Raw genomic sequence first — 57,392 nt, 5'->3', positions numbered from 1 at the left:
TCTCCCGCTATGCCGTCTCCGTCTCCACCGCCATTAGGCGATGCGGTCGGCGATTCAGGTTGGATATCACTGTCGACCGGCTCAGCAGCAACCGACGCACTCCCCCGCCCTTGGCCCTTGACGCCAGCCCACCTCGAAAGTCGATTCACCACGCGTCTACCCATTCCCTCGCACCAGATAGGCCAATAGCGGGCCATCCCCCGCCAAGCCCAACGGCCACCTCAGGACCGCCCCGTACACGAAACCCCATGCGATGGCCAGCGACAGGACCAGGGACGTCGTGGAACCAATATCGTTGCTTGCGTGTGCAAGTGATGCTAATCATTTCGTAGCCTGCCTTTCAGGTATCCGTTCCCGCACCTCGTCAATGGCGCACTGTTGGTCATCCCTGGCTCCGGCCCGATGGCGAAACGTCAAGTCCGCAACTATGTCCCTGTGGTGCATGGTCTTTCCGGGTGATCAATGGAGCTGCGACGACTGCGCGACTGCGGTTCAACGGTGAGCAGCCACAGTAACGCCAGGCATGCCGCCGCCAATCCGCCGAATGACAGCCAGCGCCCCAGCAGCGCGAGTGGTTGGATCGCGTGCGGGGTGATCGCCAGCGGTATACATGCCGTCGGCGGATGCACTCGCCCCGGCGGCGTGGCGACGATGATGACCGTGGCGACGGCGGCAGCCAATAGCACGGGTAGTCCAACGCCCGCGCCCACCAATGAGATCGGAACGGAGATGGCGATCCCGGCTACGTAGCATGCCAGGATCCGTTGGGGCCGTTCATGGTATCGCCGTGGAGCATGCAGAATGATCGCTGATGTGCTGGCGATGGCCGAGATCGCGAATGGTTGTCCCAGCATGGAGGTGAGTGTCGCCGCGGGAATCAGCACGGCCGCGGCAAGAAGGCTTCGGATCGCGGTACCACGAGTCGCCATCTGCCGACCCGCTCCATCCCGCCATCGCGGCAGGACGCGTCTCACGCGCGATTCGGATCTATCGGGTTTCATTGCCGACAGCAGACGGAGTCGACGCCCACGGCGCATACAAGGCTTGAAGCTGTTGTACAACAGCACTATTACAAGGTGTTGACGCGACCACACATGTCCCTGGCGAGACGACATCCTGGACGTCAGCTCTGCGTGCCGCCGTCATGGCGCCGGCGCCGGCGGCGTCATCAGGTCTTGCCATACTTTGGGCTGTCCGTTTTCACTCAGGTCGGTCTGTGTGTACTGCCTACCGTCCGGCCCCGTATACGTGCCGGTGGCGGGGTCGTAGTGGGCCACCGCGATCGGTGGCGGAGCTGGCTGCGAGTCGGGCGCGCCACCGGCCGATCCGGAGCCGCTCGGCGGCAACTGAGGGACCGGTTGCCCGGATAAGGTTGCGTTCGGGTCCCCCTTCCAGTTGTAGCCATCGTTGAGGGGGATGTATGTATCGTCGCTTTCACACATCTTCACCGTGGGTGCCCGCTTGCCCGGTCGAGTCAGACAGGGCAGGTTGCGCGCACCTCGTACATCCAGCGGCGAATCCTGCGGCACACGGCAGTACATGTCGCCTGCCGGCCGGTCGGGGTAGTCGACCTCACTGGGTGGCCGGATCTGTTGTGGTGGGAGATATCCCGTCGTACATGGCGGCGGCAGGTTGGCGTTCAGGTTGAACGACAGATAGAGCCCCTTATAGTCCTGCTTGGTATTGCGGTTGGCCAGTTGGGATCCCTGCAGCATCTCCACGTCTGGTGGAAGCAGGACAAGTAGTTGTTCAAGTGCGGGCTGGTAGGTGACCGCGACTTGCTCGAGGCTGACCAAATTGGCGAGCATGACCGGCAGGCTTGGCTTCAACCTGTCCAACAATTGGCGGCCCTCGTCCAGCGCTGCTGTCCCGTTGTCGAGAATCCCGTTGAACGCCGGGTCCTGGGCCTTCAGCTGACCGGTGATGTTGGCGAGGTTGGCCGCCCAGCTCTGAATGGATCCCGAGGTCTCGGTCTGGGAGTCCAGGATCGGTTTGGACTGGTCGATCACGGTGGTCAGCGCATCCAGGTTGTGCCGCGCGTCCGCCGCGAGGGTGGTAGTTCCGTTCACGATGCGCGAGATCTCGGGACCCAATCCGCCTACCGCGGTGTAGGACTCGTCGATCGCGGTCTTGAGGTCGTCATGCGGGATGGCTTGCAGTCCCCGGTTTGTCGCACTGAGGATCGCGTTGATGTCGGGCGGCAGGGTGGTGCGATCCTCAGATACGACGTCGCCGTCCTTCAGCGAGGGCCCCGAACCGCTACGGGGGACGAGCTCGACGAACTGCTCTCCGACGGCCGTTTGGCTGTGCACCTGTCCGACGACGTCTGCTGGAATCTTGGTGTCGGAGTTCAACGAAAGCACGGCGTCAACTCCGGCGGGGCTCAGAACGACGTCGTCGACGCGGCCGACCTCGACTCCGCGGTACGTCACGTTGCCATTGCGGTACAGACCGCCCGACGCGGGCAGGTGGAGGGTGATTCGATAATGGCCGACCCCGAACCACATGTTGGGAAGATCCAGATAGCCAATCGCCATGACGCCGACCGCTACCACCGACACGGCGCTGAAGAGCGCCAGTTGCCGTCTGACCCGCTTATTGAGGTACATCTACTACTGCCCCTGGTCGTAGCGGTAGGCAGCGAGCAACGGATTGCCAGCGCCGTTGGGCGGGGCGCTGCCGGTGCACGGGCTGGGAAGCTGACCGATGGTCCGTCCCCATTGGATCTCCAGCCATGTCAGATCGCACTCCCATCTCGTGCCGGTGAACATTGCGGCATCGAGCCGGCTCAGCGTCAGGTCGACCACGAGGCTGACGTTGGCGTAGTCCCCACGGAACCACTTGGCGAGCGAATCCTTGGCAAACGGGAAGGTCGTGATGAGGTTGAGCGATCGCGTGATGGACGTGCCTGCGTCACCTAGTGATTGCAGCACCGGCCCCAAGTCCTTGAGTTCTTGAACCAGGGAGGTCTTGGTTTGGTTGACGGAGTCGGCCGCTAAGGCGCTGAAGTTGCCGAGTTCGGTGACGGCGTCGATCAGGTGGTCGCGCTCCTTGTTGAGCACGGCCAGAGCATCTGGGATGGTGTCCAGCCCCTTGTCGATGACCGGCTTCTGGGCGGCGAGTTGGGCGACCAATCCGTTGAGGCTGTCCGTGGCCCTGATGATGTCGTCGGTCTGCTCGTTCACCCGGCCAATGAAGGTGTCCAGCTGTGACAGCAGGCTGCGCAGGTCTCCTTCGCGGCCGGCGAACGCGGTGCTGAGCGCACGGGTGATGTCTTGGACCTGACCCAGCCCCCCGTTGTTGAGCAGGACGGAGGCCGCCGCAAGGGTCTGTTCGGTGGACGGATAGGCCTTACCCGCCGACAGTGGAATCAGCGAGCCTTGGTGCAGCCGTCCTTCGGGGGGCGAATCCGCCGGTGCGGCCAACTCGATGTGCAGTGATCCGAGAAGGCTCGTCTGGCCAAGGGATGCGGTTGCATTCGCGGGCAGCACGACATCTCCGTTGAGGGTCATCGTGACCAACGCGTGCCAGTCCTGGCGTTCGATCTTGGAGACGGAGCCGACCGTGACGTCGTTGACCCGCACCCTCGAGTTGGGTTGCAATCTGTCGACATCGGGCAGTTGCGCCTCAATGGTGAACGATCCCGGTCCGTTGCCTTGGGTTCCTGGCAGCGCGAACGAGTTCAGTCCACGCCATTCGCAGCCCGTAGCCATCACGGCGGCCAGGGCTGCGATGAAGACGATGCCCGCGAGGCGACGGATGCTCATCACGAGCCCGCCCCTGGTGGGATCATCATGCCTGGCAGTCCGGCGGCGGGATCGGTGGGGCGGGCCGGTGGGGCGTCGGCGACCTGCGCTGCTTCAGCTGCGAGCGGGGGTTCGCCGATCGCCGCTGCAGGATCGGGCAGGGATGCGGCAGGTGGGGGTGTGGCCTGTGGCGGAATGTAGTCCGGGTGCATCCAGTCCTCGCTGTAGGTGAGCTCGTTGGGGCGTGCGCTGGCACCCACCAGAGGGTTGAATCCCAGTGGTGGGAAGTTGTATTGGCGGTTCTTGACGATGGGTGCCAGGTACTGCACGCACAGCTTCGCCGACTGTTCTGCGCCGAGGCGCGACGCGGCTTGGATGGCTCCGCACAGGAACGTGAGGGGATCGGAGAAGTTGTTGACCGCCGCGATCCCGCTGAGCGTGCCCTGAGCGGGCTGGTAGAGATTGGCGGCGTTGGCCGCAACCGTCGGGAGAATGTGCAGTGCCTGCTTGATGTCATCGAGACTCTGGCTCAACGCGGTCGAAACTGATGCGAGTTTGTCGGTCGTGGTTCCGAGGCTCTCACGGTTCTCGGCGACGAAGCTTTTGACTTCTCCCACGACATCATTGAGGTCGCTGATCGCGTTGGCGATCTCATTGGGATCGTTGGCGAACAAGGCCGTTATGGACGCCAGGTTTCCGTTGAGTTCGCCTAGTAGGTCGGTGCTGTCCTGCAGCGCCGACACCAGAGCCGAGAGGTTCTTCACGCTGCTGAAGATGTCACCACTGTGGTCTCCGAGCGCTGAAAGGGTTTGGGAGAGTTTGATGATCGAGTCACGGATGGTCGCGCCTTGCCCGCGCAGATTGTCGGCGGTGGTGTGAACCAATGACCCCAGGGTGCTCACACCGCCGGGTTCGGTGGGTTGCAGCGTGTTGGCCAGCCGCTGAAGCTGAGCACGCACGTCATCCCACTCCACTGGCACTGCAGTGCGCTGCTCGGGAATCACGGCATGGTTTTCCAACGTGGGCCCAGTGCGATACGGCGGCGTCAGCTGGACTGCGCGCGCCGTCACCAATGTGGGAGAGAGGATGACCGCCTTGACGTCGGCGGGCACCTGGTACTGCCCGTCGACCCAGAAGGTGATCTTGACCCGTGAGGGTTCGGGTTCGATCTTCTCGATCTTGCCGACGTTGACGCCTCGAATGCGCACGTCATCGCCGGCGAACACGCCATTGCTGTTGTCGAAGTAGGCGGTCACCTCGACGTGGTCGACTTGCTGATGTGCCCGGACGATCAAATATCCGCCTCCGGCAACGATTCCGACAAGCACGACGGCCAGCACGATGCGCGCGAGACGCCCCCTCATCACTGGCCCGTTCCGTCGAGTTGCGAAGTGGGTGCCGGCTCACCGGGCGCCGGCACGAACAGTCGGCTCGGAGTCGGCGGCGTCGACGCGCCGGGATCGGGTGCTTGTGTCGCCGGTGGCCCCGGAGGAGGGCCGCCCTGCGGAGGTGCCGGCAGTGGATCGCTGTACGGGTAGCAGCCAGGGCCGGGCAGCGGCGCCCCCGGCGGGCCGCACTGGTCATCGCCCGGCTTGCCGGTGATGGCGTCGGGCAGATTCATGCGCGGTTCGCCGCCTTGCCCGGTGCGCGGGTAGGGCACCGGCAACGCCGGTGTTCCAGGCTGGCCGGTGGGCGGGTCCGTGCGCTGCGACGGCAGAAGGACATTGGGGTCCAGACCGAGGTCGGAGAACGCGGCGTCGACGAACGGCTGAATGAACTGGCCCGGAATGAGGTTGGCGACATAGGCCTTGAAGAACGGACCGCCGGAGAGCGCTTCACCGAAGCTCATCGCGTAGGTGTCAAGGCCTTTGATGGACTTCTGGATCTCGGCCTTGCGGTTGTCGACGGTCGCGAGTACGCCGTTGAGCTTGTCGAGCGCAGGCTTCAGCGAATTTCGGTTGTCGGCGATGAACCCGTGCAACTGTTGCGCCAGAGCCGAGATGTTGCCCGAAATCGCGTCGAGGGAAGCGCTTTGGTTACGCAACGCAGCCAACACGGAGTTGGTGTCGTGAATCAGCTGGACGATCTCGCCGGTGCGGTCGGCCAGGACCCCGGTCGCCTTGCTCGCGTTGGAGAGCAGGTTGCGCAGTTCCGCGTCGCGCTGGTCGATGGTCTGGGAGAACCGGGCCACCCCGTCGACGGCCACCTTCAGCTCGTGCGGAGTGTCCTGCAAGGTGGTCGACAACGTTTGCAGCGCCGTGGAAAGTTGGTCGGTGTCCAGTCCGCTGATTGTCGCGGTGAGGTCGCCAATGGCGTCGGGCAGCTGATAGGGCGAGATCGTCCGGCTGGCGGGAATGGCGCCACTGAGGTGGCCCGGACCGCGGGGAGACACCTCCAACACCTTGTTGCCCAACAACGTCGTCGATTTGATCGTCGCCTCGGTACGTTCACCGAGGCGGATGTCGTCAGCCACGCTGAACGTGATCAGCACCCCCTGCGGCGTCAGGGAGATGCTCTTGACGCGACCGGCACGAAAGCCAGAGACCTGCACAGGCGCACCGGTCTCCAGAGCTCCAGCCTCCTCGAAGTACGCGGAGTATGTCTTGCCGTTCGAAATGAACGGCAGGCGTTGATAGTTCAGTGCACCCACGGTGACGATGGCGATGAGCGCCAGTGCGAGGGCGCCGATGATCAGAGGATTGCGCTCACGGAATGATTTCATTGTGGTGTGCACCTACCCGATGACTGACCGGCGATCTTGACGTAGACCGGTTGCCCGCCCTTGCCGTTGAGCTTTAACGCGATGTCGCACAGGTAGAAGCTGAAGAAATCGCCGTTGAGCGCCTGGCGGTTGAGCACTCGATAGGCATCCGGCAACGTCTTGAGGAGGTCGTCGAAGTAGTCATGGTCCGACAGCACGGCAGTGGCGGCCCGGTCGGTCTGCTCCACGGTCTTTTGCAGCGGTGGCCGAGCCTGGCTGAGCAGGTCGGCGATGCTGGCCGCACCCGCATTCGCATATCCCAAGGCGGCGCTGATGTCGGTGTTGCGGCCTTCGAGCGCGTGCACTAGCTGTGACAGTGAGTCGACCGCCTCACCGAACTTGCCTGACCGATCGCCCAGTGAGCCCAGCACCGTGTTGAGGTTGGTCACCACCTGCCCGATCAGAGCGTCGCGGTCGGCCAGCGTGTTGGTCAGCGCCGCGGTCTGAGTCAAGATTGACCCGATCGTCGGCCCCTGGCCCTGGAACGCCGCAATGAGTTGTCCGGTAAGGGCGTTGGTTTGGTCTGGGCTAAGCGCCCGGAATAGCGGTCGGAACCCGCCGATCAACGCATCGAGATCCAGTGCAGGCGCGGTACGGTCCAACGGGATCGTCCCACCGGGCGGTAGCTTCCTGGTTGCCCCTGGCCCTTGTTCGAGTACGAGGTAGCGCCCACCGATGAGGTCGTCGTAACGGATCGCCGCCCTACTTCCCTCGGTGAGCACGACAGAATCGTCGGTCGTGAACGTGACCAGTGCGGTGGCGTCGTCTTCGATGGTGATGCTCTTGACCTGGCCGACCTCGACGCCCGCGATGCGCACGAAGTTGCCGTCTTTCAGACCGCTCACCGTGTTGAACAGCGCGTTGTACGTGGTCTCCCGCTGGAATCGGATCTGCGCGTAGATGATGATCAGTGATCCTGTTCCGACCGCACACAGCACGACGAACGCCGTGAGCCGCCATGCAAGGCCTACGAGATTGCGCCGCACGGTGTTTCACCTTTCACGTCGGGAGCTGATCGGGTCCGAAGTTGGCACGGTCCAGGGCGGTCACGGTGGTGGCGGTGCTGGATCCGCTGGAGCCGCCTCCGGTTGAGGCGCCGGAGCCACTCCGGGATACAACGGCGTGCCGTCGGGCCCGTACTGCGGCGCTCCGTACGGTGGGGCGCCGGGGTAGGGAATGGGGCCCGGGGCTGGAGGTCCGGGGTAGCGAATGCTGGGTGGCTCCGGCACACCCCGGGTGACCGGCAGGTAGTCGGCATAGCCGGGGAAGCCGATGCCCGGGTTGGGCCGCATGTCGACACCGGTGCCAAACCCGGTGTTAGCAACGAGATAACGCACAGGCCAGTTGGCAGCGACGTCGGGCAGCGACCCGCACCCGGGCTTGCCGCCCGGTCCTCCCTTGGCCGCGACGATCGGCAGGTTGTCGGGGTAGCGGTAGGGATCGTCGCCTAGCAGCAGTGCGGCGTCCATGATGAGGGACTTGCCGTTGGATCCGCCCAGCATCTGGGACAGCCCGGCGCCGGTCTTGTCCGCCCCCACCAACAGACACGTCAGCTCGGGGTTGTAGTTCATCAACAGGCTGGTCGTGGGCTGCAACAGGTTGACGGTATTGACGAGGTTGTCCTTGTTCGGGCCGACGAGCTCGACACCGCTGCGGGACAGACCGGCCGTGCCAGCCAGAAGCTGGTCCAGTTGGTTGGATTTCGCGGTCACGGTGGCAGACGTGGTGGTCAGCGCGTCGACTGTGGCGATGATGTCGTGCGCAGCGCCACTGTAGGTGTCGCTGACATCGGCAAGGGCCCGGAAATCACTCTTCATGGTGTCCGTACGCGAATTCAGCGCCTGTAGAACCTCATTGGTGTCGGTGATCGATTCACCGATTTGATCGCCCTTGCCGCCCAACCCTTGTGCCAGCGCGGAAAGCACGCCGTTGAGCTTCGACGGATCGACTTGCTTGATCAGATCGACCAGATTCTGAAAGACGGTATTGACCTCGACCGCGACGTTCTCCGATCGGAGTACGGCACCCGCCGCCAGTCGTTGCGGACTGGGGTCATCGGGGTAGATCAAATCGACGAACTTGCCCCCGAACAGCGAAGTGGCACTGATGCGTGCGTTGACGTTGGCCGGGATGTTCTTGATCTGATCGGGATCGATGTAGAGCTGGATGGTCGCCGAATCGACGCCCCCGACAACGGTGGCCACCCGCCCCACCTGCACCCCACGCATCTTCACCTTCGCGTATGGCTCCATCACCAGACCCGACCGATCCGCGGTGAGAGTCACCGGCACCGTTGACGTGAACGTTTGGTTGAACACGCCCAAGGCAAAACCGACCAGACTGCAGACGATGACCACCAGTAGCAGTGCCAGCCACCCCGAGCCGATCCTGCGGACTTGCCGTCGTCGAAGCACGCCTTATCCCGCAAAGTTGAAGTTGCCGGTCTGGCCGTAGAGGGCCAGCGTGACGAACAGGATGACGAAGACCGCGACGATCAGCGACGCTCGCGTAGCGCGTCCCACTGCCTCGCCGACACCGGCCGGCCCACCTCGCGCGGTGAATCCGTAGTAGGTGTGGATCAACATGATCGCTGTGACCACGGCCAAGCTGACCACGAACGAACGGATGGCGTCAGCGGGGATGAAGAACGTATTGAAGTAATGGGTGAAAACGCCGCCCGACTGCCCATAGAAGTAGACGGTGACCAATCTGCCTGACGTGTAACCCAGGATCAGGGCGATGCAGTACAACGGGACGGCCACGATGATCCCGGCAGCGACCCGGGTCGACGCTAGATACGCGATGGTCCGGACACCCATCACCTCAAGCGCGTCGATCTCCTCATTGATCCGCATAGCGCCAAGCTGAGCGGTGGCACCGGCACCGATAGTCGCAGCGAACGCGAACGCGCCAGTCGACGGCGTCACCAACCGGGTGTTGGCGAAGGCCGATGCGAATCCCGTAAGCGCTTCGACGCCGATGTTCGAAAGCTGGTTATAGCCCTCGCTGGCTAGCGCACCACCGGTAGATATCGTGAGAAAGGTGGTTACCGCCACAGTGCCGCCGATTACGGCCAGCGAACCGGTGCCCAGGCTCATTGCTGCGATCTGACGAAGCAGCTCGCCGCGGTAGTGCAGCACCACATCAACAAGTGATGCGAGCGTCTGGCCAAAGAACCGGGCTTGCTCGCCGAGCCGAAACCAACCCGCCCGCGTTGCTCTGAACACGCGAAGGGCCGAGGCGGGGACCCGTTGATGCACAAGAGTACTCGCGGCGCTCATCGGATCACCTGATATCCGACGGCAGTCAGGATCACATTGACGAAGAACAACAGGACGAAGGAGTAGACCACGGTTTGATTCACTGCATTTCCCACTCCCGCTGGACCTCCGCTGACCGTCGTGCCTTGATGAACCCCGATGAGGCCGGCGATCAGGCCGAAGGCGGTTGCCTTGACCATCGCTACGATTACGTCTGGAAGCCCGGTGACCAGCGTCATACTCGCGACGTAAGAGCCCGGTGTGACGTGCTGGAAGAACACGCCGAAGAAGAATCCGCCGACCAGGCCAGTCAACGTGACCAGCGACGAGATCAACAACGAAACCAGCGTGACAGCAAGCAATCTCGGGGCCAGGAGCGCGTGCACCGGATCGATGCCCATAACGCGTAGCGCGTCGAGCTCCTCTCGGATCGTCCGTGCCCCCAGGTCGGCGCAAATCGCTGCCGCGCCCGAACCAGAGACCACCAGAACCGTCACGAAGGGTCCGATCTCGTTGACTGTCGTGACCGACGCGCCTGTACCCGAGAGGTCCGCCGCCCCGAACTCGACCAACAGAACATTGAAGAGGAAGACCGACAGAACGGTGAACGGGATAGCCAAGAACATCGCCGGCAATAGCGATACCCGGGCTACGAACCACGTCTGCTCTAGAAACTCACGCCAGGCGAACGGCCACTTGAAAAACGCAACAAAGATGTCGAGAGCCAACGCGAAGAAGTCACCGAAGTTGCGGACGGGTGCCAGCGCCGCCCCGCCATCCGAACTCGCCATCAGCGATCTCCTCTGTCAGGTCGTTGTATGAGTCGATGGCGCCACCCAAGACGGCACGCACCGGCCGCGTGACCGCGCACCCAGCCCGAACGGACCGGCGTGAGCCGACCGACCGGTGCCGCCGTGCCGGGTCCACCCCTGTCGCGACGAGTGACGTAGCTCACCGCCGGCTTGCAGCCAGAAACCTAACATCTCTTGCGTGCGCACGCAATGGATTGGGGAAACAACTTTGTTAGCAACGTACGTTGTCGATCGATGATTGAGGTTTAACGCAGCCAGAACTAGAAGGTTACTCCTCGGTGATATGTGTATATATCGTTGATAACAATGGGTTCCGAGTCCACATGAAGCAGTCGTTGTCGTTCCGGTTGTCATCAGAGTCGATGGGACCGCGACGTCATAGCAACTAAGCGCAATCACGACGGGATCGCCGAATCTGTTCGCGACCTGCACGTTGCACATTCGCTGGTGCAGCCGCGGAAGGCGGCATCGCCGCGGTTGGAAATGCGCAGATTCGGTCACAGTCCCACGCGGATGGGCATGGCCCAATCACGCGAAGTCGAAGCCTCCCTTGGAGAAGGTGAGATCGATCCGGAGCGACCCTTCGTTGAGTTGCCAGGCAACGATCTGAAACGTTCGAAGCCCTTGAGCGTGCATCGGGTCTTGACGTGCCAGATGTTCGGCCTGATCGGCCGAGTCGAGTCGAAACACGATCAATCCGTCGCCGTCCCAAGACAAGTCATCGGTCAAGAAGGGCCCGGCAACCAGGATCCGGCCAGCTGCCTCCTGATCAGCAACCCACTGTTTGTGTTCGGGAAACGCCCCTTCGATATCGGTGAGACTGGCGTCTCCGCGCCGGGTGAAGCAGGCGAAATAGATGGGTCCTCCGGGATGGCCCTGTTGTGCGAGTTCTTTGCGGGCGTCGGTGGCGGTCATTGTGAATCTCCTTCTGGTTAGTTTGTCGACGTTGTCGGCACCCCTGTGCCGCACCCGTCTTCCGATCAGCCTAGTTTGCTTGCTTGCGCGCGCAAGAGCACGTACGCTTTCAATGGTTACGCTTTTGGCGCGGCCATGCCCTACCGCGTATTGGGGAGGTGTCGTGACCGGTTCCGTTGCCCACATCGCGCAGCGGCACCTCGAGGGTATGGACCACCGCAGGCAGGGGCCGCCATTTCGTCACACCTGGGGGCGCCTGGACGATCTCGTGAGCGGCACCGCACACGTCTTCCCGCGTTTCCAACACCACGTGTCCACCCACCGAACAGATGAAGTCGCCGATGCCTTGCAGTACGTGGAAGACGCGACCCGTGACGGCGAATGGGCTTTCGGCTTCGTTTCCTATGAGGCCGCCGCCGGCCTTGACTCAGCCTTGCCTGCGGTTCCCGCCGATGCCGGCAGAGGCGATTCGGCGCTTCCCCTCGTATGGTTTGGCCTCGCGCCCCCGCCGCTGAGATCGACTGAACTCGTCGCCCGGCGGTCGGCCTACCGCGCCGGTCCGTGGTCTCATCACTGGACGCGGTCGGCATACGGCAGCGCCTTCGATCGCGTCAAAGACACCATCGCAGCCGGCCGCACCTACCAGTGCAACTTGACAACGACGCTCACCGCGCCGTTTGCGGGAGATCCACTGTCGTTCTATGCCGACCTGGCCCATGCGCAGGAGTCACGCTATTGCGCATATCTGGAAATAGACAACCACGTGATCGCCAGCGCGAGTCCCGAATTGTTCTTCGAGTGGGTCGGTAACACGCTGCGTACCAAACCGATGAAAGGTACTGCGCCGCGCGGGAGCAGCGCTGCCCACGATCGGACGCTGTTGCGCGAGCTGTTGGACAGTCCCAAAGAACGTGCCGAGAACATCATCATCGTTGATCTTCTGCGTAATGATCTGGCCAAGGTCGCTGCGGTGGGATCGGTGCGGGTTGCGGCGCTGCTGACCCCGGAGGCGTACCCCACGGTGTGGCAACTCACTTCGGAGGTGACCGCTGAGCCCCTACCAGAGACCGGCCTGGTCGCTGTCTTGCGTGCCATGTTCCCCTGCGGTTCGGTCACTGGCGCGCCGAAGGCTGAAACGATGCACATCATCCAGGAGGTCGAGGCACGCCGACGCGGCATCTATTGCGGTGCGATTGGATGGGTTGCTCCACCCTCGGAGACTGTTCGTGCCCGATTCAACGTGGCGATACGCACCGCGCACATCGATTTGTCATACGGCACTTGCCAATACGGCGTCGGCAGTGGCATCACGTGGAGCAGCGAGGCGGTCGCCGAATGGGCCGAACTTCGCGCCAAACACCAGATTCTGGCGAACACCCGCTGGGCCGGCCATCAGCAACTGGCGGGGCAGCATTGAGGCGGCCCGTCCAAACAAGTTGAGACGCAGTGGCCACGTCAGCACAGGTCGGTCAGGCGTCGGTCAACTGACGACTGGCGCGCATGAGGTCGCGGGCCATGGCGGGGTCGCGGCGTCCGAGCCCGCAGGGTGCTGCGACATCGACGCGGCGCCCGGCGGCGGATTCGACCATACCTAAGACCTCACGCAGTTTGTCCAGTCCAAGTGACTCATCGACGAATCCAGCGACCAGGCGGGTGTCTGTCGGCAGCGACAAGTTGGCCAACGGGGCGTAATAAGACCCGGACAGACTGGGTGGGTTGTCTCCGGCGGCCAACGGGATGTGCAGGTAGGTAAGCGACGTGTGCGACGGCCAACGTGCGGCAATGGCGTTGGCCAGCTGGACAATCGGTGCGCAATCCTTGCCAACCTTCATCAGCGCCTTATGGTTGAGGTCGCCAAAACACAGGTGCACTCCGAATTTCGTGCCGTTGGGTGCCAACTTCGCGGGCTCAACCGAGGCCCCGGCCATCCACCGCGCGACCGCCGGCCGCAAGATCCTCGGCGCTCGCGACACGGCGACCAGCTCGGCGGGCAGTTCGATCTGAAATACCACGTCATCTCCGAGAATGCCGCGGATGGACCGTATTTCGCGACTCGCCGCCACATTGAACGCCTTGCGGTACCGCAGCGCTCCGGCAGGACCGAAAGCCAGCAGTGCCAGGTCGAACCCAGACGCCACACCGACCTGATAGATGGCGCCCTCCAAACCATATTCTGCGACCAGGCGGTCTAGTACTGGACGGGACTCCTGCAGCGCGGTGTCATAACCCAGGCGCAACAGATCAGGGTCTAGAGTCGCCCCACGGCGGATTCGGTACCGCGGTCGGTCGTTGTAGTCGGACCACTGCCCGTCGCGTTGCAGCACGACGGCGGGGTGGTTACGCAACTCTGCGATGATCGATGCCACCCATTGGCTGCGCGGTCCGGTTTCTCCATCGGGGATGCACATCAACGTTGGGCCGAGTTGGGTGAGGGCGAGCTTGACCGCCTCATGCGTGTCCGGTGCCGGAATGCTGCCGACGAGCAACGTCCGTCGCGTATCGCGCCGTTCGGTCAATCGATTCATTCATGCCCCGTTCAATGGCGTTGCGAATTCCTCAGATTCGGCGGTGAGCTTGGGCAGGACACGGCCCAACGCGTTGAGGTCGGTGCGGGTGAGTCGCTGCGTGAACAGCGTGGACACCATCGCGACATGCGATTCAGTGGCCTCGATCACCGCGGTGCGACCCTGATCGGTCAGGCTGATCTCCATGCCGCGCTTGTCCTCGCCTGCGGTGTTGCGCGCGACGAACCCCGCCTGCTCCATGCGCAGCAGCAGCCTGCTCACACCGCTTTCACTCAGAAGGAGCCGGTCGCGCAATACCCGCTGACGAAGCCGCCCATCCGGCAGGTCAGCGAGGTGGATCAATACGTCAAACCACTCAAGGGGCAGATTGTGGTCGCGCATCATTTGCTCGCCCATCTTGTCGATGATGGTTCGATGCGCACGCAGGAACTCCTGCCAGAGCATCGTCTCCTCCTCCAAACGGTCGACAACAGCGCGTAACCGCTTTGCATGATCGACTCCGTCGACACTCAGTCGGGGAGTCCGATTATTCGCGGTTCGCGCATCACCCTGGGCAGCCATCGACGGACGCTCCTCTCCTACGGCGAACCGATCGTGGATCGCCGCAGTCCAGAATAGATGACTACGCAAGCTAACCAAATCACTTCCCGCGGGCGTCAGTGCTACCGCGATGGACGGCCGCCCCCGAGTCCCGCCATCTTCCCAGTATCAGCACACATATTCGCGCGCCGCGACCCACTCTCCGAGAGCCTCTCATAAATATCTTGCTTGAGCACGCAAGTTGTGTTAATTTTTCGACGCGGGAGAACGTGGCATCGATGTGCACGCGTCCACCGGAGGCCGCAGCACCACGGTCGGATATCGACACAGGGGTGCGGCTCATGTGCCCTGCTGGCCAGTCGGATCGCGTCGCAACCGAACAGACATTGACAGGAGAACAAACACAATGACATTGGGACTTCAGGACCGCGTCGCCCTCATCACCGGCGCGAGCCGCGGCATCGGATTCGCCATCGCCAAGGCCCTGCAGGAGCAAGGTGTAAGGGTGGCGCTCATCGCCCGCGACGAGGATGCGCTCAAGTCCGCCGCGGCCACGCTCCCCTCGCCGGGACCCAATGATGTACTCACCCTCGGTGCAGATGTCACCGACACCGAGTCGGTCCGCACCGCCGTCGCCAAGGCACACTCCTGGGGAGGCCGCTTGGACATCGTGGTCAATTCCGCCGGACCGCAGCTCACTCCATCGGCACTGACCGAAACCCCGACCGAAACGCTGGCCAGCTACCTCGACGCCAAACTGCTGGGCTTTCATCGCGTCGCCTCCGCCGCCCTGCCCCTGCTCAGCGACTCTGGATCGGGGCGCATCATCAACATCGCCGGAGCGACCGCCCTGACATTGGTACCCAACGCCGGTGTAACCGGCATCACCAACGCGGCTGTGCTTGCGTTCACCAACTACCTGGCGAGTGAGGCCACCGCGAAGAACGTCCTTGTGAACGCCATCTCCCCCGGCATGACTCTGACTGAAGGTTGGACCTCTAAGCACGAAGCGATTGGGCAGTCGCAGGGCAAGACCGCTGAGGAAGTACGCGGCGGCATGACCGCGGCGAGCGGCATCCGGATCGGCCGGTGGGCCGACCCCGCCGAGATCGCCAACGCCGTGGTGTTCCTCGCGTCCGATCTCGCCACCTACGTGACCGGTACGGTCCTCGAGGTCGACGGTGGCATCAGCAAGGCGGTGCTGTGATCAGCCCATGTCGTCCGCCCAAATAGGAAGGAACGCAATGTCATTGGAGACATTGGCAGGTGTGAGCCTGCAACAGGCACTTGATCAGGCCGGCAATCCGGCGCGCTTCTTACGCAGCTTGCCCGCAATGCACTACAAGATGCCGTTCCAGCCCGAATATACGACGTGGCGAGGCGAACAGCGCGCGTGGAAGGAGACCACCGTGCTGTTCGACCAGTCCCACCACATGACGGACCTCTACGTCAAAGGCCCCGACGTGAAGCGGTTGTTCTCCGATCTCGGAGTCAACACCTTCGCGACGTTCGGCAAGGACAAGGCCAAGCAATTCGTGGCGTGCAACCACGACGGCTACGTCATCTCCGACGCCATCCTGTTCGGGTTCGACGACGACGAATACGTTCTGGTCGGCACACCTGCAGCCCCGAACTGGGTGCAGTACAACGTCGAAACGGGTGACTACGACGTCAGCATCGTTCGCGACGAGCGTTCGGAGGCAAATCCGCAGGGACGTTTGACGTTTCGCTATCAGCTCAACGGTCCGGCAACTCAGAAGATTCTCGAAGCAGTGCGCGGCGGCCCGCTGGAACACATTCGGTTCTTCAACATGGGCCGATTCGACATCGCGGGCACGCCGGTGCGCGCCCTCAACCACACCATGGCCGGGGTTCCGGGTCGGGAGCTGACGGGCCTGGAGATCGTCGGCCCCGCCGAGGGTGGACCCGCGGTGCTTGACGCGCTGCTCGATGCCGGCGAGAAGTTTGGACTCCGCCAAGGAGGGTCCATCTCCTATGTCAGCACAATCTATGAATCCGGGTGGATCCCCGCACCAATGCCCGCCATCTACAGCGATGAGCGGCTCGCGGAGTACCGCAGCTGGCTGCCCGTGGCGGGGCTGGAAGGCTTCGCCAGCATCGGTGGCAGCTTCGCCTCGGACGACATCGAGGACTACTACTCCACGCCGTGGGATCTCGGCTACGGGCGCAACATCAAGTTCGACCACGACTTCATCGGGCGTGAGGCGCTTGAACGGCGGACGTCGCAGCCGCACCGTCGGAAGGTGTGGCTGCGGTGGAACGAGGCCGATGCCGCTCGGGTATTCGCCGACAATCTCTACCGGGAGCCAGCCGCTCGCCCCATGCGACTCGACCTGCCAATCACATCGTTCACGCACTTCCAGTTCGATCAGGTGCGCAAGGACGGGCGCGTGGTCGGGTTGGCCACCTTCAGCGGCTACACGGTCAACATCGACTCCCTGTGCTCGCTGGCGATGATCGACGAAGCCGAGGCGGTCGACGGTGCCGAGGTCAGCCTGCTATGGGGGCAGGACCCCGATTCGCCCAAACCGAACCTGGATCCCCACGTCCAGACCGAGATCCGGGCGACGATCAGCACCACCTCGCTGGCATAGAGGCACGCGGCGCTGCGAACCAAAGTCGAACGCCCTCAACCGAACAGGACACATCGTGTTGGAAACAGCTCTCGCCGCGCAGCGCTTGTACGCGTACACCCTACGAGCCGAATCCGAAGACGTGCTGGCGTTGCTGCGCGCTCCCGACAGTCGCGACGCCCGCTGTACCGAGGAGACCACGGCAGTGAACGCCGTGGTCGAGCAAGTCGGTGATGCCAGCGAGGCGTTCCAGGACACCGTCAGCGTCCCACCGGCATACCGCCGCCGACTCGGCCGCAGCTACTTCACCTCACCTGCATTGTGGGCCGGGCCGAGTCAGACCGTCCGCGATCGGACCCGACGCGATGGCAGGCGATGGTGAATACCACCCGCATCGCAACTGCCACCACTAGCGAACAGATCACCGAAACCGTGCTGGCCGCCGTGGCCCCGGCACCCGATCCGCGTGTGCGAGAGGTCGTTTCGGCCTTGATACGCCACGCTCACGAACTAGCGCGCGAAGTTCGTCTTCAGCCGCACGAGCTGTTGGCTGCGGCGCACTACCTCAAGCGCTGCGGTGACTTCAGCGATGAGTCACGACATGAGTTCATCCTGCTCGCTGACGTCTTGGGACTGACCATGACGGTCGACACACTGGCGGCGCCGGTTCCCGACGGGGCACTGGAGGCCAGCGTGCTGGGGCCGTTCTACCGCGCCGGATCGCCCCTCGAGCCCAACGGCGCCGACATCTGCCGAGGTCCCAGTGACGGCGAAACCGCGCACATCGTCGGGCGCGTGATCGACGTCGACGGTCGCGCCATCCCCGGCGCCCAACTCGACATCTGGGGCACCGACCACAACGGTCTCTACGAAAACACCGATCCACGCCAGCCGGATTACAACCTGCGCGGCCGCTTCATCACCGACGACGACGGCGGCTACGAGTTGTGGACGATCAAGCCGGTCAGTTACCCGATCCCCGACGACGGACCTGTCGGAGATCTGCTGCGTGCGACCGGCAGGCACAACATGCGGCCCGCCCATGTCCACGTGATCGCCTCGGCGGAAGGCTTTCGCACAGTGGTCACCGAGCTCTACACCGACGACGACCCTTGGATCAGCAGCGACGCCGTGTTCGGCGTCAAGCCGTCCCTCGTAGTGCATTACGACTTGGTCAGCGACCCAGGCCGGTGCGCCGCCGCCAGTCGCACCGCGCCGTTTTGGGAACTGCGTCATGATTTCGTGCTGACATCAGGCGAGTCTTCCACCGTGTCGTTCAGCACCAGCCGCACCAAACTGCGTTGACCGCGACGCACGGCGAAAGGCTCACGACGACCATGGAATCGGCCCCCTCCTCCACGCTGGCCCCGGCCGGATTCACCCGCGACACGATGCCCGGGCGAATCGTGTTCCGCGACGGCGCGCTCGGCGATGTCCACGACGAACTCGAGCGCATAGGCGCCCAACGCGTGATGCTCATCGCCGCCGAGTGCGGCGGCCATGTGGCGGAGCAGGCCCAGCTCGCGGTCGCTGACCGCCTGCACGTGGTGTGGAGCGAGGTCCGCCAGCACGTTCCCCGCGAACTGGCCGAGCGCGCGACCGTCGCAGCGACCGACGCGGGGATCGACGCGCTAGTGACCGTTGGCGGCGGCAGCGCCATCGGCTTGGGCAAGGCCGTCGCCGTCAGTACAGGTCTGCCTCTGGTGTGCGTGCCGACCACGTACTCGGGCAGCGAGATGACTGCCATCTACGGCCTGACATCGAATGGCGAAAAGAGGACCGCACGTGACAGCGGAGCGTTGCCCAAGGTGGTGATTTACGATCCACACTTGCTCGTCACGCTACCCTCCGATGTCGTAGGACCGAGCGGCATGAACGCGCTAGCCCACTGCGCCGAAGCGCTGTGGGCCCCCAACCCCGATCCCATCACCGACGCACAAGCCCTCGACGGTGCGCGGCGCATCAACCGCCACCTGCTCAGCGCCTACCGCGGAGCGGACGTCGCCGCCCGAGGACAGGTCCTGGTTGCCTCCTGCCTGGCTGGAACCGCACTTGGCACCGTCGGAACGAGCATTCACCATGCGCTTTGCCATCTGCTCGGCGGAATCTTCGACACGCCCCATGCGCTCACCCATGCGATCGTGCTGCCGTATGCAGTGAAGTTCGTGCGTCCGGCGGTGCCGGGCGCCGTCGCGCGATTGGCGGCGGCAATGGACACTGTCAGCGATGAGCTACCCACTGCGATCTGGTCGCTCGGTCGTTCTGTCGGGACGCCGAAAGGACTACGCGCGATTGGTATTACGGAATCTCAGGTAGAGCAGGCCGTAGAGGCCGCACTGGCAAGGGGGTTGACTAGCCCCCGGCCGCTGACTCATGCCCTGGTACACCGCCTACTCGAAGGTGCATGGCGCGGACTGTCGCCGTCGGTCCCCTGAAGTACCCACCGCGCCGTCATCACGCAGCCGCCGCCGGCCCCAAGATCTATCAGAAAGGGATGGGATGTCTGCCTCCGAACTGAATGGTGCGCTGGTCGCGTCCAAACTGCTCACCGATACCGCCCAGCGTGTCGAACTACTCAAGTACTCCTCCGGCAAGGTCCCCTGCCTGGCCACCGTGCTCGTCGGCGACGATCCCGCCTCCCATACCTACGTACGGATGAAGGCCAACCGCTGCGCCGACGTCGGAATCCGTTCACTGCGAGTGCAGCTTGACGCCGCAACCACGACCGACAAACTGATCGGCGAATTGCGCGCCCTATCCGACAGCGATGACGTCGACGGCATCCTGCTGCAACACCCGGTGCCGCATCACATCGATGAGCGCGCCGCATTCGAAGCGATCGCACCCCACAAGGACGTCGATGGCGTCACCGCCGCCTCCTTCGCCGCCATCGCCCTGGGCTCCCCCGGTTACGAATCGTGCACTCCTTCAGGAATTTTGCGATTGCTCGACGCCTACGACATCGACATCGAGGGCAAACATGCCGCGGTGATCGGCCGCAGCTCGATCCTGGGCCTGCCGGTCGGGATGCTGCTCTTGCGACGCAACGCGACAGTCACCTACTGCCATTCACGCACCGCGGATCTGCCGGATCAGGTGGGAAGCGCCGATATCATCGTCGCTGCGGTGGGTCAGCCGGAACTGATTCGCGGAGGCTGGATCAAGCGCGGAGCCGTCGTTGTCGACGCAGGCTACAGCCCCGGCAACGTCGGTGACGTCGAGTACGGGGCGGCACGTGAGCGCGCGCAATGGATCACTCCGGTGCCGGGCGGTGTCGGGCCGATGACGATCGCCGTGCTGTTGGCTCAGACCGCAGACGCCGCAGGTGCTCCGGCCGGTGAAACGGTCCGCCTCACGACCGATCAATGCGTAGGGTAATCCGCCACCAGCGCCGCATGAGCCATCCAGTTCTCGGCCACCCGCACCGCCCCCAGGTTGCTCGCGACATCATGGACGCGGACACATTTCGCACCTGCTAAGGCAGCCAACGCGGAAACGGATGCAGTCGCGGCATCCAGAACGGCGGCGCCAGCGGCTCTGCGCAAGAACCGTTTTCGCGACGCACCGACGAGTACTGGCCTCTGCAATCGGGCGCTGAGCTCGGGCAGCCTGCTCAGCAGGGCCCAGCTTTGTTCAGCGTCTTTGGCAAACCCGATGCCGGGGTCGACGACGATACGTTCGAACTCCACCCCTGCCGCGACGAGGGAGTCTATCCGGCAGGCCAATTCATACCCAACCGCTGCGACGACATCGCCGGCATAGTGGGTGTGCTGTTGCATGACCGCACTGTGAGCGCGCCAATGCATCGCCACAAACGGCACGCCGAGCTCGGCGATTGCGAGGGCCATCTCAGGGTCGGCCAGGCCTCCGCTAACATCGTTGACCACCTGCACGCCCAACGACACCGCGGCAACTGCCACCTCCGCACGCATGGTGTCGATGCTGACCGGAATCCCCGCAGCCACCAATTCGCGCACCACCGGTAGCACCCGGTGCAACTCTTCGGATGCCGAGATTCGTTGTGCGCCCGGCCGGGTCGATTCACCGCCGATGTCGATGATGTCAGCGCCTGCTTGAGCCATCTCGTACCCGTGTGCAACCGCCGAATCCAGGCATAGATAGCGGCCACCGTCGGAGAATGAGTCTGGCGTCACATTGAGTACACCCATCACCAGACAACGCTTCGACTGCTGGGCACCACCTACGGTGGCCGTGAGCATCTCGTCGAAGGGCCGCCGCGCCGACCGCACGCCGGAGCGCTCAACGTTCGCAGCCGGAGTGCGAAGGTCATGGCTCATGTGCTGTCACATCTGTTCTTGGCCGAACGAGCGCAGCGACGCCGTCGCGGGCAGGTGCGACCAGGTACAACGAGCCGGCAACGACGACCAGCCCGTCGGTGCCCGCGGAGGTGACGGCCGTGTGCAGAGCCGTTGCGATGTCGGGGGCGGACATGGCGGGCACATCGGATCGGCGTGCTGCCGCTGAAACCGACTCTGCAGAAGCCGAACTCGTGGAGTGCACCTGTGTTGCGATGACGAGGTCGAAGTCCTCGACGCCAATTCCACGGAGGACTTCAGAAGGATCGCGATTGCCCGAAACCGCACACACCAATACCCGCCGTGCGGGGGTCGGAAAGTATTCATCCAGGGTGTCACGCAAGGCGCGTCCAGCAGCAGCGTTGTGCGCACCGTCGACGATGATCACCGGTTCGGCGCTGCGCACGACTTCGGCGCGTCCTTTCAAGCGGACCGCGCCCAGTGCGTGGCGAACAGCTGCAACGTCGATGGGCGATTCGAGAAACGCTTGAGCCGCCGCCAACGCCAAGGCAGCGTTGCGGGTCTGGTGGGCTCCGCGCAGATTGATCGGTACCTCGCGGTGAATACCCCACGGAGTAACCAGATCAACGGTGGACCCTGACGCCGAAAGCTGTCGACGCGCCACGGTGATTTCGACACCCAGTTGCAGAAGCCGACCCGGCTTTCGGGCCAGAAAGATCGGCAAGATATCGGGGTCGGTTTCGCCAAGCACCAGCGTCGTTCCCGGCCGTACGATGCCAGCCTTTTCCATGGCGATGTGCATCCGACTGGGTCCGGCGAATTCAGTGTGATCGAGGTCGACGTTGGTCACGACTGCGACGGTGCTGTCGATGATGTTGGTGGCGTCCCACCGGCCGAGCATGCCCACCTCTACGACGGCAGCATCGACTCGGGCATTGGCAAACACGGTGAATGCCGCTGCGGTAACGGCCTCGAACCAGCTGGGCGTTACTCCGATCCGCCGAGACATCCATGCCACCCGACCCAGCGCGCCGGCGAGTTCTTCAGCGGAGACAGGATTCTCGTCGACCGTGATTCGCTCGGTCACGTGGGTTGTATGGGGGCTGGTGTAGGTACCGACGCGCAGTCCTTGGCTACGTAGCAGCCTGGTGGTCATCGCCGACGTGGAACCTTTGCCGTTGGTCCCGGTGATGTGCACTGCAGGAAATCGTCGGTTGGGTGTGCCCAGACCATCGGTGATCGCCGCTATGCGTCGCGTGCCAGGAGCGTCGATCGCCCCGGATACTTCATAGCCGGACAGCCCGGCGAGATACTCGGTCGCGCTGACCGGGTCGGACCACGGAAGGCTGCTGCCCTGAACGATCCGGGCGTTCACCGGTCGGATCGTAGTTGGCGTCCCCCCGTATCGTCGGATCGCGTTCACCGACGCGGCTTCGGGCGGCGCCGAATCATCGGAAGACCACCGTCCTGGCTCCGTCGAGCAGAATCCGGTTCTCGGTGTGCCAGCGAACCGCCCGCGCGAGCGCCAGACACTCATTGTCGCGACCCAGCATGGTCACCTCGGCGGCGCTCATGGAGTGATCGACACGGGCGATCTCCTGCTCGATGATCGGTCCTTCGTCGAGGTCCCCGGTGACGTAATGCGCTGTCGCTCCGACCACTTTGACGCCACGTGAGTACGCCTGGTGATACGGGCGCGCCCCTTTGAAGCTGGGCAGCATCGAATGATGGATGTTGATGGCCCTGCCCTCCAGTTCCTTGCAAAGGTCATTGGAGAGGATCTGCATGTAGCGAGCGAGGACCACCAAGTCGACACCGAGCTCGTCGACCAACTCGAGCAGGCGCCCTTCCGCTTCTGCTCGGGTCGCGGCTGAGACCGGAACATGATGGAAGGGAATGCCGTAGTTGTCGGCCATCCAACCCAAATCGGGGTGGTTCGATACCACGGCGACGATGTCGATGTTGAGCGCTCCGTTGTCTGTGCGGAACAGCAGATCGTTGAGGCAGTGCCCGTACTTGCTCGCCATGATCAAGACACGATGCTTGGCCGAGGTGTGAAGCATCCTCCATTGCATCCCGAATCGCTGTGCCAGATCAAGGAAATCGGCACGCAAGCTTTGCAACTCGACCGCGACGTCGTAGGCCGCTTCGAATTGGAGCCGAATGAAGAACTTCTCGGCGTCCCGGTCGATGAACTGTTGACATTCGACGATCGTGCAGTCGTGCGTGAGCAAGAATTCAGTCAGCGAGAAAATGATTCCGGGCCGGTCAGGGCAGGACACCGTGAGCACGTATCCGGTTGGTGCGTGCATGTTGTACAGAGTTCGGCTGGGCGCATTCATGATCATCCTTCAGGAGCTTGCGATGCCGGCAGAAGGCGCGACCGGGCTGCAGTTGAGCCGGGCGGCGACCGCGGCGTTGCGCATGACCCACAGATCGGTCAGCGGCCCGATACCGCCGGGGACCGGCGTGATTGCCCGCGCACGCGTTCGTACCTGCGCGAAGTCGACATCGCCGACGATGTGCATCCCCATCTCGTCGCGGACCGCATTGATGCCGACGTCGAGCACAACGGTGCCTTCGCGGACGTGCTCGGCGCGGATCAGTTGGGGCGAACCCGCCGCGACGATCAGGACGTCGGCACGGCGGGTGTGCCAGCCGAGTTGCCCGTGGCGGCTGGCCCATTCGTCGACCGACTCGGCGGCGGCCTGGCGCTGCAGCGCCAGAAGCAGCGCGGGTTTGCCGACGTTGGCGGAGCGCCCGACCACGACGATGTGCGAGTGGCGGTAGAACTCGCGGTTGTTGATCCCGGACTGATCGATCCATTCGTCGAGGGCGTGAAACGCTGACGCGGCGGTCGGAGACACAAACCGCGGCTTACCCGCCGCCAGCAACCCGAGGTTTTCCGGGTGCACGCCGTCGATGTCCTTCGTTGGCGCGATGGTGGCGAAGATCTCGGCTTCCTCAAGTCGGTCTGGCACCGGACGCAGGATCAGGATCGCGCTGATCGACGGGTCGTCGTTGAGGGCCGTGATGGCCTCGACCACGTCGGTCTGTGTGACGTCATGGGCAAGGCCGACGTGGGTGTGTCCGACATGCAGGTGTGCTGCGGTGGCTGCGATCCGGCGTTCGTACAGTTTGGCCAGATCGTCGTCGCCGACACTGACAGTGGCCAGACGACACGCGATGCCGTCTCGCGCGAGTGCCGATACCTCCTGTGCGACGGTACCCCTGAGCGTGTCGGCGAGTTTGCGTCCGTCGATTACCTGTGCGGTCATGGGAGCGAGCACCGATTCCTTTCAGGAGGGGCAATGCCGATGTCAGGAGGAAGATTGGAACCCCGCCCTGCCGGAGCCGAAGGTTGAAATCTTCCGGCAGGACGGGAGCCTGTCATTCCGTCGGCTTGGTGTGAAGGGTGGCGCGGATGGTCCGTTGGACATGTCGCTCGACGGTTGGCTTGGCCGAACCGCCGCCCTCCTCGCCGAGGACGATGCTCACCTCAGCCCCGTCGACCGCGTGCTTTTCGTCGACCATCGCCATGGAACCCCAGCCTCCGATATTCATGGTGTAGCCGGCGTTGGCTGACAACCCGACCAACTTGTCGCCGATCACAACCTTGTCGTGCGGCCCACTGGCGTAGTTGGACACCGGAATGTCCAGGTACTTGGGTCGATCGCCGGTCCCGAACAAGCTGTCGACGATGACCGCGGCGGTGTCCTCGTTGTTCCAGCGCAGCCACACCTTGGTGCGGTGAGGTTGGTCGGCGAGTTTCTCCAGCGCCGTCCGTCCGACGAAGTCGTGGTCCAACTTGAGCATGTGGCCGTACCCGAGATCCCACGGTGTGACGTAGTAGTCCTCGATATCGTCGGAGTAGAAGCTGCCTCCGATCGACGCGTTGGCTTCAAAGCCATTGGCGGGCAGCCACTCACGGAACGGCTTCATCGCCTCACCGGTGTAGATGGCGGGCACCGGAGACGGAATCCAGCCCGACTCGACTGCGGTCGTCGGGTAGGACCGACCACCGCCTTCGCGCAGTCCAAACTCCTTGCCGGCCTCCAACAGTGCCTGGCGAACCGTGCTGGCCTGATCGAACGGGCCCATCAACTCCAGGCCGGTGAATTCTGCGCCCGGCACCCCCGCCATGGTGTGGTTGAGCGCCCGGATCGGCACGCCGGCGATCTCGAATTCACCCATGTTGAAGAATTTGATCCGGGGTAACGGTCCACCCACGGCCTTCTCGAGAATCCGGCCAGTCAACGGGCCATTCAGGTTGAAGCGGAAAGTCAACCGCGTGCCCTTGTTGTCGACCGCACGTTCATCGCGGGTGACCTTGACGTCGTAGTCGCCGGTTTCGGCCATGAAGGCCACCCAGTTCGGCGCCACGGGACGGCCTACGAGGCTGTACTCGTCATCTTCGAACCCGAACAGGATCGCGTCTCCAATGACGTAACCGTCGTAGTTGCAGCCGACGAACTGCTTGGCCTTGTTGCGACCGAAGTTGGTGAAGCTGTTTATTCCCAGGTCCGAAAACAGCCGCTTGGCGTCGGGGCCCTGGAAGTAGATGTCGGTCATGTGGAATGACTGGTCGTAAAGGACTGAGGTCTTCTTCCACGCAACCTGCTCGTCGCGCCAGTTGCTGTACTCGTTGCGCATCGGATAGTCGTAAGGACCCTGCGGTGCGTTGCGCAGCATGTCGGCGATGTTGCCGACGCGCTGAATCTTGCCTTCGAGGCTCTCGATCGTCATTGTTCTTTCCCTTTCTTCAGACCCACCGCGTCGACGCGGAGGATTTCGCCGTGCGATGTTCTTGGATTCACGCAGTTGCGGCCGCCGAGATTCGGTGTTGCCATTCGACGGTGGCGTCTATCTGGTTGAACGAGAACAGATGCAACCCTTCGATCCCCAGTTCGCGGAATCCGGTTTCGTCGACGATTTGGGAGATGAGCGCCTCCGGCGTATACGACCGGCCGAGTAGGAGGTTCCCGACGAATCCGTGCTGTTTGGTGAGGAATTTCACCGACGATCCCACTCCGATCTTCAGGGACAGTTCGATGAGTTTGCGCGTCTGCAGTGGGGCCGCGACACCGACGCGCACCGGCAGGCTGATGCCTGCCTCCCGCGTCCTGCGCAGCCAGCCGGTGAAGGTGGCGGCTTCGAAGCACAGCTGGCTGACCATGTAGTCGGCATAGGGCTGCTTGCGCTGCAATGCGTCAAGGAGCGCATCGTCTGCGATGTGAGGGTGCCCCTCCGGATAGCAGCCCACACCAATGCGTTGCAGGTCGTGCCCGAGTTCCTGGATCGCCTCCAGGATGTGGAACGCCTCGCTGTACTTGCCGACCGGGTCCGCACCGTCGCCACCGATGACGTAGAGGTCATCGACACCCTCCGAGCTCAAGATGTCCAGGAAGCGCTCCAGTTGGGCTTTGTCCTCGACCATTCGCGCCGCCAAGTGGGGAACTACGCGATGGCCGGACTCGCGGGCGCGGACCACATGTTCGATGGTGCGCTCCAGGCCGAATTTGGGCGAGCACGTGACCGTGATCGTCGACGCGGGCGGAATCGCTAGCGCCTTCTCGTCAGCACCGCGCAGCGGTATCACTTCGATATTGGCCGCGGCGACTAATTCCTCGACTGTTGTGGCTGCGCTCTGAAATGTCATTGGACCTTCCTCAACGGTGCTGCGCATTCTCGTGCGAGATCAAATCCGGGCAGCAAATGACCACGTTCAGACCCATTGGGTACGAACTCTTCAATTCGACGGACGTGTACGCCGCTGAATGTCGTGCGGCGGTTTCCCAACGCTGCGGAGTGATCAGCTCCCGTACTCCAGTACCACTGCGTTAGAAATCACTCTCGTTTAACATTGACGAGTTGTCCAATACCGGATTTGAACCCTGGTGATACCCAAGCAATCCCGTCATCGGATGCCGGGATTTCGGCCGCACGATTTGCGGGGAGCCGCCTACGGGGCGCGGGTGTCGAGGTAGTCGACGAACAAGCGCAGCGTCGGCGCGAAGTTGTCTTGCAAATGCGCGCAATACAAGGGTGCTGGTGGCGCGTCGGTGAGCGGGAGGAACACGACACCGTCGGGCACGGTCTTAGTCGCCGACTCGGGCACCACGGCGATGGCGGTACCCAGCGCGACATAGGCAAGGCAGGAGACGACGTCCTCGGCTTCGATCGCGACCCGCGGGGTGAACCCGGCGCGCATACACATGTCGATGACCTCGTCGGCAAATTCCGGCCGGGTCGAGGGGTAGACGATCAACGGTTGCTCGCGCAGGTCGACCACTGAGGCGGGGCTGCGCCAGTCCAGGGATCTGGTGCGCAGCATCGCCACGTACAGCGGTTCGAATATCACTGGACGACAGGTGATGCCCGGCTCTTCGGGATAGTGGCGACCGAAGCCGAGGTGTAGCACCTTGTCGCGCAAGTAGTCGATCTGGTTGTGTTTGGCGATCAGCTCGAAACTGACTGTCACGTAGCGATGTTGGTCGAGAAAGCCACGGATCAGCTCTGGTATGCCGTTGAGGATCGCAGGATCGTAGTAGCCCACCGACAGATGACCGATCTCGCCGTCGCTGGCCAGTCGAGTGCGCTCGACCGCCCGCGTGGACAGCGCGACGATGCGATAGGCCCGCTCGAGAAACACCGTGCCGGCTTCCGTGAGTTCCATCCCCCCTGCGGTTCGGCGGAACAGCTCCACGCCGAGTTCGCGCTCGAGCCGCTGTATGCGGCGGGTCAGCGGCGGCTGCGACATGTGCAACCGGATCGCGGCCCGGTTGAGATTGAGTTCCTCAGCCACGGCGATGAAGCACTCGAGCTGGCGTGGATCAAGCACTGCCGCTCCGATTGCTACCGGCTTTACCAGGCATGGTGGCAGCGATTGTAGGAACATGCGGCCCGACGCTGTGCTGAATTGACGACATCCCTGCCCAAGGGGCCGCCTGCTGCGGGTCATGCCAGCCGGCCGCCGGATGGCTGCGCGAGCGGTCAGGTCGAGGCACGGGTCGGCAGTCGCAATTGCGCCATGGCCACATCGCTGCTGATCGCCTGCGCGGTCTGTATCAACGGCGGGACGAGTTCGCGCCGAACCTGCGCGGCACTGTATCGAGCAGCCTGTGTGGATATGTTGATTGCCGCCACCACATTGCCGCCTTGATCGTGTACCGGTGCGGCCAGTGAGCGCAGCCCCACCTCCAACTCTTGGTCCACGATGCAGTATCCGTCCCGCCGGACGACGTCGATCTGGCGCTTGAGGGCGGCGCCGGAGGAAACGGTACGCGCCGTCAACGGCGCGAATGTGAGCCGTTTCGAATACTCCTTGAGCTCCGGATCGTTGAGCCCGGCGAGCAGTACCCGCCCCATCGACGTGGCATAAGCCGGGAATCTCGTTCCGACAGTAATGAATACCGTCATGATCCTGCTGACCGGAACGCGGGCTACGTACACGATGTCATCGCCATCGAGGATCGCCATCGACGATGATTCCCCGACGTTGCGGACCAGCGCCTCGATGTGTGGCGTGGCGATCTCGTTGAGGCTCAAACTCGACAAGTAGCTGTAACCGAGTTGGAGGACCTGCGGAGTCAGCCAGAACACCGAGCCATCCGTGGCCACGTACTCCAGTTCGACCAGCGTCAGCAGGAATCGGCGCGCGGTGGCCCGAGTCAAGTCGGTAAGTTTGGCGACTTCGGTGAGCGTCATGCGGCGATGTTGCGCATCGAACGAGCGGATCACCGCCAGGCCGCGACCCAGCGACTGTACGAACTCTGGGGACGGCGCCGGGGCTGATCCGCTTCGACCCATCGCCGATCCGCTCTCCATCGTCGGGTTCGCATTGTGAACAATGCGCTGCAATGCGCTGCAATGCGCTGCAATGCGCTCACCATACGGACGCGGCCGCCGGCAGGCAACACCTGCCCGTGCCGGCAAATCGCCTTCGTTCGCATCGCGCACGCAGAGTCGTCTGTTGAACATCGCTCCAGGCCAGCGTAATCTGAACCATCAACGTCGAGCAGGAGCGACTCTTTGTACACCATCCCCCGCCAGTCGTGATCGACAAAGTCGTCCCGACCGCCGCAAGAGCCGTGGCCGACATACCGAACGGAGCCTCGCTCGCGGTCGGTGGATTTGGCTTGGTCGGCGTGCCAGAGGTGCTGATCAACGCCGTGCTCGAACAGGGTGCGCGCGCCTTGGAAATCGTCAGTAACAACTGTGGCACCGATGGATCTGGCCTCGGCGTGCTGTTGACGGCCCGGCGCATCCGACGCACCATCAGCTCCTATATCGGACAGAACGCCGAGTTCGCCCGGCAGTACTTGGCCGGGGAACTCGAGGTGGAACTCACGCCGCAAGGGACATTGGCCGAACGAATGCGCGCCGGGGGCGCCGGCATCCCGGCATTCTTCACCCCCGCCGGAGTCGGCACTCCGGTCGTCGATGGTGGGCTGCCGCTGCGCTACGACGGCAGCGGCGCGGTTGCCGTCGCAAGTGCGCCTAAGGAGACCCGCGAATTCGACGGGACGACTTATGTTTTGGAGCGTGCGATCGTGACCGATTACGCCCTCGTACACGCCCACAAGGGTGATCGGCTCGGGAACCTGGTGTATCGGCGCAGTGCCCGCAATTTCAATCCGGCCGCTGCCACTGCGGGCCGAGTCACCATTGCCCAGGTCGAGGAACTCGTCGAACCCGGCGCCATCGATCCTGACGACATCCACACGCCGGCGATCTACGTTCAACGGGTAGTGCCGGTCGGCCGCATCACGGTCGGCATCGAGAGAAACACTGCACACCAATGAAGCTCGCTGCAGTTGAGCCGCCCAGACGCTTCGAAACGCACGGGTCATCTCGTTGCGCCTGGCGGCTCGGACCGGCGCCATTCGGTGCCGCGACCAACCAATTGGCCGGATCCAATCGTGCGATTCGGCACGGCCAACGCGCGCAAGGCGGCGTGCAACCCATCGCGCTGATCGTCGGTGAGAACCGAGAGGACCTGCTCCTCGACCGCGCGGACGGCTGCATCAGCGCGCTCGAGAACCCTTCTGCCGTAAGCAGTCAGTGACGCCGGACGCGCCCGCCCGAAACTCACGTTGTCGGGACGGTCAATCAGGCCGCCGTCTTGCATGCGCCGCACCACGCCGTGCATGGCTTGAGGTGAGACGCCGGCTACACGGGCCAACTCGGCGTTGGATTGATCTGGCGCTGAGTTCAGCATGTGCAAGCAGACATAATGCGAGAAATGCAGGTTCAGAGGTGCCAGCGCCGCAACGACCTGAGTTCGCAGCGTCATGAACAGCCGATGCAGCCCATCCACCAGCGGCTCGGCTTCTGGGAGCGACACATCGGATCCTTAGTTCAACGGTCCGGTGCTGACGACCGCGCGAATCTCGGTCTGAACGTGTCGTTCGACGCCCGGCTTGCACGTCCCGCCGTCGGGCTCCCCCCACACCACAGTCAACTCACCGCCGTCGCGGGCATGCTCCTCGTCGATCACTCCGATCGAGGCGAAGCTGCCAATGTTGACGGTGTAGGAGCTGTAAGTGGACCGGCCGACCTGTTCCCCGCCTGCCAACACCGTGTCGTTTTGGCTCACTGCGTAGTCGCTGAACGGCTGACTCATGTACTTCGTGCGGCCCTCGCCCGGCTTCTTGAAGAGACTGTCGGCCAGTACCCGTGCACAGTCGTCAGGATTCCACCGCAGCCACACCTTGTTCGCATGTGGTTGCTCGGCGAGCTCCTTTAGGGCGTCGCGGCCAATGAAGTCGTGGTCGAAGTGAATCAGTCGGCCGTAGCCGATATCCCAAGGTGTGACGTAATAGTCTTCGATGCTGGCCAGGACCTGGCTACCGGCCAACGCGAAATTCGCCTCCAGCGTCATCGGCCCGAGGGACTCGCGGTATCCCTTCATCGCGTCACCGGTGTATATCGACGGGACCGGGAACGGGATCCACCCCGTTTCCAGCGCGGTCGTGGGGTAGGCCAGACCCCCGCCCTGCCGAAGCCCAAACTCTGCGCCAGCCTCGACCAGGGCCGCCCACACCGCAGGGCCCTGATCCAGCGGGCCGATCATCTCCAATCCGGTGTGCTCCATACCCGGCTGGCCGACCATCGTGTGGTTGAGTGCGCGGACGGGTACACCGGCGATCGTGAATTCACCCATGTTGAAGAACATGATCGCCGGCAGTGTTGAGTCGCAAGCTGTTTCGACCACTCGCAGAGCGTTTGGACCCTGGATCTGAAACCGAAAGATCCTGCGCGGGTTGGGATTGATCACGGACGCAAGATCGAACGACACATCGACGTCGTAGTCGCCCGTCTGGGCACGGTATGCGACCCAGTTGCCGGATACGCCGGTACCCACCAGCGAGTACTCGTCGTCCTCGAGCCCAAACAGGATTCCGTCACCGACGATGTATCCGTCTTCGTTGACACCGACGAACTGCTTGGCCTTGTTGCGACCGAAGTTGGTGAAATTGTTAACCGCCGTCTCGGAGAATAGTTTCTTGACGTCCGGACCCTTGAAGTACACGTCGGTCATGTGTGTGGACTGATCGAACAGGACAGCGGTGGTGGCCCAGGCCTGCTGCTCGTCTCGCCAGTTGGAATACTCGGGCTTGTATGGGAATGCGAAGTTGCCCATCGGGGCATTGCGCAGCATTCCAACGACGTCACCACCTGCCTGCTGAATCAATTGCTCAAGATTCTGTACGCTCATCGTCGCTACTCCTTGTTGGCGCTGATAGTGAAATGCGGTGTCAGCATTGGTGTATCGCGTGGCCTGCCTATCCGGCTTCACCCGCGTGCACTCGGCCCAGGATCCGGGCCAGCGCGTCATGTAGCGCCGCGCGTGGGTCGGCGGGCATCGTCATCGATCGCCAGGCGATGTGTTTATCCGGGCGCACCAGCAGCGCACCGCTTTCGTCGACCTGGCGCACCTTGGCCCAGTCGTAGTACAGGTCGGTAACGGCTCGCCCGGGCCCGATGACCACGGCGACGACGGCGACACCCATTTCGGCGGAGACCTTAGCCGCCGCGTCCTCCCAGTCCTCCCCCGCAATGCCGGTGATGAGGGTGAACTGCGAGTACGGGGCGATATCCATGGTGGCCAGCTTGGTGATGTGATCGCCGACCCAGGCGTGGGGTACATGCGAGCCGGGCACCGTTGATTGCTCGTAATACAGTTCGGCGTCTCGGCTCGGCGGCGGCAGCGCGCAACCATCGGAGACGACAGCATCGGACTCGTAGAACTGGCCCATGTCGTGGCCGTGGGTGTTGAACTCAAAGTTCTTGAAGTCCATCGCGTCCACCAGTGCGACCCTGCGACGTAGACCTTCGGCCGTGTTGTCCTTGCGCACGTCGATCTGATGTGCCATCTCCGCGACGTCAGTTGCATCGGTCAGACCGAGCGCGGCGTAGAACTTTCCCCAGTCTCGCGGAGACTGATTGGCACGCTTGACAATTTGTCGTGCGATCGGAGCCCGCTCGACGCTGTATGTCTCGAGCAACGACGGTGCGGCTTGACCTCGCAACACCGCGGCGATCTTCCACACCAGGTTGTGGCAGTCCTGAACCGAGGTGTTTGCGCCCAGCGCATTGCCGGGAGGGTGACGGTGGATGGCGTCTCCGACACAGAACACACGGCCGGATTGCAAATGGGTGGCCCACATCTCGTTGATGCCCCACAGCGAAACGCCCAAAATCTCGACGTCAACATCGGGGTCACCCATGAGATTTCGCGCAATCTGGGCCGCGGCGGTGTCATCCATCAGCGGCGGCTCGTCGCTGTTGTCGTATCCCCAGTTGATGAGCCATTCGTTCCACGGCCTAACCATCCGGATCACTCCTGCGCCGACACCGCCCACGTTGGAGCCCGGCTGAATCACGAAATACAGCGCCGCGGGTCGGTGTGCACACAGGTGGGCGAGGTCGGCTTTGAACATGATGCTCATCGAGCCGTGTACGTCCATTTGACCCTCGAAGGGCACGCCGATATCCGTGGCAACTTGGGAGCGAGCGCCATCGGCGCCAATCACATATTTGGCCCGAATGTTGTAGCGATGTCCGGTCAGCCGATCGCGGACCTGGACGGTGACCCCGTCAGAATCCTGCTCCAGTGACAGGTATTCGGTGAAGAAGCGTGTATGCGTTCCGCGTGCCGTCGCATTGCGCACCAGAATCGGCTCGAGATAGTTCTGCGGCAGATCCAGGCTCAAGCAAGGTGATGCGCGCTGGTAGTCGGCCTCCCGGTCGGGATGGGTACCCCAGGCGTGTATGCGGCCGATTTCCTCGCCGGCCAGCGAGGTACACACCACGGAGTCGCCGACCAGCTCATGACCGGCAGCGTCATGATGAATCTGATCCTCGATACCCATGTCGCGGAAGACCTCGAGGGCGCGTTGATTGATCAGGTGTGCGCGCGGCGTGTCCGCGGTCCACCGATGCTTGGTGATCATGACGTTCGGCACGCCGAGCGTCGACAGCATCAGCGCCGCCGTCGCACCGGCTGGACCTGATCCGATGATTAGTACGTCGGTCTCGACGTTCATCGGTTCTGCAGCCTCGCGGGGCTCGGGATGTTGATCGACAACCGGGGGCATGTCCGGCCTCTCCGCACCGATGCGGCATCGGCGCGCTCGCGCATCGCGTCTCGAGGGGTTGACGCGTGCGGAGTGAGCAGGTGGGGTCTTTCTGTCCGATTTGGGCCACGATGGCCGTTTCGGCGGGTCCGCCACTGGTCTTCGACCCGCTCGCGAGTGAGTCGGATAGCCCACGCTGCCGCATTACCCGGTGCGCACACGATCCAGCTGGAGCCGTCTAATGGCTGTGGTCGTGCGCGCACTCGTGCGCCTCGCCGTCGACGGCGTCGTCCTCGGTCGGCGGAAAGAAGACGACGTAAGGTTCCCTGTTCAAATCCAGCCGCAAACTCTGATACATGATGAATGTGTGGTTGACCGCGAACGTGTCGACACCGCCCAGCCTCGGCCGCCACTTCTCAATTACGGGTTGCGCCGCTTCTGCGCTCGCGGCGTCATACATCGTCTTGAAGTAAACGTAGATGTTCTCCTTGCCGACCAGGTCGCGCGACAGGTCGCGCTTTACCTCTGTCAACTCCAGCGCATGCTGCGCGGCGTCGCGGATGTCATGCATGTACTCGCGCTGCGTGAGCACGTCTTCGCGCGTACCCAAGCGGTTCAGATGGCCGGTGATCATTGTTTCGAAGTCGAATGCCAGGGTGTGGTCGTGATGTTCCATGAAGCCCGGGACATGCTTGGACATTGCAATATTGGCGAACGGAACCCAGCCCGGGTAGATGACGTCGACCAACATGAGAATCTTGTGTTGCGGCATGTAAATGAAGCTGTTGCCAGGCGCGTGATTGTTTCCCTTGTAGACCAGCTCGAGCACCTGGCCACCGACTTCCAGCCGGTGCGCATCCTTGAAGGTGACGTCGGGTGGACGCCGCGCAGGGTCACCCAGTTCGTCGAGCAGCGTGTACGTCTCTTGCTGGCCGATCCGGATGGCGTCGTCAGGAAACTGATTGGTCGTCCCGATGTGATCACCGTGATAGTGGGAGTAAATGACGTGGGTGATCGGCTTGTCCGTGACATCACGGATGGCCCGCGTCACCAGTGGGCCGAGGGTCGGCGGCGCGTCGATGGCAATGACCTCGTTGTCACCGACGACGAACGCGCACTGATAGCCGCCTTCGGTCACCCAGTACACACCGCCCTTGATTTCCTCCACGAGGTAGCCGCTCGAAGGCACCTTCGGGCCGAAGGCTCCCGGTGGTACCGCCGGAACGTCAATTGGCGTACTCGGTTGTTGCTGTGCCATATCGGCTCCTGAACTCATTCGACGAAGAACTCACACCGGATCACGCGGGAAATCCCGCAGACACACGACGATAACCGTAACTTGCTGGCGCAAGCAAGTGTTGATTCGTATGGTAGTGCCTTCACGAAGCCCGTGGCACGTTTTTAGCCAGTTGGTTTGGAGGATGTGTGCGCTAGGTGTGTTGCCGGGGCCGGGCTCTAGATGCCGATGTCGGCAACGGTTGCAACTGCGTCGAGGTGCCCATCGACTGTTCGCAGACACCAACACCCCCTCCGATTCCAGATGACGCGAATCTTCTTGCAAAGCCTGAGTTATTGCTTGCACGCGCACGCAACTATCTGCTAGTTTGCACATCAAGCCTGGTAGGCGTGCCACTGCACCGGTTCCCAGGAAGGCACGGAGGCTGGTCCCGCGGTTCGGGGACCCGCGCCACACACCCGCCCGTCCTGGCAGGGGACCACGGGTGGCGTGACGGCGCTAACCTACGCGCCACCCACCCATCTCGAGCTGGCCACCCGCCCGCTCGTAAGACATCCAGATTGTCAACTCAATTGGTGAACTGAAAACGAAACTCAAGGAGAAGGCGTGAACATCGCGTTATGGACGGTTGCAGGCATCCTCGCGTTTTCTTTCTTCGCGGCGGGCTTGATGAAGCTCGTGCGGAACAAGCAGCAGCTCGTCGATGCCGGTATGCCGTGGGTCGGCGACGCCAGCCCAGGCTTCGTCAAATCAATTGGCGTGTTGGAAATACTGGCCGCGATCGGCCTGATCGTGCCCGCCCTAACCGGCATAGCGCCAGTTTTCGTGCCGTTGGCCGCGGTCGGGTTGGTGTTGGTGATGGCGGGAGCCGCCGTCCTACATGCGCGGCGTAAGGAGATGCCGAATATCTTCATCGCGCTGATTATCTTGGCCTTCGCCGCATTCGTGGCGTGGGGCCGCTTCGGTCCCTACTCTCTTTCCGCCTAGGCGCGGTTCACTGTTACGTCAGTCGGAAGGCCCGTAGTGCGTGCGGTGGCCGCGGAGATAACTCAACCAGAGAGAGGCATTCCGACGGAAGACGAAGAGCCCCAACGCCCTATCGAGGCGTCGCTGGCACACGCATTGGCCTGGGGTGCACCGACCTGGATCCTCGATCAGGACGGCCCTCCGCCCGCGCCCGACATGCGGGCCGCCCGCAGAACGTCGATGATCCGCCGCATCCGCAGCTGGATCAGACGCCGCGGACACTAGGCACGCGAGCCGTGATGGGCGGCGCCGACCGGCCCACTTCATTCGACACATCCACGCGGCAACAGGGCCTAGCGAAAACGGCGCGAAGACCATCCAAATTCTCGATCTGACCCTATATGTCAGAGATTGATCATGTTTTCGGCGAAGCCGTGGAAGCACTCCTCCAGTGCTCCGGACAGCGTCGGACGGGTGCGCACGTACCGGGTGAACTCGTTCACCGTGAGGTCCCGCTTTTGCGCCAGTGTCAGCTCGGGTAGCAGTCGGAGACGTCGTATCCGGTCAGGTGCAGTGGTCATAGGACGCCGGCGATCGTGCTCACATAGAACGCATGCGCGTAGATACCCATCGATCGTGCAAGCACCGCGCTGCCACGTGAGCCCCGATGGTGCCTATGAACCAACCAGGGTCACCCCGGCATTTGAGCACCGCGGTGGCGGTCACATCAGCCACTCACCGGGACCGTGTTGAGATGAGACTGCGAATCCCGTTCGGTACTCAGCAGTCCGGAGACGGTGTAGTAGCGCTGCCCGGCCACCAGAAGTTCCTCGGCCGGGAACTTGGTGATCACCTCGCAACCGTCCTTGGTGACAACGAGTTCCTCTTCGATCCGTGCCGCACCCCATCCGTCGCTGGCGGGCCAGTACGTCTCGAGCGCGAAAACCATGCCCTCCTCCAGGGTTTCGGGGTGCTCGAGGGAGACCAGCCGCGAGAAGACGGGCTTCTCCCAGATCGACAAGCCCACCCCATGTCCGAACTGCAGCGCGAAGGCAGCTTCCTCGTCGGGGAAGCCGAATTCTTGGGCGGTTGGCCAGACGGACACGATGTCAGCCGTGGTCGCTCCAGGCCGAACGAGCCGTATCGCCTCGTCCATGTACTCGCGGCACCGGGTGTAGGCGTCGCGCTGGGCCGAGGAGGCACTACCCACCGCGAACGTGCGGTAATAGCAGGTGCGATAGCCGTTGTAGCTGTGCAGAATGTCGAAGAACGCGGGGTCTCCCGGACGAACGATGCGGTCGGAGAACACATGCGGGTGTGGGGCACAACGCTCTCCGGAGATCGCGTTAACACCCTCGACGAACTCCGACCCGAGGTCGTAGAGCGTCTTGGCCACTACGCCCACGCACTCGTTCTCCCGCACCCCGGGCCGCAGGAACTCGTAGAGGTTCTCGTAGGCGGCATCGACCATCGAGCAGGCGTGCGTGAGCAATCGGATCTCGTCGGTGGTCTTGATCCGGCGCGCTTCGAGGAATACCTGCTGGCCGTCGACTACGGTGATGCCCGCCGCCTGCAGTGCGGCCAACACGGGGAGCTCGATGACGTCCACGCCCAACGGTTCGCCGGCGAGACCGTAGAGGTCCAGCTCCCGCTTGATCTTGCTGGCGACGTTCTCACCCATGCCCACCAACGGATTGATGGCGCCGCGCAGCGTGGAGATGCCGGCGCGGGCGCCGCTGGGGTTGCGTGCGTCGGCGCCGTGATGCGCTGCGTGCGGATCTCCGTCAGAGTGCGCATTGGAGTAGTCCAGCCACGGGTTGTACAGCTGATGGTGCTTGGCCGCCGACCCGAAGTCCCAGACGATCGGTTCGCCGCCGCGCACTAGCAGCGCGAACCGGATCATCTTGTCCACGGCCCAGGTGCCGATGTGGGTTGCGGTCATGTACCGGATGTTGCTGAAATCGAACGCGAGCACCGCGCCGAGCTCGGAGCGCTCCAGCTGTTCGCGCAGCCGGGCGAGCCGTTGGGTGCGCAGCCGATCCATGTCGATGCGCGTCTCCCAATCAACGGTGTTGGGACCAAACGTCGGAATCCCCATCAGAGCGTTCCTTTCGTCCTGACCGACCGGTCGAGGCAGCCGTGGCCATCCTGAATGTGTTAATTAATACTTAACACTGGATCGGCCCGCTGCGTCAACCGCTTCGTTCGGGACGGTCATCCGACTCGCTCGAAATCCAGCCGGGAAACGCCGGCGCCGACTGTGCGTCCAGCGATGGGCTGACGCTGCGGCCGACGACGTGCCACAACCCACGGGCCGGCTCGGTGCCTTCGTTGACGTAGGCGTGTGGAATCGCTGAATCGAAGCTGACCGACGAGCCGGCCTCGATTACGAAGGTGTCGAATCCCAAATGCACGGTTAGGCGCCCGGACAGGAGGAAGCCGTACTCCCGCCCGGCATGACTCATCGATCCACCGCCGGATGACGAGCTGCTCCCCGGCGGATAGGTGACCAACAGCGCATCCACCATTGGGTCAGGGCCTGGGGTGAGGCGTTCCCACGTAACCCCGGTATCCATCACGAGGGTGGCGCGGTCGTCGGCGGTGACCACCGGGTTTACGGGCCTATTGCCGCGGGAAGGGGTCCCGCTCAGCAGCTCGTCCAGCGATAACGACAAGGTCGATACCAGCGCGTACAGGGTCGCGACCGACGGTTGTGCTCGCCCGTTCTCGATTTGGCTCAACATGCTTGCCGAGATTCCGACCCGACGGCTCACCTCGCGGAGGCTCAGCTTCGCCGCCACCCTGGCGGCGCGCAACCGTGCGCAGGCGTCGGGGTCCACGTCGTCAGTCCTTCCTCGGTCCGCGCAGGTGACGCGATCCGATCCCTCGTATGTTGATTGTTACTGAACGTGTCCACGGCCGGCAGCGCCTCGCCGAATCAGCCGATGTTCGTCTGTCCCTCCCAGTCGTTGTGGAAGGTGAATCCGTCGCTGGCCGGCGGAAGGGGTGACTGGACCTCCACCCAGCACAATGGCGTCTCGCTGATCGGGGCAAACCCGTGCGACGCCCCGACCGGTGCGAAGATCAAGTCCCCCACAGCCGCCCGGTCGGTTTCCCCGTCGCAGAAGCTCTGTGTCTCACCGGAGATGAGGTAGTAGATCTCCTCGAACGGGTGGAAGTGCTCCTTGGCGGTCTTGGCGACGACCCCGTCAGGGTTGGGTTTGAACTGCACGATGAACATCGCATGGTGGCGCGCACCGAGCAATTCGTCGACCATCATGCGGATCTGCACGTTCTGCACGTTTGCCCCGTGGTAGCCGGGCATGGATATGGACCCCGGTGGCGCCATGTCGGACTGATCGAAATGACCTGCGAACGGCTTGGCCGGGTCGAGTTCGTCGACCGGCTGGCCGTCGACCGGGACCGCGATCTCAGGTGCACCGAACACACCCCAGTTGCCGCGGCCGCCGATCGGGCGGGGCTGCGGGGCGTGCACCCGGAGTACCCGCGCGGGTCCGTTCGACGGGTTCCTCCAGGCATGCCCGGCACCGAACGGCACAAGTCCGAAATCGTGCGGCTTCAACACGTAGCGCTTGTCTGCGATCGCGACAATCGGGTTGCCCTCGATGACGAAGAACGACTCCTCAAACGGGTGACGATGGCCCGACACCTGCGCACCGGGCGCGAACTCGACGAGCGCGACCGAGAGGTTGACCGCGTCGTGCTCGGGTGAGAGGAACGGCGCGACGCGTACCCCCTGCCCCGGCTCGCTGGGGTGCTCGACGAACAGGCGGTCGCGGCCCCGATAGATGCTCAACGCCCGGGGCGCACGGGGGCTCTCGGTTGATTCGGTCATGTTTTCACCTTGACTTATCCCACCCCTGTTAATCAATACTGAACATGGAGCGGGTATTGCCGATCCAACCGAACCGCTCCGGGTGACCGTGCCAACGACGCGCGCGGAAGCCCGGATACGAGGAGAAGGAGGCGGTCGTGAAAGTCAGCGTGCTGGGGCTTGGCCAAATGGGAACAGCGATCGCCGAACGGCTCATCGATGCAGGCCATTCGGTGAGCGTATGGAATCGCAGCGCAGGCAAGGCGGCCGACCTTGTCCAGCGAGGAGCCACCGAAATCACGTCGGTGCACGATGCGTGGGAGGCAGATGTCTGTATCACCATGCTGGCGGACTCGGCAGCCCTCACCGAGGTGGCGCTGGGCAAGGGCGGCCTCGCAGTCGCTGACAGCGGCCGGGGCAAGTTCCTCATCGACATGAGCACCGTGTCGCCGGAGTCCTCAAGTCAGGTCGCCAACGCCGCGGAAGTCAACGGCATCAAGTACCTTCGCGCCCCCGTCAGCGGCAACCCCGGCGTGGTGCGAGCCGGGAACCTCACCGTGGTGGTGTCGGGCGATCAGACCGACTGCGTGGCCATTGAACCTCTACTGAGGGATATCGGTCCCCACGTCTTTCGCGCCGGCGACGGTGAATCGGCCCGAGTCGTGAAGCTGGCGCTGAACCTGATGATCGCCGGCACAGCGCAATTGCTGGCCGAGAGTCTCGTGCTTGCCGAAGCACACGGCGTTGACCGAGCCAAGATGCTGCAGATCATCGCTGCCTCCGCGGTGGGCTCGCCCTTCGTCAAGTACAAGACCGGCCCATTGTTGGCCGACGACTACACGTCGACCTTCAGCACCCGCCTTATGCGAAAGGACCTCGACCTGATCCTGGGGGCGGCAGCCGCCAGCGGCGTCCCCTTGCCGGTCACCGCGAACGTGCAGCAATTGCTGCAGGCATGTGTGTCGACGGGGCTGGGCGACCTCGACTTCATGTCACTGCTCATCCGGCTCAAACGTGAAGCGGGCCAAACCGTTTAGTCGTCATCGCGACAAGCGGCGGCCGCACTGTGCGCGAGACCGCGAACCGATCACCCCTACGGAAGGAATGAACATGTCGTTGGTACCACTGCTCGCTGGCAGTGAGTTTGATGAGGTCGACCAGGGTGTCCTAGCCGCCGGAGAGAAGGCGTACGGCAAGGTGCTCAACACGTGGGCGGCGATCGGCAACAGTCCGGGTCTGTTCGCCGTGTACCTGCCGTTCCTGCGACAGGTCAACGGAGCCGGCCTGTTGGAGACTCGCGTCAAGGAGCTGACCGCACTGCGCGTTGCCGTGCTGAACCACTGTCGGTATACGACGAGTCACCGTTATACGGCCGCGTCGGCGAACGGGGCGACCGACACCGACCTCGCCGCCGTGGCCCGAGGCGATTACAGCGGGTTCACGGCCCGCGAGCGGATCGCGCTCCAGTTGGCCGATGAGATGACGACGGAATTGCCCGTGTGCACTCGTGAGCAGAGTCCGACGGGCATATCAGCACAGCTGCGGTCCGCCGCGAAGGAGCAGTTCGATGCTCGAGAACTGGTCGAGCTCACAATGAGCATCAGCGTGTGGAATGCGTTGTCGCGCTTTCACCGAGTGATGGAGTTCGACCTCGACATGCCCGAGCCGCCACCGGCGGTGGAATCATTGATCTAAGCCAGGGTCGCACACGCAGGCTGTCATTTCGGCACCTATGCGGGACTGGAGTTCGCAACACGCTCAAATGTTCATGTCGCGAACGCACAAGGTACCGTCGTGAGATGGCCGGGACCGCCTGGGCGCTAGTGAGGTTCGCGCAATGGCGCTAACGCGCGAACAGATGGCAGCACGAGTCGCGGTCGAACTGCGCGGCGCGCAGTACGTGAACCTCGGAATCGGCATGCCTACCCTGATTCCGAGTTACCTCCCTCCCGACGTGCAGGTTGTGCACTCAGAAAACGGTGTCCTCGGCGTCGGCCCGTACCCCACCGAACGCGAAGTCGACCCCGAACTGATCAATGCCGGCAAGGAACTCATCACCATGGTCGCCGGCGGAAGCTGCTTCGACTCCGCAGAGTCGTTCGGGATGATCCGCGGCGGTCACGTGGACGCAGCCGTCCTCGGCGCGATGCAGGTCAGTCAATGCGGCGACCTCGCCAACTGGATGATCCCCGGCAAGATGGTCAAAGGGATGGGCGGGGCAATGGACCTCGTGCACGGCGTCCGACGAGTAATCGTGATGACCGAGCATGTGTCGAGGGACGGTCAACCAAAGATCGTTGAAGAGTGCACATTGCCGCTCACGGGCGTGGCGTGCGTCAACACGATCGTCACTGACATGGCCGTCTTCGAAGTCTGTCAGGACGGACTCTTCCTCATCGAAGCAGCCCCAGGGGTGACCATCGAAGAGCTTCGCGCGATCACTGCGGCGCCTTTCGCCGTCGGATGACGTTCGCGACCGGCCTGTTCGACAGCCTCCGACGCATTTCGGAGTCGCGGCGCGTTTTGTAAATCGGCGCCGCACAGAACGCTGCGGCGGTGCGGCTCACGTACGCAAGCGAGCGGTAGTGCCCGCGGTCGGGATGGTGTCCCGACCGCGGGCGACAACCCAATACCGCGGTGGTGCAGGACTACCGAAGGACGAGCCCACCGTCGGTGACCAACGTCTGCCCAGTGAGCGCGGCCGCACCGTCGGAAGCCAGGAAGGCCACTGCGGCCGCCGTGTCATCCGGAGTCAGCCGGCGCTTCAGGGCTTGCCGGTCAACGACCGCGTCGAACTGGGCATCGGTGTTGATCGTGCGAGAGCCCACCGTATCGGTTAGACCCGGAGCCACCGCAGTCACGGAGATGCCGTCCGAGCCGAGCGCACGCGCCAGTGATCGCACGATCCCGACCACGGCGCCCTTGCTGGCGATGTAGGGCAACAACGCCGGAGTCGGTGGGTCCCAAAACGTGTCCGAAACGATGAACACGATTCGACCGAACCCACGCTGCGCCATACCAGGAGTGAACGCCTGGACCAGCCACAGCGGTGACTCGACGTTGACGGCTTGGACGCGCCTCCACGTTGCGGCGTCGATGTCGGCCAAGTTCAGCGCGTCGAAGGCTGCTGCGGCGTGAACGAACACGTCGCAGCGGCCGTACCGGTCGAGCAACTCGACCGCACCGGTTCGCGTCGACTCCTCGTCACTGAGGTCAACCGAGATCTCGGCGTTGCGGTCGATCACCACGACACGGTGACCGCTGGCCTCCAAGGCCGCAACGATCGCCCCACCGATGGCACCGGCCCCGCCGGTGACCGCGGCGACCCGCTGGGCACCCGTACCTCCGGCGGCAACAGTCATGGCTTCAGCACCACCTTGCCGGTGGTCACCCCCGATTCCAGAAGGCGATGTGCTTCGGCGGCGTCGGCCAACGGCAACAAGTGCACGGCGGGCGTGCGGAGCTCACCCGTCGCGATCCACCCAACCAGCTTCTGCAGGGAGGCGATCGCTACCTCGATGCGGTGCTCGAACCAGATGCCGAGGTTGAACCCGGTCAGGATCTGGCTGGGGGCGGGGTCGTACAGCAGCGGGACGAGCTTGGCGGTGTCGAGTCCCTCCACGGATCCCGTCACGGCGCCGTAGGAAATCAGCGTGCCGAACGGAGCCAGGATGCTCAAGGTCTCTCCCAGGTGGCTTGGCCCGTTCATCTCCAATGCGACGTCGACGCCACGCCCCCCGGTCAGCTCGAGCACGCCGTCAGTCCACCCGGACGCCCGGTACTCGACCGCCTCGTCGGCACCCAATGCAAGTGCGATGTCACGCTTCTCGGGCGTACCCGCGCCCGCGATGACCTTGCCGGCGCCGAGCAGCTTGGCGATCTGGACGGCGTAGCTGCCGACCCCGCCTGCGGCTGCGGGGATGAACACCGTCTCGCCACCGGAGATGCGCGCGATGTCGTTGAGCATCACCGTCGCGGCCAGGCCGGATACGACGATGCCTGCAGCCGCGTCGGCGTCCACACCCGGCGGGATGGGGATGAGGCTCTGGGCGTACGCGAGTGCGTACTCCGCGTAGCCGCCCGAGGCATCGGCCCCGACGGTTCCGAAGACTGGCGTCCCGACGGGAAGGTCGACGCCCTCGCCAACGGCGGCGACGGTGCCCGCCACCTCGGCTCCTGGCACGAATGGAACCGGTGTCGGAACCGGGTAGACGTCGCCACGGCGGCGCATCAGGTCGGAGAAGTTGACCGCGGCTGCGTCGACTTTGATCAGGACCTCTCCCGGACCCGGATTGGGGTCGGGTAGCTCGACGAGCTGCAGCACCTCGGGCCCACCTTGCTCGGTCATCTGAATGGCTTTCATGGTCACTCCTTCGTTGTCCAGACGACCGAGTTCCCCCCGCCGCCATTTACCTGTTCAGGACAACTAACTATGCATTTCGGCCACTTATTCCGTTCCCACGATCTACCTCGTCGACTTGCTCGACGCGCGACCGCGTCTGCATTCCAGTCGACGAGCACCGGCCAAATAGATCTCGGATGCGGACCGACCAAGACTATTGTGGGTGCCGTGACCAACGATCCTGCGCCACCCGATCGCGTGCCGTCGTCGACGGCGGCATCAGGTGGCCCGATCAGCGATTCACTTGTCCGGGTTACTCGACTGCACATCATGCGGATCCGACAACTACTGCAAGGACTGGGACTGCATCCGGGACACGAACTGTTGCTCATGCACCTGTGGGATGCAGGGCCGCAGCGGCAGGCAGACCTCGCGGCCGTGTTCGACACCGACTCGGCCTCGATGTCGCGCACCGTACAACGTGTTGAGCGAGCCGGTTTCGTGCGCCGCCGGCCGGATCCCAACGACGGTCGGGTAGCCCTCGTCGAATCGACACCCGCCGGGTTGGCGTTGCGCGACCGCATCGAACGACTGTGGACCGAACTCGAGAATGACACCGTCGGCGAGCTGAGTCCGGCGAAGCAGCGCGAGTTGCTGCGGGGGCTGCAATCCCTGGAAGCGAGTCTGTCCAAGGCGATCACAGCACACAACGCGTTAGCTCCACCCACGATCGGGACCGATCACGAGCCGCGCCCAGGCTAACCGGATCGGCGCGACCAAGCGGGGCCAGCAGCCGCCGCCGACGTGAGTTACGACGATGCGCCGGGGACGGCAGTCGGCCGCGGGCAAGCAGCGTGGATGCGAAGTCGGTGCCACGTATGTGAGTGATCATCGGATTGGCAGCCCCCGCCTGCCGGTAGCGGTCGAGCACCTGCGTCAGCGTGGGCCCGTCACCGATGGCACACAGGTCGAAGACGAAACGTTCACTGATCGCGGCCAATTGGGCACCCCGGTCGCCCGACGCGGCGGCGTAGGCCGCCACCTCGGCGTCGTAGCCCGCCGCACTGAACATGGCACGGTAGAAGGGCAGCCCGAAGTAGCGGTGCAGTTCCTCGCGAATGCCAGACATCGCGACAGGGACGTCGTCGGTAGCCGCGGCGGCCACGGCGGCAACGACGTCGAAGCCGGTCATGTCACGGCCCGCCGCCCGGCGAACCGCCGCGATTTCGGGGACCACCACGTCACTGATGTAGCTCGACGGGCAGGCTCACAGCACGATGCCGTCGGCGACTTCGGCCGCCAGTCGAATCATGCCTCGACTCAGCGCCGCCAGATAGATTGGAATGTCTTGTCGCGCAGTGAACCCCACGAATCCGCATAGCGAACGCCAACGGGTGCCCTCGGTCGCCGAGCGCCCCCACAACAGCGCGCGCACCACCGACACGTACTCGCGCATCTCGGGCAGCGGATTGCCGATCTCTGCACCGTGCCACCTGCGACATCGTGATCCGATGACAGTTCCCAGCTTTACGGTTCCCGGGATTCATCACGGGGCAGAGGTGGAATCGTGCGTCGTTAGTCTGTCGATTCCGGATCGACCTTCTTCGGAGTAGGTACGCTTTCCTTGCTTGCTGCCAGTGGTCGTTTGGCGAGCACCGGGAGCTCGCCGGTGAAGCCGAGACGTTCCTCTGCGATCGCCAGGATGCGGTTGCGGCAGGCGAACCAGCCCGCAACGAGCAGTGGGATGAACACCGCCAGGGAGGCGACTGTCCATGTTCCTACCGGGTAGTCGAAGGCGATCAGGATGAAGACGCCGACGAGAAAGACGAGGACGAGATACGAGGTGTAGGGACTGCCCGGCATCCGAAAGGTCGCGGGCCGCTGCGCGATTCCCTGCTTGGACCAGCGCGCAAGCTTGAGTTGGCAGAGCGCGAGCATGCCCCAACAGACCAGCGTGCCGAACGCGGCGCCGTTGAGGACGATTTCGAACGCCTTGTCGGGCACGACTGCATTGAGACCGACGCCGAGCAACGTCACGCTGCCCGTGAGCAGGATCCCGGTGTACGGAACACCCGCGGCATTCATTCGGCTGGCGAACTTCGGTGCTGATCCGGCGTACGACATCGAGTGCAGAATCCGGCCTGTCGAGTACAGTCCGGCGTTCAACGACGAGAGCGCAGCCGTGAGCACCACCATGTTCATGATCGCGTCGATGCCGTTCCAGCCGATGGAGCCAAAGAACGTCACGAACGGACTGACGCCTGCCTGGTACGCGGTGAACGGCAGCAGCAAGCACAGGAGCAGCACGGATCCGACATAAAAGACCGCGATGCGGAAGATGACGGTGTTGATGGCCTTCGGGATGACCTTTTCAGGGTTCTCCGTCTCACCGGCAGCATTGCCGAGCAACTCGATCCCGGCGAACGCGAACACCACGCCCGACACGATCAAGATTGCCGGTAGTAGACCGTGAGGCAAGAAGCCTCCACTGTTGGCGATCAGCTGGAATCCGACCTCATGGCCGCCGCTGGGTGTGCCGAATATTACGAACGCGGTGCCGATGAGCAGGAATGCCACCAATGCCACGACCTTGATCAGCGCGAACCAAAACTCCAGCTCACCAAAGACTTTCACGGACACCAGGTTCATCGACAGGATGAGCACCAAGGCGATGAGGGCGAACACCCATTGTGGGACGCTCGCGATCGGGGCCCAGTACTTGCTGAAGAAGTGCATGTAGAGCGCCACCGCGGTGGTATCGACGATGCCAGCCATCGCCCAGCCGAACCAATACACCCAGCCACAGACGAACGCTGCCTTCTCGCCGTAGAACTCGCGCGCATAAGACACAAAGGAGCCGGACGACGGCCGATGGAGGACGAGTTCGCCGAGCGCGCGCAGCACCAGGTACGAGATCACGCCACAGGCGAGATACACGAACATCAGGGACGGCCCGGCGCTGGCGAGTCGCCCGCCGGCACCCATGAACAGACCGGTGCCGATCGCGCCGCCAAGCGCGATCATCTGGATCTGTCGGTTCTTGAGACCCTTGTGATACCCCGCCTCTTCCCCGGAGAACAGTTCCTGCAAGTGCTGCTCGGTGTCTTGTGGAGATAACTCGGGGTAGGTTTTCTGTTGAGGGTGGGCTTTGCTATCGTTGTCCATGTTGATCCTTGCCGTGTCGGGATGGGTGAAGGAATGCAGTTATGCGCCACCGGATGTGCGTGGAATGGATTGCACACGACGGCCGCTGTTGAGGGACGAATCGTTTGCCGAAGCTCGGCGCCTGTTGGTGGTGTGTAGTCGTTCTCCTCTCGTGTCGACGCGGGCCGCGTACCGTTAGTGGGCGGGCTGCGAATCCGGGATGCTCGTAGGTCGACATGTGGCCGCTCGAGTAGCGGCCGCCCGGGCAAAGGCGGCGACCAGCGGGTCGAGCAGTTCGATCGGTGCACTGCGGTCTTCGGGATGCCACTGGATGCCGACGGCCCACTGGTCTTCGAGCTCCACGGCCTCGATCACGCCATCGGGTGCCGTCGCCGCAACGATCAAGCCGGTGCCGAGTGCATCGACGGCCTGGTGGTGTTCGGAGCGGATGGTCAGTGCACCCTCGCCGTAGACCTCGCCGAGTTTGGTTCCCTCGACGATCCGGACCGGGTGGTTGGTCATCTTCGACGGTCCATCGTCAAGCCGATGAATGGTGCCCGCACCCAAGTCTTGGACGAGCGTGCCTCCGAGCGCGACGTTCATGACCTGCATGCCTCGGCAGATTCCGAGGAGCGGGATCCCCGCCACGACGGATCCGCGGGCCAGGCTGATCTCGAACGCGTCCGCATTCGTGTCGACGCCGTACATCGTGTCGCTCCCGCAAGGCTGACCGTAGTGATTGGGGTCCAGGTCTGCGCCGCCGAGAATGACGACACCATCACAGCCGCCGAGCAATTCGGCCGCCGCAGGAGCGCTCGCAGCATCGGTGACGATCGGCACGACGCCGACGCGGCCGAAGGAGGACAGCATCGACTGAGCCAGCACGGCCAGTTCGCGGGTGAGCTTGGGGGTGGCGAATTCCGAGTTCACGGCATATGACATCAGCACCCGTGGAGCCGGATCTGGTGGCTGCGCGATATGGTCAAACACTGGGCCTCCTGCCGAAGCTCAATAAACTATAACCTCTAGAAGTTATCTTTCGCCAGATGAATGCGTCGGTTTTTTCCCCGATCAGCGCCACCAGCGCTCCGGAAGCGGTCGTGCGCCGCCTCACTGAGGCGATCGCCGCGGGTTCCCTGCGCGCCGGCGAGAAACTTCCCCGCGAAGACGAACTCGCGAAGACGCTGGGGGTCGCACCGATGACCCTCCGACAGGCGCTCGCGTCGATGCGGGAACTCAACCTCGTGGAGACCACCCGGGGCCGCAACGGTGGCACCCACGTCCGACACGATGTGTTGGAGCGGCTGCAAGAGGCCGTCAGCGCCTACCCTGCGACGGCCGAGCAAATACGCTCACTGACCGATTGGCGCCGAGCCATCTCGGGCGAAGCTTGCCTTCTAGCCGCCGAACGCGGGACAGAGGACGAGTTCCGGGCGATCGAGGCCGCCGCTGATCGCTTCGACGAGGTGTACCTGGAAGTTGCGCCCCGTCGTGTCGCCGATGCGCGCCTGCATACACTCATCGCCGAAACCGCGCACTCCGAGCACCTGGTGCGTGCGGAAATCGAGATCCAAGAACGACTCTCGGCTCTGATCTTGCCGCTTCCCAACCTGGCCTCGGTCATCAGGGGATTGCCCCACAGCCATGATCCGATCGTCACAGCCATCGTCGCCAGGGACGGCGAAACCGCTCGATCAGCGATGATCGCCCATGCCGAGACCTCGTTCGATTGGTTCATCGGTCAACTCGAGCTCGACCAGTAAGCCCCGCACCGATACCTGCAGTTCTGCGGGGCCTCAACGCAACTCGGGTGCTGATTCGTCTCGGATTGGAAGAAGAAATCAGTCGCCTGGGTGGCGCCGTCCCACATGACCTGGCTTCGCCGGCAGGACGGCCGCACGCTGGCGACCATGTCGTTGACGGAAATGGAGAGCAAGTTCGGTGCGCCGTATCTGGCGATGTACCGGCCGGATCTGATGGACGTGCTGTCGGCGACAGTGTCGACCGCCCGTGTCAGACCCGGTGTCGCCGTCAGCGCGGTTACCGAGTCTGCGGGAGGGCCGGCCGACGTTACGGCAATCAAATTACTTGTGACATCATCACTTAACGTGATTCAGTGTTGATCATCGACGCGGTGGTTGGGAAATGTTCGTGCCCGAGCACGGCGAGCAGTTCCAGTTTCTCGGCTCCCTCGCTGTGTGGGGCTGCGGTGTACACGAGCAACGACTGAGAGTGGTCCTCAGTAAGCAGCGTTTGGCAATCGAGTTCGATGGGACCAAGTTCGGGATGCACGATCGTTTTGTGTTGGGCGAAGCATCTGGCCACCTCGTGTCGGTCCCACAGTTCGGCAAACTCGGAACTGGTCTTCTGCAGCGCGCGCACGAGCTCGCCCGCCTCAGAACGTGGGCCCATTGATGCATACGCGACCCGCAGGTGTGCAACGTTGGCACGGCTATGCCCGTCGCGATGGTCCTCGGGGTAGCGCAACCGCTCAGAAAGGTTGGTGAACCACCTGTAGAACTCGCTGCGTGCCAGGCCGACATAGTGCGACCGGTCACCGAGTAAGGCTGCCGCCATGCGGTTTTGCACCAGCGTGACTCCGAGGTAAGACACGACCAGTGCTGGCGCGTCGCCCAGCCGGTCAAGGACGCGCAGCAGCGCCGGAGCCACGTGTGCCTCGATGGTCACCTGCGACGGGACGTTGCGCCCGGCCACCCGGAAAAGGTAATCGCGCTCGTCGCCGGTGAGCCGCAACGCCCGGGCGAGCGACGCCAGCGTTTGTTCGCTGGGTTGTGGGCTACGACGCTGTTCTAGTTGGGTGTAGTAATCAGTCGAGATCATCGCTAGCGCGGCCACCTCCTCGCGGCGCAAACCAGTCGCCCGGCGCCGCGGGCCTTCCGGCAGCCCGACGTCGACTGGCTGCAACGCATCGCGGTGACGACGGAGAAAATCGGCAAGCGCCCTACGATCCATTCCAACTGTAACCAAGATTGAATGACTTATCATCCAGGTATTGCCGATCCCCCGATAACGGGTGCCTGCCAGATCCGCGGTGCTTCGCCCAGACTGAAGCAATGAACAATTCCGGCAACACCATCTTCATCCCGGGCGCCACCAGCGGCATCGGGTTGGGCCTCGCAATCGCGCTGCAGGCCAAAGGCAACACCGTGATCATCGGCGGCCGCCGCACCGAACTGCTCGAGCGCATCGCCACCGAGCATCCCGGACTACAGACGGTAACCATCGACACTGCCGATCCGGCCAACATCGAGGCAGCCGCCAAGCAGGTTTTGGCCGAGCGCCCAGAACTCAACGTCCTGGTGACCATGGCCGGCATCATGGTCATCGAGGACTGGCACAAACCCGAGTCGTTCCTCGCGACGGCCGAATCGATCGTCACGACCAACTTGCTCGGTCCCATCCGGCTCATCGCAGCGTTCATCGAGCACCTCCAGACGCAAGCGAAGGCCACGATCGTGACCGTGTCCTCGGGGTTGGCATTCGCTCCGCTCTCGATCACCCCGAGCTACAACGCCTCCAAGGCGGCGATCCACATGCTCAGTGAGTCGATCCGGCTGCAACTGGCCGACACCACCGTCGAAGTCAAGGAACTCGTGCCGCCGGGGGTTCGTACGCCTCTGCTGACAGGCTACGAAGACAGCGCCGCGTCGATGCCGCTCGACGAATTTGTGGCAGAGGTCCTAACCCTGCTTGAGAATGAGCCCGACGAGCCAGAAATCCAGGTCGAGGCCGTGAAGTTTCTGCGCTACGGCGAGGCGCGTGGTGACTACCCGCAGGTGGTTTCCGCGCTCAACGCAACCGAATTCTAGGCCAGCTGAATCGGACGGGCGGTGCCGGCAGGCGCGGTTAGTCACAACACTTGATAAATCAAGCAATTCGGCGCGACACCTGCTGCGTCAACTTTCGATTCACTGGAGAGGAATGGTACGTGACTACTCCGAAAGACCCCAGGGATCCGGCGGAAATGGCCGTATTCAACAAGACCGTCATTAGCGAATTCCGTTCGAACAACGGCAAAGTGGACGGCGTGTTCGAGGAAGGCACGATGGCCCTCGTCCATCATGTCGGTGTGAAATCGGGAATCGAGCGGGTCAATCCTCTTGGCTACTTCACCGATGGCGATCGAATCTTCGTTGTTGCGAGCTTCGGTGGCTCAGATGCCAATCCGGCGTGGTACCTCAACTTGATGGCCAATCCGCGCACCACCGTGGAAATTGGTTCCGAGACGATCCCCGTAACGGCACGAGAATTGACTGGCGCCGAACGCGATGAGCGCTTCACCAAGATTGCCCAGACCATGCCCATGTTTGGCGACTACCAACGAAGGACCACTCGCATCATCCCAGTCGTCGAGCTCGTTCGGGACTGACCGGCCCCCTCCTTCCTCTCGCGGAGACCTTGCTCGTTGCGTCGCGGCGACGTCGGTTGGGCGGCGTGCAATCCGTTCTTGTCATTTGCTTGCGCATGCACATGTACTTCACGGCGGCGACTGGTCGGAGACGCGTTCAACTTGCTCAGTGGCAGAACTCCGGACGGCCGGATCGCGGACCGCGGTCGGCGCCTCAACGCAACCCGTCAGCGTAATCGACCGTTGTAGATGGGCCACTACCTGTCATTTCGGAGCACCGGTGACGGACTTGGCTACTTCATGGACGGCTGGTGCCGGAATGCCCGCGACGCGCACAATGCACCGCGAGTCGACGTGCCCTTCCGATGGATGTCTCTAAGCGCCGTTCGGCGGTGCAGCTTAACCGTCTGATCCGGCGGTGAGCTTGGGCAGAACACGGCCCAATGCGTTGAGGTCAGTGTGGGTGAGTCGGTCGGTGAACAGCGTAGACACCATCGCGACATGCGATTCAGTGGCTTCGATCACCGCCGTGCGGCCCTTGTTGGTCAGGCTGATCTCCATGCCGCGCTTGTCCTCGCCTGCGGTGTTGCGCGCGATGAAGCCCGCCTGCTCCATGCGCAAAAGGAGCCTGCTCACACCGCTTTCGCTGAGAAGGAGCCGGTCGCGCAACGCCCGCTGACGAAGCCGCCCATCGGGCACATCCGCGAGATGGATCAACACGTCAAACCACTCAAGGGGCAGATTGTGGTCGCGCATCATTTGCTCGGCCATCTTCTCAATGATGGTTCGATGCGCGCGCAAGAATTCCTGCCAAAGCATCGTCTCCTCCTCCAAACGGTCGACGACAGCGCGTAACCGCTTTGCATCATCGACGCCCCCTTGGGGAACTCGATTCTTCGCGGTTCGCGCATCACGCTGGGCAACCATCGACACACGCTCCTCTCATGCGGCGAACTGATCGGGAGTCACCAGAGCCCACAAAGTAGACAATTATGCAGGTCAACCAAGTCACTTGCTGCGGGCGGTCAGCCCGACCGCGATGGACGACTACTGCTCACAGTAGCCGTCGTCTTCGCCGCATCAATCGTCGTGCTCGTGCGTGGGACAGGCTGTACCAGTGGCGCTCGCAGCTCATTCGCTTGAGCACGCAAGTTATGTCGCTTCTTGGCGCCGTTGGAAGCGCCCCCCAAACCTACAAGCCCCGGCGCAGGCGGGGCGAGTTGTGGGGTCGGGCTTTAGATGCAGATGTCGGCCACGGTGGTGATCGCGTCCAGGTGCTCGTTGACGGTTCGCAGGCCCTCGCCCATCGTGTTCACCGATACATGGGTGGCGCCTGCGGTGACGAACTGCACGAGTTCATCGGCGAACCGCTGCCGGTTACCATGCCAAGTGATGTGGGCTTCCATGCCGATGCTGGCGGGATCCCTGCCCGCCGCGATCGCCGAGCGTTTGACGATCTCACGTGCTTCATCGAGCTCGGGTCCAGGCGACATCGGTGGGAACCATCCATCAGCCACCCGGCCCGCGCGCTCCAGCGCAGGCCGCGTCATGGCACCGATCCACACCGGTATCGGCCGCTGCACCGGCAACGGTGCCAACCCGGCACCGGTGACTCGATGATGCTTGCCCTCGAAGGTCAGCGTCTGCTCGGTCCACAACCGCCGCATCAGCTCGATCTGTTCATCCACCCGCTTGCCACGGTTGCTGAATTCCTCTCCAAGAGCTTCATATTCGACGGCATTCCAGCCCACCCCGACACCAAGGCGCAACCGCCCCTGACTCAACAGATCCACCTCGGCGGCCTGTTTGGCCACCAACACCGTCTGCCGCTGCGGCAGGATGATCACCTTGGTCACCAGCTCCAGAGTCGTGGTGACCGCAGCGAGATAGCCGAACATCACTAGCGGTTCGTGGAAGGTGGTGCGCACGTCGTACGGACCGTCCCACCCGGTGTGTGCGTCCGGATCGGCACCAACGACGTGGTCGTAGGCCACCAAATGACTGAAACCAAGTTCTTCGACACGTTGGCCGTAGGCACGCACCGCGGCTACGTCACCACCGAGCTCGGTCTGGGGAAACACCACGCCAATTCGCATACCAGGCGCCAACGCACCAACACCCCTTCCTATTCCAGGTGACGCGAATCTTCTTGCAACGCCGGAACATTTTCTTGCGCGCGCACGCAATGACGCACTAGCGTGCAGGCTTGGACATCGCGGGCGTGCTGCTGCACGGTGCCCCAGAAAGGAAAGGAAGTTGTTCTTGCGAAGGCATGAACATCGCGTCATGGACCATTGCCGGCGTGGAGCCACCCGGACTTTCAGGTGCCGAACAAGGTGTGTCGCTCGAATCGCTAATACTAGCAACGACTTCCGGCGATCTCGGCCCGCGGAGTGCCGAGGCGCGCCAACATTGTCGAATCAAGCGCCTGCATCGGGCGTTAGACCAGTCGCCTTCACGCCATGAATCGCCGCGGCTTCGTCGTTGTCCGAGGTGTCTCCCGAGATGCCAAGCGCGCCGAGCACAGTGCCCTCGAGATCGCGAACCAGTACACCTCCGGGTACGGGGACGACACCCGTCCGTACCGCGGCAGCGGCAGTGACGACGAAGTAGGCCTGCTGCTCCGCACGTGTCATCAGCGACCGAGAGCCCATTCCGAACTCGAGCGCACCGGTGGCCTTGCCAGATGCGATGTCTACCCGTCCGTTCGACGCACCGTCTTCGCGTTCAGTGGCGATCACGTACCCGCCGGCGTCGAGCGCCACCAGGGCGAGGGGCTTGAACCCGTTCTCGGCACCGAACTTGCGAGCGGCCGCGATCGCGGTGCCGGCGCTTCTCAAGTTCCACATCATGCCCGCTAAGCCCCTTCTTTCTCCGAAGTAGTCTTCCGTATCACGGAGTTTTATTTTCGTATATTGGAAGATACGACGGACCCTGGATCTGCGTCAAGCAGAAGCAGATCACCGGGCGGTCGTGGTCCGTTCGACTCGCACGTGTCCGTGGCACCATGAGCCGAATGAGCACCTCCCCATCGCCTGATCGCCAGGCGGCATCGAATCCCTCGCCCGCCGGTGGTGTTCAGTCGGTCAATCGCGCCCTTGACGTTCTCGAGTTCATCAGCAGCAGGCATCCAGAGGTTCCGATCGGAGAGATCGCGACAGGCCTCCAGCTTCCCCTTCCGACCGTGCATCGATTGCTTGCAACGCTCACTGAGCGGGGATACACGAGACAACTGCCATCCCGTCGGTACTCGCTGGGATTCCGCGTCCTGCCACTCGCAGAGTGTGCCCGTACTCTCATCGGCCCGGTCGCCGAGCGCGTCCTTCACGATCTCGTCGACGAAACCGGTGAGACGGCAAATCTCGCCGTTCTTGCAGGCGATCAGGCCGAGTACGTCGCCCAGGCTCCGTCGCGACACCACATGCGGATGTTCACCGAGATCGGGCAGAGGGTCGACCTCCACAGCACGGGGGTCGGCAAGGCCCTCCTGTCGCAGCTGGATTCGGCGCAAGTCGACGACCTACTCGACCGGCGCGGCCTGCCTGGCCGCACCGAGCACACCATCACCAGTCGCGTTCGGCTCCACGCGGAACTCGAGCGGATTCGATCCGCCGGATACGCCATCGATGAACAGGAGCAGGAACTGGGCGTGCGGTGCGTTGCAGTTCCGATCGCGGGCCTTTCCTCCGGCATGGCAGTGTCCGTTTCGGGGCCGGTCACCCGAATGACCGAGAGTCTGGTCGAGTCCACCGTGCCCCTGCTGCAATCAGCTGCGAGAGCACTGGCCGATTCTCTCGAACGCGCCGATTGACACCACCCGCCTTGTGAGCCTATTTTCGGATAGTTCATTCCACATCGCGGAAGATTCGGCTGATGACTCTCTCGTTCGACATCGACGATCTGGTGCGCCAGCTCCCCGACGGCACGATCGTCACTGACGAGGTGCGGTTGGACAAGTACCGGCGCGACCGGTCGCAGGACCCGGACGTCGGGATGCCGCTGGCCGCGGCCAGACCGACCAGCGTCGAGGAGATCCAGACCGTCGTGCGGTACGCCGCGAAGCACCAGATCCCCATCGTTCCGCGTGGCGCAGGGTCTGGTCTGTCGGGTGGAGCTTCGGCGTTCGATGGGTGCTTGGTCATCTCGACCGAACGCATGACTGGCATTGAGGTCGATCCATTGACCCGGACTGCCATCGTCCAGCCGGGCGCGCTGAACGCCGAGGTGAAGGCGGCAGCCGCGCAGTCAGGCCTGTGGTACCCGCCCGATCCTTCGTCGTATGAAATCTGCTCGATCGGCGGCAACATCGCGACGAACGCTGGCGGTCTGTGTTGCGTGAAGTACGGGGTCACAACCGATTACATTCTCGCGCTGACCGTGGTGCTCGCCGATGGAACCGTCGTCAAGCTTGGTGGACCGCGCGTGAAGGATGTCGCCGGTCTCTCCCTGACCAAGTTGTTCGTGGGGAGCGAGGGATCACTCGGGATCATCGCGGAGGCGACCGTGCGCCTCCTCCCTGCGCAACGTCCGCCGGCCACGCTGGTGGCTTCGTTCCCCACACTGGAAGGCTCGATGGAGACGGTGCTGGCGATCACCCGTCGGATGCGACCATCGATGCTCGAATTCATGGACCGTGCGTCCATCAACGCCGTCGAAGACGAATTGCGCATGGGCCTGGACCGCGACGCCGAGGCGTTGCTCGTCATCCAGTCCGACGAGCCGGGTGTCCATGCAGGCGAGGAGATCGCGTGGATCACCGAAATCTGTGAGGCCAACGGCGCGTTGGAGGTGGTGTCCACCGACGACCCGGAGACCGGTGAAGCCTTCGTCGTGGCACGACGGATGGCCATTCCTGCGGTCGAGAAGAAGGGCCCTCTTCTGCTCGAGGATGTCGGCGTCCCGCTCCCGAAGCTGGGTGCCTTGGTCGGTGGCATCGCAAGGATCGCGAACGAACTCGGCCTGATGATTGCGGTGATCGCTCACGCGGGCGACGGAAACACCCACCCGCTCATCGTGTTCGACGCTGCGAACGTCGCCGAGGCTGCGCGTGCGCGAGAAGCCTATGGCTTGATCATGGATCTTGCGATCGAGCTCGGCGGGACCATCACCGGCGAGCACGGCGTGGGGCGGGTGAAGCTCCCTTGGTTGGCGAACCAATTGAGTCCCGAAGTGCTAGAACTGAATCGCCGAGTCAAGGCGGCGCTCGACCCGGACGGCATCATGAATCCCGGTGCAGCGGTTTAGCTTTCGTTAGTAGCTAAACCCGGCGCGGTCAGTCCCTACCAGTGGGAGCCATGGCGGGGCGCGCTCGACACTCGGCTTCTCAGCCTCTGTGTCACTTCCCGAAGCTCTGACCTGGAGTGATGCAGAGTTCTGCATTTGGGTTTTCGCGTGTACCGCACCATCCGCGTCTACCGGGGCAAGGACAGCCAGGGCCATCGCGACTACGACTACGTCCAGGTCGTGTCGAGCAGATCCATCTCCGTGT

The 57,392-nt window shown here is 63.3% G+C and carries 54 protein-coding genes and 2 pseudogenes; 19 read left to right on the top strand and 37 right to left on the bottom strand.

Features of this window, described 5'->3' with window-relative positions; all coding sequences use genetic code 11:
* Nucleotides 1-425: 425 nt before the first annotated feature.
* From HNP02_RS40685 to HNP02_RS40640, 10 genes are all read right to left on the bottom strand, one after another.
* Complete coding sequence (locus tag HNP02_RS40685) at nt 426-929, bottom strand: hypothetical protein (RefSeq protein WP_184446468.1); 504 nt, start codon at nt 927-929, stop codon at nt 426-428.
* A 213-nt stretch (nt 930-1,142) separates the two neighbouring features.
* A complete protein-coding gene (locus tag HNP02_RS40680; RefSeq protein ID WP_184446466.1) occupies nt 1,143-2,609 on the bottom strand; it encodes an MCE family protein in 1,467 nt (488 codons plus the stop codon).
* 3 nt (nt 2,610-2,612) lie between these two features.
* Nucleotides 2,613-3,767: an MCE family protein gene (locus HNP02_RS40675; protein WP_184446465.1), complete on the bottom strand. Its 1,155-nt coding sequence runs from the start codon at nt 3,765-3,767 to the stop codon at nt 2,613-2,615.
* Nucleotides 3,767-5,110: a virulence factor Mce family protein gene (locus tag HNP02_RS40670; RefSeq protein WP_184446463.1), complete on the bottom strand. Its 1,344-nt coding sequence runs from the start codon at nt 5,108-5,110 to the stop codon at nt 3,767-3,769. Before HNP02_RS40670 ends, HNP02_RS40675 begins: the two co-directional genes overlap by 1 nt.
* Nucleotides 5,110-6,468, bottom strand: a complete 1,359-nt coding sequence (locus HNP02_RS40665) for an MCE family protein (RefSeq protein WP_184446462.1) — start codon at nt 6,466-6,468, stop codon at nt 5,110-5,112. The genes HNP02_RS40670 and HNP02_RS40665 overlap by 1 nt, the downstream gene beginning before the upstream one ends.
* On the bottom strand, nt 6,465-7,493 hold the full coding sequence (locus HNP02_RS40660) for an MCE family protein (protein WP_184446460.1): 1,029 nt from the start codon (nt 7,491-7,493) through the stop codon (nt 6,465-6,467). Before HNP02_RS40660 ends, HNP02_RS40665 begins: the two co-directional genes overlap by 4 nt.
* A gap of 60 nt (nt 7,494-7,553) precedes the next feature.
* Nucleotides 7,554-8,921: an MCE family protein gene (locus HNP02_RS40655; RefSeq protein WP_184446458.1), complete on the bottom strand. Its 1,368-nt coding sequence runs from the start codon at nt 8,919-8,921 to the stop codon at nt 7,554-7,556.
* Between the two features lie 3 nt (nt 8,922-8,924).
* Nucleotides 8,925-9,788 (bottom strand): ABC transporter permease, encoded by an 864-nt coding sequence (locus HNP02_RS40650; protein ID WP_184446456.1) that lies wholly within the window; start codon nt 9,786-9,788, stop codon nt 8,925-8,927.
* Entirely contained in the window at nt 9,785-10,558 is a 774-nt protein-coding gene (locus HNP02_RS40645) for an ABC transporter permease (RefSeq protein ID WP_184446454.1), read from the bottom strand. Before HNP02_RS40645 ends, HNP02_RS40650 begins: the two co-directional genes overlap by 4 nt.
* A gap of 549 nt (nt 10,559-11,107) precedes the next feature.
* A complete protein-coding gene (locus HNP02_RS40640) occupies nt 11,108-11,494 on the bottom strand; it encodes a YciI family protein (protein WP_184446452.1) in 387 nt (128 codons plus the stop codon).
* A 163-nt stretch (nt 11,495-11,657) separates the two neighbouring features.
* On the opposite strand from HNP02_RS40640, the gene pabB reads away from it, so the two are divergent.
* Entirely contained in the window at nt 11,658-12,911 is a 1,254-nt protein-coding gene (gene pabB, locus HNP02_RS40635) for an aminodeoxychorismate synthase component I (protein ID WP_221318589.1), read from the top strand.
* Between the two features lie 52 nt (nt 12,912-12,963).
* On the opposite strand, the gene HNP02_RS40630 is transcribed toward pabB, so the two are convergent.
* Nucleotides 12,964-14,019, bottom strand: coding sequence for a hypothetical protein (locus HNP02_RS40630; RefSeq protein ID WP_184446450.1), 1,056 nt, complete (start codon nt 14,017-14,019; stop codon nt 12,964-12,966).
* On the bottom strand, nt 14,020-14,463 hold the full coding sequence (locus HNP02_RS40625) for a MarR family winged helix-turn-helix transcriptional regulator (RefSeq protein WP_184446448.1): 444 nt from the start codon (nt 14,461-14,463) through the stop codon (nt 14,020-14,022).
* A gap of 502 nt (nt 14,464-14,965) precedes the next feature.
* Between HNP02_RS40625 and HNP02_RS40620 the strand changes: the two genes are divergently transcribed.
* From HNP02_RS40620 to HNP02_RS40595, 6 genes are all read left to right on the top strand, one after another.
* The gene (locus HNP02_RS40620; RefSeq protein ID WP_184446446.1) at nt 14,966-15,766 is read left to right on the top strand and encodes an SDR family NAD(P)-dependent oxidoreductase; all 801 of its coding nucleotides are present in this window, start codon (nt 14,966-14,968) and stop codon (nt 15,764-15,766) included.
* A gap of 37 nt (nt 15,767-15,803) precedes the next feature.
* Nucleotides 15,804-17,174 carry an aminomethyl transferase family protein gene (locus HNP02_RS40615; RefSeq protein ID WP_184446444.1) on the top strand — a complete coding sequence of 457 codons (1,371 nt, stop codon included), beginning with the start codon at nt 15,804-15,806 and terminating at the stop codon, nt 17,172-17,174.
* Between the two features lie 55 nt (nt 17,175-17,229).
* On the top strand, nt 17,230-17,535 hold the full coding sequence (locus HNP02_RS40610; RefSeq protein WP_184446442.1) for a hypothetical protein: 306 nt from the start codon (nt 17,230-17,232) through the stop codon (nt 17,533-17,535).
* Entirely contained in the window at nt 17,532-18,458 is a 927-nt protein-coding gene (locus HNP02_RS40605; protein ID WP_221318588.1) for a dioxygenase, read from the top strand. The genes HNP02_RS40610 and HNP02_RS40605 overlap by 4 nt, the downstream gene beginning before the upstream one ends.
* A gap of 32 nt (nt 18,459-18,490) precedes the next feature.
* Nucleotides 18,491-19,588 (top strand): maleylacetate reductase, encoded by a 1,098-nt coding sequence (locus HNP02_RS40600; RefSeq protein ID WP_255507505.1) that lies wholly within the window; start codon nt 18,491-18,493, stop codon nt 19,586-19,588.
* Between the two features lie 64 nt (nt 19,589-19,652).
* On the top strand, nt 19,653-20,531 hold the full coding sequence (locus HNP02_RS40595) for a bifunctional 5,10-methylenetetrahydrofolate dehydrogenase/5,10-methenyltetrahydrofolate cyclohydrolase (RefSeq protein ID WP_184446439.1): 879 nt from the start codon (nt 19,653-19,655) through the stop codon (nt 20,529-20,531).
* On the opposite strand, the gene folP is transcribed toward HNP02_RS40595, so the two are convergent.
* The 8 genes from folP to HNP02_RS40555 all read right to left on the bottom strand — a co-directional run bounded on the left by folP (nt 20,516) and on the right by HNP02_RS40555 (nt 29,239).
* Nucleotides 20,516-21,373, bottom strand: coding sequence for a dihydropteroate synthase (folP, locus tag HNP02_RS40590; protein ID WP_375373766.1), 858 nt, complete (start codon nt 21,371-21,373; stop codon nt 20,516-20,518). The two genes, HNP02_RS40595 and folP, sit on opposite strands and share 16 nt — an antisense overlap.
* Before the next feature lie 67 nt (nt 21,374-21,440).
* On the bottom strand, nt 21,441-22,805 hold the full coding sequence (locus HNP02_RS40585) for a Mur ligase family protein (RefSeq protein WP_184446438.1): 1,365 nt from the start codon (nt 22,803-22,805) through the stop codon (nt 21,441-21,443).
* 73 nt (nt 22,806-22,878) lie between these two features.
* Nucleotides 22,879-23,772 carry a formyltetrahydrofolate deformylase gene (purU, locus tag HNP02_RS40580; RefSeq protein WP_184446436.1) on the bottom strand — a complete coding sequence of 298 codons (894 nt, stop codon included), beginning with the start codon at nt 23,770-23,772 and terminating at the stop codon, nt 22,879-22,881.
* 9 nt (nt 23,773-23,781) lie between these two features.
* A complete protein-coding gene (locus HNP02_RS40575) occupies nt 23,782-24,708 on the bottom strand; it encodes a bifunctional 5,10-methylenetetrahydrofolate dehydrogenase/5,10-methenyltetrahydrofolate cyclohydrolase (protein WP_184446434.1) in 927 nt (308 codons plus the stop codon).
* A 112-nt stretch (nt 24,709-24,820) separates the two neighbouring features.
* Nucleotides 24,821-26,176: an aminomethyl transferase family protein gene (locus HNP02_RS40570; RefSeq protein ID WP_184446432.1), complete on the bottom strand. Its 1,356-nt coding sequence runs from the start codon at nt 26,174-26,176 to the stop codon at nt 24,821-24,823.
* Nucleotides 26,177-26,243: 67 nt separating this feature from the next.
* Nucleotides 26,244-27,089 carry a methylenetetrahydrofolate reductase gene (locus HNP02_RS40565; protein ID WP_184446431.1) on the bottom strand — a complete coding sequence of 282 codons (846 nt, stop codon included), beginning with the start codon at nt 27,087-27,089 and terminating at the stop codon, nt 26,244-26,246.
* A 303-nt stretch (nt 27,090-27,392) separates the two neighbouring features.
* Nucleotides 27,393-28,271: a LysR family transcriptional regulator gene (locus tag HNP02_RS40560; protein ID WP_309241876.1), complete on the bottom strand. Its 879-nt coding sequence runs from the start codon at nt 28,269-28,271 to the stop codon at nt 27,393-27,395.
* Nucleotides 28,272-28,423: 152 nt separating this feature from the next.
* Entirely contained in the window at nt 28,424-29,239 is an 816-nt protein-coding gene (locus HNP02_RS40555) for an IclR family transcriptional regulator C-terminal domain-containing protein (protein WP_184446500.1), read from the bottom strand.
* Nucleotides 29,240-29,487: 248 nt separating this feature from the next.
* Between HNP02_RS40555 and HNP02_RS40550 the strand changes: the two genes are divergently transcribed.
* Nucleotides 29,488-30,234, top strand: a complete 747-nt coding sequence (locus HNP02_RS40550) for a CoA transferase subunit A (RefSeq protein ID WP_184446499.1) — start codon at nt 29,488-29,490, stop codon at nt 30,232-30,234.
* A 44-nt stretch (nt 30,235-30,278) separates the two neighbouring features.
* On the opposite strand, the gene HNP02_RS40545 is transcribed toward HNP02_RS40550, so the two are convergent.
* The 4 genes from HNP02_RS40545 to HNP02_RS40530 form a co-directional block, all read right to left on the bottom strand.
* Nucleotides 30,279-30,776: a MarR family transcriptional regulator gene (locus tag HNP02_RS40545; protein WP_309241875.1), complete on the bottom strand. Its 498-nt coding sequence runs from the start codon at nt 30,774-30,776 to the stop codon at nt 30,279-30,281.
* A gap of 9 nt (nt 30,777-30,785) precedes the next feature.
* On the bottom strand, nt 30,786-32,150 hold the full coding sequence (locus HNP02_RS40540) for an aminomethyl transferase family protein (protein ID WP_184446428.1): 1,365 nt from the start codon (nt 32,148-32,150) through the stop codon (nt 30,786-30,788).
* A gap of 67 nt (nt 32,151-32,217) precedes the next feature.
* On the bottom strand, nt 32,218-34,032 hold the full coding sequence (locus HNP02_RS40535) for an FAD-dependent monooxygenase (protein WP_255507503.1): 1,815 nt from the start codon (nt 34,030-34,032) through the stop codon (nt 32,218-32,220).
* A 217-nt stretch (nt 34,033-34,249) separates the two neighbouring features.
* Complete coding sequence (locus HNP02_RS40530) at nt 34,250-35,287, bottom strand: MBL fold metallo-hydrolase (protein ID WP_184446426.1); 1,038 nt, start codon at nt 35,285-35,287, stop codon at nt 34,250-34,252.
* A gap of 567 nt (nt 35,288-35,854) precedes the next feature.
* On the opposite strand from HNP02_RS40530, the gene HNP02_RS40525 reads away from it, so the two are divergent.
* Complete coding sequence (locus tag HNP02_RS40525) at nt 35,855-36,235, top strand: DoxX family protein (protein ID WP_184446424.1); 381 nt, start codon at nt 35,855-35,857, stop codon at nt 36,233-36,235.
* Nucleotides 36,236-36,618: 383 nt separating this feature from the next.
* Here HNP02_RS40525 and HNP02_RS40520 read toward each other — a convergent pair.
* The 4 genes and pseudogenes from HNP02_RS40520 to HNP02_RS40505 form a co-directional block, all read right to left on the bottom strand.
* Nucleotides 36,619-36,785, bottom strand: a pseudogene (locus tag HNP02_RS40520) (dihydrolipoyl dehydrogenase); the annotation flags it as partial.
* 156 nt (nt 36,786-36,941) lie between these two features.
* Entirely contained in the window at nt 36,942-38,312 is a 1,371-nt protein-coding gene (locus tag HNP02_RS40515; protein ID WP_184446422.1) for a Xaa-Pro peptidase family protein, read from the bottom strand.
* 94 nt (nt 38,313-38,406) lie between these two features.
* A complete protein-coding gene (locus tag HNP02_RS40510; protein WP_221318587.1) occupies nt 38,407-39,054 on the bottom strand; it encodes a helix-turn-helix domain-containing protein in 648 nt (215 codons plus the stop codon).
* A 98-nt stretch (nt 39,055-39,152) separates the two neighbouring features.
* Nucleotides 39,153-40,070, bottom strand: a complete 918-nt coding sequence (locus HNP02_RS40505) for a cupin domain-containing protein (protein ID WP_184446421.1) — start codon at nt 40,068-40,070, stop codon at nt 39,153-39,155.
* 137 nt (nt 40,071-40,207) lie between these two features.
* Here HNP02_RS40505 and HNP02_RS43940 point away from each other — a divergent pair, with 137 nt between their 5' ends.
* The 3 genes from HNP02_RS43940 to HNP02_RS40490 all read left to right on the top strand — a co-directional run bounded on the left by HNP02_RS43940 (nt 40,208) and on the right by HNP02_RS40490 (nt 42,516).
* Nucleotides 40,208-41,086: an NAD(P)-dependent oxidoreductase gene (locus HNP02_RS43940; RefSeq protein ID WP_184446419.1), complete on the top strand. Its 879-nt coding sequence runs from the start codon at nt 40,208-40,210 to the stop codon at nt 41,084-41,086.
* A gap of 73 nt (nt 41,087-41,159) precedes the next feature.
* On the top strand, nt 41,160-41,744 hold the full coding sequence (locus HNP02_RS40495) for a carboxymuconolactone decarboxylase family protein (protein WP_184446417.1): 585 nt from the start codon (nt 41,160-41,162) through the stop codon (nt 41,742-41,744).
* Between the two features lie 142 nt (nt 41,745-41,886).
* Nucleotides 41,887-42,516, top strand: a complete 630-nt coding sequence (locus HNP02_RS40490; protein WP_184446415.1) for a 3-oxoacid CoA-transferase subunit B — start codon at nt 41,887-41,889, stop codon at nt 42,514-42,516.
* 181 nt (nt 42,517-42,697) lie between these two features.
* Here HNP02_RS40490 and HNP02_RS40485 read toward each other — a convergent pair whose 3' ends face one another.
* The gene (locus tag HNP02_RS40485; protein WP_184446413.1) at nt 42,698-43,411 is read right to left on the bottom strand and encodes an SDR family NAD(P)-dependent oxidoreductase; all 714 of its coding nucleotides are present in this window, start codon (nt 43,409-43,411) and stop codon (nt 42,698-42,700) included.
* Entirely contained in the window at nt 43,408-44,412 is a 1,005-nt protein-coding gene (locus HNP02_RS40480; RefSeq protein ID WP_184446411.1) for a zinc-binding dehydrogenase, read from the bottom strand. Before HNP02_RS40480 ends, HNP02_RS40485 begins: the two co-directional genes overlap by 4 nt.
* 207 nt (nt 44,413-44,619) lie before the next feature.
* Here HNP02_RS40480 and HNP02_RS40475 point away from each other — a divergent pair, with 207 nt between their 5' ends.
* Complete coding sequence (locus HNP02_RS40475) at nt 44,620-45,153, top strand: MarR family winged helix-turn-helix transcriptional regulator (protein ID WP_221318586.1); 534 nt, start codon at nt 44,620-44,622, stop codon at nt 45,151-45,153.
* On the opposite strand, the pseudogene HNP02_RS40470 reads toward HNP02_RS40475, so the two are convergent.
* The 3 genes and pseudogenes from HNP02_RS40470 to HNP02_RS40455 all read right to left on the bottom strand — a co-directional run bounded on the left by HNP02_RS40470 (nt 45,089) and on the right by HNP02_RS40455 (nt 48,525).
* Nucleotides 45,089-45,904, bottom strand: a pseudogene (locus HNP02_RS40470) (LLM class flavin-dependent oxidoreductase). The gene HNP02_RS40475 and the pseudogene HNP02_RS40470 sit on opposite strands and share 65 nt — an antisense overlap.
* Nucleotides 45,905-45,966: 62 nt before the next feature.
* On the bottom strand, nt 45,967-47,556 hold the full coding sequence (locus HNP02_RS40460) for an amino acid permease (protein ID WP_184446407.1): 1,590 nt from the start codon (nt 47,554-47,556) through the stop codon (nt 45,967-45,969).
* Nucleotides 47,557-47,730: 174 nt separating this feature from the next.
* Nucleotides 47,731-48,525 carry a gamma-glutamyl-gamma-aminobutyrate hydrolase family protein gene (locus HNP02_RS40455; RefSeq protein WP_184446405.1) on the bottom strand — a complete coding sequence of 265 codons (795 nt, stop codon included), beginning with the start codon at nt 48,523-48,525 and terminating at the stop codon, nt 47,731-47,733.
* 56 nt (nt 48,526-48,581) lie between these two features.
* Between HNP02_RS40455 and HNP02_RS40450 the strand changes: the two genes are divergently transcribed.
* The gene (locus HNP02_RS40450) at nt 48,582-49,298 is read left to right on the top strand and encodes a FadR/GntR family transcriptional regulator (RefSeq protein WP_184446403.1); all 717 of its coding nucleotides are present in this window, start codon (nt 48,582-48,584) and stop codon (nt 49,296-49,298) included.
* A gap of 105 nt (nt 49,299-49,403) precedes the next feature.
* Nucleotides 49,404-49,658, top strand: a complete 255-nt coding sequence (locus HNP02_RS40445) for a hypothetical protein (RefSeq protein WP_184446401.1) — start codon at nt 49,404-49,406, stop codon at nt 49,656-49,658.
* Here the strand turns inward: HNP02_RS40445 and HNP02_RS40440 are convergent.
* Nucleotides 49,639-50,508 (bottom strand): helix-turn-helix transcriptional regulator, encoded by an 870-nt coding sequence (locus tag HNP02_RS40440; protein WP_184446494.1) that lies wholly within the window; start codon nt 50,506-50,508, stop codon nt 49,639-49,641. The genes HNP02_RS40445 and HNP02_RS40440 overlap by 20 nt on opposite strands.
* Before the next feature lie 101 nt (nt 50,509-50,609).
* Between HNP02_RS40440 and HNP02_RS40435 the strand changes: the two genes are divergently transcribed.
* On the top strand, nt 50,610-51,365 hold the full coding sequence (locus HNP02_RS40435; RefSeq protein WP_184446399.1) for an SDR family oxidoreductase: 756 nt from the start codon (nt 50,610-50,612) through the stop codon (nt 51,363-51,365).
* A gap of 119 nt (nt 51,366-51,484) precedes the next feature.
* Entirely contained in the window at nt 51,485-51,925 is a 441-nt protein-coding gene (locus tag HNP02_RS40430; protein ID WP_309241874.1) for a nitroreductase/quinone reductase family protein, read from the top strand.
* Nucleotides 51,926-52,303: 378 nt separating this feature from the next.
* Here HNP02_RS40430 and HNP02_RS40425 read toward each other — a convergent pair whose 3' ends face one another.
* The 3 genes from HNP02_RS40425 to HNP02_RS40415 all read right to left on the bottom strand — a co-directional run bounded on the left by HNP02_RS40425 (nt 52,304) and on the right by HNP02_RS40415 (nt 54,753).
* On the bottom strand, nt 52,304-52,831 hold the full coding sequence (locus tag HNP02_RS40425; protein WP_184446397.1) for a MarR family winged helix-turn-helix transcriptional regulator: 528 nt from the start codon (nt 52,829-52,831) through the stop codon (nt 52,304-52,306).
* A 308-nt stretch (nt 52,832-53,139) separates the two neighbouring features.
* Nucleotides 53,140-54,000 (bottom strand): LLM class F420-dependent oxidoreductase, encoded by an 861-nt coding sequence (locus HNP02_RS40420; RefSeq protein ID WP_184446395.1) that lies wholly within the window; start codon nt 53,998-54,000, stop codon nt 53,140-53,142.
* Between the two features lie 324 nt (nt 54,001-54,324).
* Nucleotides 54,325-54,753, bottom strand: a complete 429-nt coding sequence (locus HNP02_RS40415; protein WP_221318592.1) for a heme-binding protein — start codon at nt 54,751-54,753, stop codon at nt 54,325-54,327.
* Between the two features lie 167 nt (nt 54,754-54,920).
* On the opposite strand from HNP02_RS40415, the gene HNP02_RS40410 reads away from it, so the two are divergent.
* A complete protein-coding gene (locus tag HNP02_RS40410; protein ID WP_184446391.1) occupies nt 54,921-55,715 on the top strand; it encodes an IclR family transcriptional regulator in 795 nt (264 codons plus the stop codon).
* A gap of 62 nt (nt 55,716-55,777) precedes the next feature.
* The gene (locus tag HNP02_RS40405) at nt 55,778-57,148 is read left to right on the top strand and encodes an FAD-binding oxidoreductase (RefSeq protein WP_184446389.1); all 1,371 of its coding nucleotides are present in this window, start codon (nt 55,778-55,780) and stop codon (nt 57,146-57,148) included.
* Nucleotides 57,149-57,392 lie beyond the last annotated feature (244 nt).

Origin of the sequence: Mycobacterium sp. AZCC_0083, assembly GCF_014202335.1 — a bacterium.
Classification (GTDB): Bacteria; Actinomycetota; Actinomycetes; order Mycobacteriales; family Mycobacteriaceae; genus Mycobacterium.
This window is presented reverse-complemented; position numbering and strand designations above follow the sequence as displayed.

Coding starts and splice junctions, on each gene's coding strand:
- HNP02_RS40490 (WP_184446415.1), top strand. CDS start 41,887: ATGGCGCTAACGCGCGAACAGATGGCAGCACGAGTCGCGGTCGAACTG.
- HNP02_RS40440 (WP_184446494.1), bottom strand. CDS start 50,508: ATGGATCGTAGGGCGCTTGCCGATTTTCTCCGTCGTCACCGCGATGCG.
- HNP02_RS40625 (WP_184446448.1), bottom strand. CDS start 14,463: ATGCTCTGGCAGGAGTTCCTGCGTGCGCATCGAACCATCATCGACAAG.
- HNP02_RS40460 (WP_184446407.1), bottom strand. CDS start 47,556: ATGGACAACGATAGCAAAGCCCACCCTCAACAGAAAACCTACCCCGAG.
- HNP02_RS40595 (WP_184446439.1), top strand. CDS start 19,653: ATGTCTGCCTCCGAACTGAATGGTGCGCTGGTCGCGTCCAAACTGCTC.
- HNP02_RS40405 (WP_184446389.1), top strand. CDS start 55,778: ATGACTCTCTCGTTCGACATCGACGATCTGGTGCGCCAGCTCCCCGAC.
- HNP02_RS40505 (WP_184446421.1), bottom strand. CDS start 40,070: ATGACCGAATCAACCGAGAGCCCCCGTGCGCCCCGGGCGTTGAGCATC.
- HNP02_RS40415 (WP_221318592.1), bottom strand. CDS start 54,753: ATGTGGAACTTGAGAAGCGCCGGCACCGCGATCGCGGCCGCTCGCAAG.
- HNP02_RS40620 (WP_184446446.1), top strand. CDS start 14,966: ATGACATTGGGACTTCAGGACCGCGTCGCCCTCATCACCGGCGCGAGC.
- HNP02_RS40685 (WP_184446468.1), bottom strand. CDS start 929: ATGGCGACTCGTGGTACCGCGATCCGAAGCCTTCTTGCCGCGGCCGTG.
- HNP02_RS40600 (WP_255507505.1), top strand. CDS start 18,491: ATGGAATCGGCCCCCTCCTCCACGCTGGCCCCGGCCGGATTCACCCGC.
- HNP02_RS40495 (WP_184446417.1), top strand. CDS start 41,160: ATGTCGTTGGTACCACTGCTCGCTGGCAGTGAGTTTGATGAGGTCGAC.
- HNP02_RS40530 (WP_184446426.1), bottom strand. CDS start 35,287: ATGAGTTCAGGAGCCGATATGGCACAGCAACAACCGAGTACGCCAATT.
- HNP02_RS40640 (WP_184446452.1), bottom strand. CDS start 11,494: ATGACCGCCACCGACGCCCGCAAAGAACTCGCACAACAGGGCCATCCC.
- HNP02_RS40435 (WP_184446399.1), top strand. CDS start 50,610: ATGAACAATTCCGGCAACACCATCTTCATCCCGGGCGCCACCAGCGGC.
- HNP02_RS40515 (WP_184446422.1), bottom strand. CDS start 38,312: ATGGGGATTCCGACGTTTGGTCCCAACACCGTTGATTGGGAGACGCGC.
- HNP02_RS40535 (WP_255507503.1), bottom strand. CDS start 34,032: ATGCCCCCGGTTGTCGATCAACATCCCGAGCCCCGCGAGGCTGCAGAA.
- HNP02_RS40615 (WP_184446444.1), top strand. CDS start 15,804: ATGTCATTGGAGACATTGGCAGGTGTGAGCCTGCAACAGGCACTTGAT.
- HNP02_RS40485 (WP_184446413.1), bottom strand. CDS start 43,411: ATGACTGTTGCCGCCGGAGGTACGGGTGCCCAGCGGGTCGCCGCGGTC.
- HNP02_RS40480 (WP_184446411.1), bottom strand. CDS start 44,412: ATGAAAGCCATTCAGATGACCGAGCAAGGTGGGCCCGAGGTGCTGCAG.
- HNP02_RS40425 (WP_184446397.1), bottom strand. CDS start 52,831: ATGGTTGCCCAGCGTGATGCGCGAACCGCGAAGAATCGAGTTCCCCAA.
- HNP02_RS40570 (WP_184446432.1), bottom strand. CDS start 26,176: ATGACGATCGAGAGCCTCGAAGGCAAGATTCAGCGCGTCGGCAACATC.
- HNP02_RS40555 (WP_184446500.1), bottom strand. CDS start 29,239: ATGGGTCGAAGCGGATCAGCCCCGGCGCCGTCCCCAGAGTTCGTACAG.
- HNP02_RS40420 (WP_184446395.1), bottom strand. CDS start 54,000: ATGCGAATTGGCGTGGTGTTTCCCCAGACCGAGCTCGGTGGTGACGTA.
- HNP02_RS40410 (WP_184446391.1), top strand. CDS start 54,921: ATGAGCACCTCCCCATCGCCTGATCGCCAGGCGGCATCGAATCCCTCG.
- HNP02_RS40665 (WP_184446462.1), bottom strand. CDS start 6,468: ATGAAATCATTCCGTGAGCGCAATCCTCTGATCATCGGCGCCCTCGCA.
- HNP02_RS40675 (WP_184446465.1), bottom strand. CDS start 3,767: ATGAGCATCCGTCGCCTCGCGGGCATCGTCTTCATCGCAGCCCTGGCC.
- HNP02_RS40670 (WP_184446463.1), bottom strand. CDS start 5,110: ATGAGGGGGCGTCTCGCGCGCATCGTGCTGGCCGTCGTGCTTGTCGGA.
- HNP02_RS40650 (WP_184446456.1), bottom strand. CDS start 9,788: ATGAGCGCCGCGAGTACTCTTGTGCATCAACGGGTCCCCGCCTCGGCC.
- HNP02_RS40565 (WP_184446431.1), bottom strand. CDS start 27,089: ATGACATTTCAGAGCGCAGCCACAACAGTCGAGGAATTAGTCGCCGCG.
- HNP02_RS40450 (WP_184446403.1), top strand. CDS start 48,582: ATGAATGCGTCGGTTTTTTCCCCGATCAGCGCCACCAGCGCTCCGGAA.
- HNP02_RS40630 (WP_184446450.1), bottom strand. CDS start 14,019: ATGAATCGATTGACCGAACGGCGCGATACGCGACGGACGTTGCTCGTC.
- folP (WP_375373766.1), bottom strand. CDS start 21,373: ATGCTCACGGCCACCGTAGGTGGTGCCCAGCAGTCGAAGCGTTGTCTG.
- HNP02_RS40540 (WP_184446428.1), bottom strand. CDS start 32,150: ATGAGCGTACAGAATCTTGAGCAATTGATTCAGCAGGCAGGTGGTGAC.
- HNP02_RS40445 (WP_184446401.1), top strand. CDS start 49,404: ATGACCTGGCTTCGCCGGCAGGACGGCCGCACGCTGGCGACCATGTCG.
- HNP02_RS40575 (WP_184446434.1), bottom strand. CDS start 24,708: ATGACCGCACAGGTAATCGACGGACGCAAACTCGCCGACACGCTCAGG.
- HNP02_RS40645 (WP_184446454.1), bottom strand. CDS start 10,558: ATGGCGAGTTCGGATGGCGGGGCGGCGCTGGCACCCGTCCGCAACTTC.
- HNP02_RS40680 (WP_184446466.1), bottom strand. CDS start 2,609: ATGTACCTCAATAAGCGGGTCAGACGGCAACTGGCGCTCTTCAGCGCC.
- purU (WP_184446436.1), bottom strand. CDS start 23,772: ATGAATGCGCCCAGCCGAACTCTGTACAACATGCACGCACCAACCGGA.